This window comes from Sorangium sp. So ce176 (assembly GCF_051519835.1).
Taxonomy (GTDB): domain Bacteria; phylum Myxococcota_A; class Polyangia; order Polyangiales; family Polyangiaceae; genus Sorangium; species Sorangium cellulosum_G.
Window position 1 is genome coordinate 5459110 of record NZ_CP150371.1, and the last position, 57671, is coordinate 5516780.

Sequence of the window (57671 nt, forward strand, 5' to 3'; positions counted from 1 at the left end):
GGCTCCCACTTCATGGATCAAGGCCGCTATCCCGATCCAGCAGCCCTCATCGACGAGATGCACAAGGCCAACGTTCACACGATGATATCGATCTGGCCGTTGTACCAGCGCGTGGACACGGAGAGGAAGGCCGGAGAGATGGACAACTACAAAGCGCTCGACGAGATCGGAGCGCTGTTCGCCAGCGGCGGCACGCACCATTTCTATGACACGCTCAACCCCGCCGCCAGAGCCCTTGTGTACCAGCAGATCCACGATCGCCTCCTGGGGGCGCACGGCTGGGACGGCATCTGGGCCGACAACACCGAACCTCAAGGCTATCCGGACCGCGTCGACGTGCGGTCGGCTGACACCGCGCTCGGCAAGGGGGCGCTGTACGTGAACGCTTATCCCCTGGGGCACGCCCAGGGGTTGTACGAGCACTGGCGCACGACCGGCCCGAAGGAGAAGCGAGTCTACGTCCTCAGCCGCAGCGCCTTCGCCGGGCAACAGCGGTATGCCACGACGTGCTGGTCGGGGGACATCAACAGCGACTTTCCCACCTATACCAGGCAGATCCCCGCGGGGCTCAATTTCTCGCTCGCGGGGATGCCCTACTGGACCACGGATATCGGCGGGTACTGGGGCCACAACGTGGACTGGACCACCAGCGCGAACAATGAGCTCTTTACCCGCTGGTTTCAGTATGGCGCCTTCTCCCCGATCTTCCGGATCCACGGAGGCGGCTCGAGGGAGCTGTACAGCAACAGCTGGAGCGCCGCCACCAAGGCCAATCTCCTCAAGATCGACAACCTGCGCTACCGACTGATGCCGTACATCTACTCATTGGCGTGGAAGGTGACCAGCGAAGGCTACACCATGATGCGGCACCTGGTGTTCGACTACCCCGTCGACGAGAAGGTGTTCAACATCAAGGACCAGTTCCTGTTCGGCCCTGCCTTCCTTGTCAATCCGGTGACCGCCGCGGGCGCCACCAGCCGCTCCGTCTATCTCCCCGCGGGGACCTGGTACGATTTCTGGACAGGCTCGACGACAGACGGCGGGCGTACGACTTCTGTGCCCGCGCCGCTGAGCGAGATCCCGCTCTTCGTCAAGGCGGGCTCGATCGTCCCCATGGGTCCCGGGATTCAGTATGCGACGCAGAGCATCGACCCGGTGGAGATCCGGATCTACGCAGGTCAAGACGGGTCCTTCACCATGTACGAGGACGAGGGCGACAGCTATAGCTACGAGGACGGTCAATACTCGACCATTCCGCTCACGTGGGACGAGTCCGCCAAGAAGTTGACCATCGGCGCAAGGACGGGGAGCTATCGCGGAATGCCGGCCAGCAGAACGTTCAGGATCGTATGGGTAGGATCCAACCATGGCTCCGGCGTCGATGTCACCGCCGCTGCAGATCAAGTGGTCGCGTATGACGGCTCAGAGGTTGTCGTGACCGCAAACTGAGCAACGGCTGCTGGCGCCCTCGCCGACGCCCCCTGGCGCGGCGCCGCCCAGGCCCGCCCCCGGCTCGGCTGCTGGAAGACCGCGATCCACGGAGAGAGCGCGCGCTCCCCAGGAGCGAACGCCGGCCGCCGTGTGACGAACCACATCAACAGCCTGATTTCCTTCTCGGCGCATTGCCGCTCCTCGTCGATTGCCCCCTACCTCTTGACAGCTCGATCCTCGACCTCGTAACACGATGGATCGAGCATGGACTCCGGGACGCCTGGCGCTCAGTATCGCTTCCGTTGGATGATGCCTGGCTCGCGCATGGCGGACGACGCCTGTGCTGTAGGGAAGCCGGGCTGCGCGTGGGAGCTGCGTCCCGGCGCTCGGCGTCGCGCTCGCCCGCGGCGCCCTGTCACTCGGTGTCCGTCACATGCCACACCCTAAAGCGATGTCGCGGGAGGAGGGACTCTGACGGAGGGGTGCCACGCGCGATCGAGCGAACCATGGACGAGGAGGGCTCTCATGACGATGATTGGACTATATCGGACAGCGGTCTTCGGGCTCCTGCTGACGACGGCGGCGTGCGGGTCGAGCGATAGCATCGACGCGGGCACGGAGGTCGGACGCATCGATCGGCCGCCGACGCCGGAGAGCGAGTTCACTCCGGTGGAGCTCGAGGCGACGATCGATCGTCTCATCGCCGTGATCAACGAGAGCACGATCGAGCCGATGCAGATGGTGGTCCTGCTGAAGAACCTCGACACCTTCTTCGAGCCGATCGCCACGGGTGCGAGCCGGGCCATGGGGGAGCTCGACGTGACGGGGAACGTGCTCGGGCCCACCGACCAGTCGGGCGATTCCACGACATCGCAGGACCTCCAGAATCAGCAGCTCGCGCAGGCAGTAGCGGGTGGCGCCGAGGGGATCGGCGTCTCGCCGTACGGCGACGTCAACGCGGCCGCCGTCGACGATGCTGTCGCCGAGGGGGTCCACGTGGTGACGCTCGACACCGACGTGGCGACCTCGAAGCGCTCGCTCTACGTCGGATTGCTCAACACGTCTGCGGGAGCCACGGCGGGGAAAACCCTGCTCGCGATGCTGCCCCCGCCTCCTGGCACGGTGGTCATTCACGGCACCACCGCGGAAGACTGGGTCGACGGGTATGCTCGGACGCAGGGAGCCCTGCAGGAGATCGAGGCAGCCGGTTACACGCCCCTGGTGAGCCAGGCCGCCTTCTTCGCCGACGAGGCCTACGACGTCGACGCGATGAAGGGCCAGATCGAGGCCGCGGACCCGCCCGTCGTCGGTATGGTCGGCCTGTTCAACATCTCGTACCGGTGCGTGATGGGCGCAGACGCCGCGGGCATACCGGGCGTCCCCATCGTCGCGTTCGACTTCGATCCAAAGACCGTCGCCTACATGCGCGAGGGGCGCATCAAGGCCACACACACCCAGCGGCAGTACTACGAGGGTTACCTCGTGCCCTACATCCTCTATAGCATCAAGAACATCGGCCTCGACGCGACAAGGGACGTCCTCGCCCCGCTGATGGACGGCGATAGCCGGGTCGACATCGGCCTCGACGTGGTTCCGTCGGGCAAGCTCGACGCTTACAACACGTTCCTCGACGAGATCGGCGCAGTTCAGTAGCGGGATCGCCGCTCGAGGGAGACCTCGCGCGGCGCCGGCGGGCGCTCGACGCGCGAGGATCCCGGGTCCGGCCCGGCAGCGCCGGGGAGGCTGCGAGCCCCTCGCAAGACCGCTTGCAAGATCGAGGACGGGCGAGGGGCGAACATTGCCCGGAGGGGGCCGGCGGAGGGCGCCTCCGCTTGCCCCCGCGCGCCCGGGCGTGCGAAGCTGCGCCCGCATCCGCAAGGAGGTCTTCGTGGCAAGGTTGTTCGAGCCCTTTCGCTTGAAGGACGTGACGCTGCGCAACCGCGTTGTCGTCTCTCCCATGTGCCAGTATTCCTCCGTGAACGGGCATGCCACCGACTGGCACCTTGTTCACCTGGGCTCGATGGCGCGGGGCGGAGCCGGGCTCGTCATCGCCGAGGCGACGGCTGTCTCCCCGGAGGGGCGCATCAGCCCACGGGACGCCGGCCTCTGGGAGGACGGGCAGATCGAGCCGCTCCGGCGGATCGTCGCGTTCGTCAAGGAGCAGGGCGCGGTCCCGGGGATCCAGCTCGCGCACGCGGGGAGAAAGGCGAGCGCCAACCGGCCGTGGGAGGGCGATGATCACCTGACGCCGCAGGAGGGCGCGTGGGAGACGCTGGCTCCCTCGGCGAAGGCCTTCGGCGACAAGCTCCCTCAGGTGCCGAGGGAGATGACGAAGGCCGATATCGCGCGCGTGAAGGGCAATTTCGTCGCCGCCGCGCGGCGGGCCCTCGAGGCAGGCTACGAGTGGCTCGAGCTGCACTACGCGCACGGCTACCTGGCGCACAGCTTCTACTCGCCGCTCTCGAACGCGCGCACCGACGAGTACGGCGGATCGTTCGAGAACCGGATCCGCTTCCTCGTCGAGACGTTCGAGGCCGTGCGCGATGTATGGCCGGAGCGCCTGCCGCTGACCGTCCGCCTGTCGATCACGGACTGGGTGGACGGCGGCATCACTGTCGACGCGTCGATCGAGCTGACGAGGCGGCTCAAGGCCTCCGGCCTCGACCTCCTCGACGCGAGCCACGGGTTCGTCGTCCCCGATGTCTCGAAGATCCCGTGGAGCCCTGGCTTCCTGCTCCCGTACGCCGGGCGCGTCCGCAAGGAGGCGGGCGTGCCTGTCGCCGGCGGGTGGTTCATCAACGAGCCCGAGCAGGCCGAGGCGGCGCTGAAGGAGGGCCAGGCGGACCTCATCGTGCTGGGGCACGCCATGCTGGACGACCCGCACTGGGCCTACCACGCGGCGAAGAAGCTCGGCGTGGAGCAGCCGACAGGCGTGCTCCCGCCGCCGTACGGCCACTGGCTCAAGCGCTGAGGAGAGCGGCCCGCGTCATGACAACGCGCAGCAGGGGCGGGCGCCTCGCGCCGCCCGCGGACGAGGTGTTCGCCGTCAGGAAGAGAAGGCCGGTCCCGCACGAGTTCGTGCTCGAGGCGCTCGCGCCGCTCGGCCCCGAGACGCGGCCGCTGTTCGGCTGCCTGGCCGTCTACGTGGGCGAGAAGATCGTCCTCGCCCTGCGCGACAAGCCCGGACCCGACAACGGCGTCTGGCTGGCCACGACCGAGGAGCACCACGCTGCCCTGCGCCGGGACCTCCCGAGCATGCGGAGCATCGAGGTGCTCGGGAAGGCCGTGACGGGCTGGCAGGTGCTTCCGGCCGACGCGCCCGACTTCGAGGAGGCCGCGCTGAGGGCCTGCGCGCTCATCGAGGCGGGCGACCCGCGCATCGGGAAGGTGCCGGGCGAGAAGCGGAAGAAGCGTGACGCGCCGCGCGCCGGCGCGAGCTCGCCGCCGGAGAAGATCGCGGCGGGCTCGAACGCGGCGAAGAGGCCGCGGGCGCGGAGATGAGCGCCCCTCGCTGATCGAGGGCGCAGCGGGTGGGCGCTCGGAAAAGCGCGCCGGCCCTGCGCCCGGCCGCGGAGTTTCACCGCGGGCGGCCGGATGTGGCAGCATGCGCGCCGGAGGAACCCCACCGTGCGCCTCGGGATCGATTTCGGAACCACGCGGACCGTTGTCGCGTGCTGCGACCGCGGGAACTACCCCGTCATCAGCTTCCAGGACGCGGCGGGGGACACCGTGGACTTCTACCCCTCCGTGGCGGCCGAGCGGCAGGGGGAGCTCCGGTTCGGCTTCGACGCGCTCGCTGTCGCCTCGGACCCGGAGTGGACCGTGCTCCGGTCGTTCAAGCGCGTGCTCTCGGGCCCCCGCGCGTCGCCCGACTTCGAGGTCGAGATCGGCAGCACGAAGCTCCGCGTGCTCGACCTCCTGACGCTGTTCCTGCGGTCGCTCCGCGACGCCGTGCTGCAAAGGTCGAACCGGCCGAAGAAGACGGACGACGACGGGCGGCTCATCTGCGTGGTGGCGACCCCGGCGAACGCCCACGGGACGCAGCGCTTCGTGACGCTCGACGCCTTCCGCCGCGCCGGCTTCGAGGTCATCGCGCTCCTGAACGAGCCCTCGGCCGCCGGCTTCGAGTACACGCACCGCCACCGCAGCACGATCACCTCGAAGCGCGAGCACATCATCGTGTACGACCTCGGGGGCGGGACGTTCGACGCGTCGCTGGTCCACATGACCGGGCGCAGCCACGACGCCGTCGCGACGGCCGGGCTGAACCACCTCGGCGGCGACGACTTCGACGACGCGCTCGTCGCGAGGGCGCTCGAGGCGGCCAAGCTGGAGCGCGAGGACCTGCCGGCGCGCGCGCTCGCGGCGCTCGCCGACCAGTGCCGCGAGGCCAAGGAGCGCCTCAACCCGAACTCCCGGCGGATCGTGATCGACCTGGAGGCGTGCCTCGGCGAGCTGGCGCCCGCCCACGAGGTGACGATCTCGGCGTCCGACTTCTACGACCGGTGCGTGCCGCTCGTGGAGGCGACGATCACCGCGATGCAGCCGGTGATCGCGCGCCTCGACGCCGGCGCGGGCGAGGCGCTCGCCGACATCGCGGGGATCTACGTCGTCGGCGGCGCGAGCTCGCTGCCCGTCGTCGCGCGGACGCTGCGCGAGCGCTTCGGGCGGCGCGTGCATCGGTCCCCCTACCCCTCGGCGGCGATCGCGATGGGCCTCGCCATCGCCGTCGACGAGGACGCGGGCTTCGAGCTCTCCGACCGGCTGTCGCGCCACTTCGGGGTGTTCCGGGAGAGGAGCGGCGGCGACGAGGTGGTCTTCGATCCGATCTTCGACCGCGAGGCGCGCGTCCCCTCGAGCCAGGAGGCGCCGGTGGTCTCGCGCCGCGTGTACCGGGCGGCGCACAACGTGGGCCGCTACCGCTTCGTCGAGTGCGCCTCGCTCGACCGGCTCGGCGTGCCCCACGGCGACATCACGGCCTTCAGCGAGGTCGTGTTCCCCTTCGACAGGAAGCTCCGGGACCGCGCCGCCGAGCTCGCCGCCGTGACCGTGGAGCGCATGGGCGGCGAGGGGCCGCTGATCGAGGAGCAGTACGCGATCACGCCGCACGGGATCGTCGAGGTCACGATCACGGACGTCGAGGCGGGGTACCAGCGCGTCTATCAGGTAGGGGCGTGAGCGCGGCGCTGGCCGGCGCCGCTCGTCGCGTGGCCGGGGGCGCCGGGCCGTCAGTTCATCAGCCGTGAGCCACCCGGGGGCCGCCGCCCCGGCGGCGGCGCGGCGAGCGGACCCGCATGGTGGTGGACCATCTTCCATTGCCCGTCCTCGAGGACGAAGATGTTCGTCGCGCACAGGTGAGCAGGCGCGTCGCCGTTGGCCTCGAGGCACGTGACGAAGGCGAAGTCGCCGAACAGGCGCGCCACGGCGCCCTCGCAGCGCATGCGCGCGGACGGGGCGCTGCGCAGGATCTGGCTCCAGCTCTCGAGCACGCTGGCGCGCCCCGAGATCGCCTGCATGCCGGGATGAGCGCAGGCCACGGGCGCCTGCTCGGCCCACAGCCGGCACATCGCCTGGTGATCCCCGGCGCGGAACGCCTCGTAAAACGCCTCGTTCGCGGCCAGGACGAGCCGCTTCGCTTCGACGCTCATTCATCGACCATGCGCGCCGGCCAGCGCCGACGCAAGGGCCTGGACGCTCGGTTCACCGGCCGCGCTCTCCCCCCTCCTCGCGCTCGCCATCCGGATCACCGCGACCTGGGTCGGGCCGCCCGCGCGCCGCGGGCCGTTAGGGGACGATCCGGCGCAGCACCTCGACCACCATCGGGAGCGTCGCCAGCGCGCCGAGCGTCGTGACGACAGCGGTGGCCGCGGCGAACTGGCCGTCGCAGCCGTACCGCGCGGCGACGATCACGGACACCATCGACGTCGGCATGGCGGACTGCAGCACCGCCACCTCGGACACGGGCCGCTCGAGGCCGAGCGCGACCCCGGCGACGAGCGCGACAGCGGGGGCGAGGAGCAGCTTCACCGAGGCGACGGCGGCGAGCGGGCGCACGCGGCCGCGAAGCGAGCGCAGGTCGAGGCTCAGGCCGAGGGCGAGGAAGACGAGCGTCGGGGTCGCGCTCCCGAGCGCGTCGATGGCGCGTTCCACCCACGTCGGCAGGGGGATCGGCAGGGCGTGGAGCGCGAGGCCGGCGGCGATCGAGAGCACGTTGGGGTGCAGGAGCACCCTGAGCAGGCCGCGCGCGCCCGCGTCGCCGCGCGCGTCGCCGTCCGCGCCCATGCGCGCGGCGAGCGCGACGCCGAAGGTCCAGAGCATCAGCGTCGTGACGATGCTGTCGACGAGGATCGCCGTCCCCGCCGCGCCGCCCGCGGGCCCGTAGAGGGCGAGCACGACGGGGACGCCGAGGAACCCGGTGTTGGAGAAGCTGCCGACGAGGCCGGCGGCGCCCTGCGCGGCGCGCGGGAGCCCGAGCGCGCGCGCGACGGCGATGCCCGCGAGGGCGCACGTGAAGAGCGCGAGGGTCGAGGCGGCGACGGCGCCCCACGCGCCGTGGCCGATGCCGGAGCGGCGCAGCACGGAGACGATCAGCGCCGGCGTGGTGACGTCGATGACGAGCCGGTTCAGCGCGGCCGCGTCGGCCTGGCCTCCGCGGCCGAGCGCCCTCAGCAGCACGCCGACCCCGAGCACAGCGAAGAGGGCCAGGAGCTGAGAGATCAGGTCGCCCGACGGCACGGGCGGCTTGTAGCTCCGCGGGGAGCGGCGTCCAGCGGTCTCGTTGGGCAGGGGGCGCGCGTCACTGAGCGCGTCGTCCCGGGATCCCGCCGGGTGACAGCGGCGCGGGGCCGTCGTCGGCCGCGGCAGGACAGCTCTCCGCGGTTTCGCCGCTGCAGCACTCGGCCTGGTTGGCGCCGAACATGGGGCAGCGGCTGTTCACGCAGGCGGCGTGGCCGTGGAGGTAGGCGAGGGGGGAGGTGCAGAGGGGGCAGCGCATGGGGGGCCGAGGGGGGATCTTATTGGGTATCTCGCGTTGTTTGTCTCGCGTCGTCGTTCGCCGCCCCCCGTCCCCCCGTCTCCCGTCTCCCGTCTTACGGCCGATCGTCCTCGTCTGGCGTGCTCGTGCGCGTGCGCGTGCGCGTTCTCGCTCCATCCCGATCTCCCGTCATCGGGAGAGTGTCGCGGACGGCACGACCGAGCACGAGCACGAGCACGAGCACGAGCACGCGCACGAAGAGGCGCACGAAAGACGGGAGACGAAAGACGGGAGACGAAAGATGGGCGACGGGGGACGGATTGACGAGCTCCGGGCCGCGCTCGCGCAGGCCGCCCCCCCTCACCCCCTCACGGCAGGAGGTCCTTCACCGCCTGGATGACCGCCTGAGGATTCATGCCCAGCCGGTCCATCACCATGTCGCCGGGCGCGCTCGTCCCGTACCGATCGATCCCGAGCGCGATCCCCTTCGACCCCACCCACTGGTGCCAGCCGAGGGTGACGCCGGCCTCGATGGACACGCGGCGGGTACAGGCGGCGGGCAGCACGGCCTCGCGGTAGCCTCGGTCCTGGCGCAGGAACCGCTCGACGCAGGGCATCGAGACGACGCGGACTCCGCCGCCGAGCTGCTTCGCGGCCGCGACCGCGTGCTGCACCTCGCTGCCCGTCGCGATCAGGATGGTCTCGAGCGCCGCCGTCTCCTTGATCAGCACGTAGGCGCCGCGCCGGACGCCCTCGCGCTTGACGGCGGCGTCGCCCGGCAGGAACGGCACGGCCTGCCGCGTGAGCGCGAGGACGGTCGGCCCGTCGGTGCGCTCCAGCGCGGCGATCCACGCGCCGGCCGTCTCCTCGGCGTCGGCCGGCCGGATGACGTCGAGATCGATGATGGCGCGCAGCCCGGTCACGGTCTCGACGGGCTGGTGCGTCGGACCGTCCTCGCCCACGCCCACCGAGTCGTGCGTGAAGACGTAGATCACCGGCAGGTGCGACAGCGCGGCCAGGCGGATGCTCGGCCTCAGGTAGTCGGCGAACACGAGGAACGTCGCGCCGCTCGGGCGCAGGCCGCCGTGGTAGGCGATGCCGTTCATGATCGCGCCCATGCCGTGCTCGCGGATGCCGGCGCGGATGTTGCGGCCGCCCCAGTGCTCCGGATCGAAGTCGGTGCTCGACGCGATGTAGTTGAACGTCGAGCCGTACAGATCGGCGCTCGACCCGATGAGCGCGGGCACCGCCTCGGCGACGGCCTGCAGCACGGTCTCGCCGGCCTTGCGCGTCGCGACCTTGGTGCCTTCCGCGAAGGCGGGGACGCGCGCGTCGAGGTCCGCGGGCACCTTCCTCGAGGTGCCGTCCTCGAGCTGCCGGGCGAGCTCCGGGTTCTTCTCGCGCCACGCCTGGAAGGTCGACTCCCACGCCCCGCGCGCCTTGCCGAGCTCCTCCTTGCGCTTCGCGAAGAACTGCTTGACCTCCTCGCTCACGTAGAAGTGCTCCGGGGGCAGCCCCAGGGCCTTGCGCGCCTGGTCCACGAACTTCGCGCCGCCCTCGCCGTGCGCCTTCTGGGTGCCGGCGACCTCGGGGATCCCCTTGCCGATCAGGGTGTGGACGATGACGAACTTGGGCTTGCCGCTCTTCGACGCGCGCGCCTGGCTGAGCACCTTGTGCACGGCCTCGAGGTCGTTGCCCTGCTCGACGCGGAGCACCTCGAAGCCGTAGGCCTCGAAGCGCTTGCCGGTGTCCTCGCTCTGGGTCTTCGCGGCCATTGCGTCGAGGGTGACGTCGTTGGCGTCGTAGATGACGATCAGGTTGTCGAGCTTGAAGTGCCCGGCGAACGAGGCCGCCTCGGCGGCCACGCCCTCCTGGAGGCAGCCGTCGCCGGCGAGGCAGTAGACCTTGAGGTCGAAGATCGTGTGCTCCTTGGTGTTGTAGCGGGCGGCCAGCATCTTGGCGGCCACCGCGTGCCCCACCGCGTTGCCCACGCCCTGCCCGAGCGGGCCCGTCGTCGCCTCCACGCCCTCGGTGTAGTGGTACTCGGGGTGGCCGGGCGTCTTCGACTCCCATTGCCGGAAGCGGCGGATGTCGTCGATGGACACCGGGTACCCCGCGAGGTGCAGCCAGCCGTACAGGAACATGCTGCCGTGGCCGGCGGACAGGACGAAGCGGTCGCGGTTCAGCCAGTGCGGTTCGCTCGGATCGTGGCGGAGGAGGTCGCCATAGAGGACGGCCCCGATCTCGGCGGCCCCGAGCGGCAGGCCGAGGTGACCGGACGAGCAGGCGTGGACGGCGTCCATGGCGAGGCCGCGGGCCATCGTGCACGCGGCGGCGAGCTTGGCAAAATCAGGCATGGCGCGCACTCTAACCTACTTCGCCTCGAAACGCGCCCCTTCACTCACCCTGCCCCTGGCGACGGCGCCTGGCCTTCCCGGGCGCTCCGGCGCGCCCGGCGCTCCGGAGGCGGTCCGGCCGCCTCGCCAGGGCCGAGATCGGCGCTCCGGGGGCGGTTCGACCGCCTTTCCAGGTCGAGAGCGATGCTCAGGGAGCGGTTCGACCGCCCTTCCAGCACCGAGAGCGATGCTCAGGGGCATGGCGGTCGTCGCGCCTGCCGCGATGAGGCCTCTCCAGGCACGGTGAGCCTCGTGTGACGCCCCGAGGACACGCCACGGTGGGTTCACGGCGACGACACGATCGCGGCATACCGACACAGCGTTCCAGGACATCCGATCTGCGTCGCCAGAACGCTGGCGCCTGAAAGCTGCTTGGCGCGCCGAGGCGGAGTGGCGCCTCCTTGACCGAGCTGCCGGCCCCGGGTATTCGGGCCCTGTGCCCGCCGCGTCGCCTCCACGGGGGAGACGACGCTGCCCGCGCGCCACCTCCCCATCCGATCGCCGATCGCCGATCGGCCCGATCGTGGCGCAGAGTCCATCCATCGACACACGACTTGCGTCCTGGCGTGAGCGTGACGCAAGAGGGAGTGATCCATCATGAAGAGCACCCGTCCATTCATCGAATGGGCCGCGGCAATCTGCCTTGGAGCTGCCCTGGGGCTCCCCGGGACGAGCCATGCTGCGGCTGGCCCCATCGACGCTTCCGACATCGACGTCACAGAGCTCACGATCGCGGAGATCAGGTGGGCTTACATGACCAGGCGTTACACCGCAGAGGCGTTGACGCAGGCGTACCTCGACAGGATCGACCAGTACGAGGCGTCCTACAACGCCTTCACGTTCCTGAACCCCGATGCGCTCGAAGAGGCGCGCTCGATCGACAGGCGGCGAAGGAGGGGCGAGCGGCTCGGCCCGCTGGCGGGGATCCCCGTGGTCATCAAGGAGTCGATGGACTTCGTCGGATCGCCGTCGACGTCGGGCTGGGCGCCCCTCAGCTCCGCGGCGGGCGGCGTCGATCTGTTCCCGATCAAGAACGCCGTCGTCGTCGAGCGGCTGATCGAAGCGGGCGCCATCATCCTCGGGAAGACCAATATCCCGGCGTTCAGCGACGACGGCACCCGCGCGAACAGCAGCTGGGCAGGCCCCACCTACAACGCCGTGGACAGGGACCTGGCGCCGGGGGCGAGCAGCAGCGGGACGGCGACGGCGGTGGCCGCGAACTTCGCGGTGCTGGGCCTCGCTGAGGAGACGGGGGGCTCCATCCAGAACCCGGCGGGCGCGCAGAGCCTCGTCGGCGTCAAGCCGACGTTCGCCCTCGTCCCGACGACGGGCATCGTGCCGCTCGCGGGCAGCACGAGGGACGTGGCAGGGCCCATCGCGAGGACAGTCCTCGACGCCGCCCTCGTGATGGACGTCCTCGCCGGGTACAGCCCGGAAGATCCCAAGACGAGCGCTTCCAACGGGCACCTGCCCCGCCATGGATACACGAGCGAGCTGAGCCGGAACGCCCTCCGCGGCAAGCGGATCGGGCTGTATGGCCCGGGGTGGCGCCTCAGCGACCTGTCGCCGGAGACGCAGGCTCTCTACGAGAGGACCATCGAGGAGCTCGAGATCCAGGGCGCGACAGTCGTCGAGGATCCGTTCGCCGGGAGCGGCTTCGCCGAGCTGGCCTTGCCCGGCGAGCCCTACGATTTCCGAGGCACCGAGTCCGCTGCCCACGACTTCCAGAGCTACCTCGAGGGGCTGACGTTCAACGGAGACGTTGTCGGCACGATCGATGAGCTGACGCTCATCACAGGGATCTCGCCGTTCCAGCCGGACGGCGGTCCGCTGTCCTGGTACGCAGGCGCGCTCCCCGTGCTGGCGGACTCGCTGCTGCACCCCGAGGTTCTGCCCGATCTGTCCGCCTTCTGGGCGCTGCGGGGCCAGTACCTGAGCCTCTTCGACGCCGTGATGACGGCGCACGACCTGGATGGCCTCGCGTTTCCGCAGACGTACGAGGAGGTCCCCGAGCTGTTCAGCAGCGCGACCTACGCCGCGACAACCGAGTCGGCGATCAACATCGCCGGGTTGCCCGGGGTCGTCGTGCCCGCCGGTCAGTACAGCAGCGGCGCCCCCTTCGGCCTGATCTTCGTCGGCCCGCTGTGGAGCGAGGCCCGCCTGCTCGGCTTTGCTTACGATTACGAGCAAGCGACGCGCCACAGGATCGAGGCTGTGCTGACGCTGTAGCGGGCGCGCGGCGCGCGGCGCGGCGTGGCGGGCCAGGAAACGGCCCGAGCCCAGGGCCGAGCGCGGGGGGCGCTCGCGGTCCTTGGGCTCGGGCGCGCGACGTTCGTCAGGTGGAGGCTAGTTCGAGCGGGTCGTCGGGTACCTGTAGAAGCTCTGCGCCCACTCGATGGTCCAGATCGTCGGCTCCACGTACACGTTCTTGTCCGTGCCGAGGATCATCCCCTGCTTGATCTGCGCCATCGCCGACAGGAAGATCTTGCGGTCGTCCTCCATCCGCGGCCGCATCACGGTCGAGGGCGGGTACAGCTCCTTGACCTGCGCCACGACCGCCGGGTCGTCGATCCACCCGTCGACCCCGTGCTCGCCCTTCGGCAGGCGCGAGCCGCCGGCGTCCAGCCAGTCGCGCAGATCGTTGGTGCCGCGGTTCATGCCGTCCGCGTGGCAGCCGATGCACGAGCTGCCGACGTTCAGGCGGCGGTCCGGGCTGGCGAAGCCCACCAGGCTGTTGATCGCCGCGTCCGAGGCGTCCCGGGCGATGCGCGGATCACGCACGATGTTGACGAAGGCGTCGACGCGGCGCTGGTTGAAGCCGCCCCACAGGGCGTACCCCTGCAGGCCGTTCGGCAGGTTCCAGATGGCCTCCTCCGCCGACTGCTGGAGCCCGTCGGTCCCGGTGTAGTAGCGGCAGTTCAGGAAGCCGCTGCCGCCGTAGCTCGGCTGCCCATCGCACCCCTCCGGCTCCGTGCCCTGGGGCTGCGCCAGGGTCGCGATGAAGCTGTAGTTGTTCGCCGAGCCGCCGAGGCCCGTCCCGCTGATGAACTTCGGGACGGGGTGCGCCCAGAAGGGGAACCGGATCTGACCGGTCTCGTACGCCTGCTCGATCGTGTTCACGCCACCGTCGAGCTGACCGGTGAAGACGTCCCACGTCTTCCAGTAGAACCCGCCGGTCTTCGTCCGCGCCCGGTAGTACATGCGGGAATCGACCGTGATGGCCTGCTTCGTGAGCATGTACTCGTACGACTTCATCCCCTGATCCCGGATGACGCCGATCTCGGCCTCGAGGTCCTGCGCGTACCACGGGATCGCCATGATGGCGTTGTACACGTCCGGGCGGGTCAGCGTGTAAACGAGCTGGCTCGCCTCGATGTAGTCCGCCTTGAAGCCGTTGGTGTTCTTCGGCAGCACCGCGCTGTCCGTGGCGCCCTCCACGTTGCCGGCGAGGACGCGCCCCCAGACAAGCTTCGCGAAGCTCGGGTCCCGCTGGACCTCGGCTGTGTACCGGTACCGCTCCCTGAAGGTCACGTCGGAGCCGACCGGCTCACCGAGGTAGTTGACCGTCGTCCTCCCGAAGAAGACGTCGTCGTCCGACCCGCCGAAGTGGAGCTTCGTGACGCCCTTGTTGTAGCCCCAGTAATCGCGGGTATCGAAGCGGTAGACAATGCCCTTGCCGTTGATGTCCACCGGGTTCACGACCCGCGGGGCCCAGCGCGCGACCGAGTTCAGGGCCTTCGACAGCCCCACGCGGGCAACGTTCATCTCCTCCGCGCTGACGCCCTTGTTGTGGAGCTCGTGCAGCGAGGCGTACTTGATGAACTCCGCGTCGGCCGCGGCGACGGTGGCCTTGTCCGTCGCGATCCACGCCCTGACCTGGTCCTCGGTGACCTTCTCGGCCGCCGCGACGGGGCGCGGGGTCGCCGGCAGGGTCGGCGCGACGGCGTTGGCCCACGCCGTGACGGCGTTGAGCATCTGCGTGTTCGCGTCCCTGCAGCTCGACCCGAAGCAGTTGTGCCGGTCGATGCCCATGCGGACGACGAGCTTCGAGTCCGCGGGCTTCCTGAAGTTCACGCGCGTGAGCGCGTACTGGTGCGCCAGCGCCGGATCGGCGTCGGCGTGCATGGGCGACTGGGCCTTGCCCGCCGAGCCGTGGCAGCCCGAGCAGTTGGCGGTCAGGATCGGGTAGACAGTCGTCTTGAAGGCCTCGAGCGACGTGGCCATGTTGAAGTCGCTCGGGAGGCAGACGGCCTCGACGTTCAGGCCCCCCTTGCCGTCCGGGAGCTGGCTGTAGCCGAGCCCGCACCCTCCAGGCGGGGCGACCCCCACCTCGCCCTCGCCGGTGAAGCCCCCGGAGCCGCCGCCGCCGCCCGCGCCGCCCGCGCCGCCGGCGCCCCCCGCACCGCCCGTGCCGCTGCTGGAGCTGCTCGTCGTTGTCGTTGCCGTGGTGGTGGTGGTCGTGGTGGTCGTGGTGCTGCTGCTCGAGCCGCCGCTCACGGCCCTGAGCGAGAACTTCTGGTTGTCGCCGTTCGCCCAGCCCCACTGCTGGAGGCGGGCGCCGTCCGCCGTCGACCGGCCCGTGACGTCGAGCACCTTGCCGCTGCTCCGGACGTTGATCCGCTGGACGCCGGAGGCGACATCGACGAACTGGAACTGCTGGTTCGCGCCGGAGGTGCAGGCGGACGGGACGATGGCGGCGCCGTTCGCTGTCGACGAGCCGCTGACCCCGAGGCAGGTGTTGCCGTCCGCGCTCTTGATCCGGAAGTATCCGCCGCCGGCGTCCTCGGCGCGGAACTGCTGTTGCCTCGCGCCGCTGGTGCAGGTGGCGATCACCGCGTTCCCGCCCCGGATCTCCACGCACTTGTTGCTCTGCCGGCCGACGAGCGTGTAGGTCGCGCCCGGATCGATCATGACGGCGCTCTCGAGCACGCCGCCCTCTTCGCTCTCGTACTCGTCCGCGACGCCGACGCAGGAGACGGCGAGAAGGCCCGTCCCGGCGGCAAGCAAGACACGCCTGGATGCGAATCCCATGTGATTCTCCTCGTTAAGTGAGCTAATAAAAATCTAACTGTCTGCAGCTCTACGCTGGCCCTGCGTCGACCGGGAGCGCTCGCCGCGCGATGCTTGCCCCGGAGGGATGGCCCCGTGGCCATCGTCGTGCCGGTGAATCTCAATCACGAGATGCGCTGAGCGGGTAGGCTCGTTCGGTGCGCGATCAGGCACCGCGACGAAGGTAATTCTTGTTCCAGCTCGCCTTGCCGGTCAAGACAATCGTGTTGTCGGCCAAGACAATCGTGCATTTTGCGCGATGCCCTGACTATTACGAACTCACAACAACGGCAGTTATCGTGTGATGGCTGGTGGCGCAATATCCGACATGGACCCAAGCCCCTGCACGCGCCGTCCGCCCGTGGAGCTGAACTGGTTAAGCCTCACCTGAATTCGATACGCCGCAACGCCCGCTGGATCGTCCGTTGACCAGGCCGTCATGTACATGAATTCATTCAGAAATCCAGGCTATCAGGCAGGTGGCGGTGTCCCGGGCGGGCGTCGCTCGAGGCGCCGGGCGAGGAGCACATCTGGAGAAGAATTTAACGCCAAGGTGCCAGGGCGCAACGGGCGACGGAGACAGATCTCGGTCGCAGAAATAATTTTCGATTCTCGAGATCAAATCGCCCACTCGAGGGAATTACCCTGGTTCACTGCCACCCACGGCGGGCTCTTGTCGAGCGCGGACGACCTGAGCCGCGGTCCATCACCGCATCAGCGACCGGGACGGCGCCTGTCGTCGAGGGCGACGGCGCGGCTTTGCTCGGCTCGCTCGTGAGCGAGGCGATCACGGCAGTACGCTGCAACGGGTCAGTCGGGCCGAGCTCGCGCGCTAGCGCTGCGGCGCGCGGGGCCACAGCATGATGGCCGCGCCGACAAGGCAGATCGCCGCCCCGATCCAGTCCCGACGATCGGGGACCTTCCTGTCGATGCCCCAGCCCCACAGCATGGAGAGCGCGATGAACACGGCGCCGTACGCGGCGTAGACGCGGCCGAACGTGTGCTCTGCCGCCTGCATCGTGGGGATGACGCCGTAGGCCGCGAGCGCGACGAACCCGGCGACGCCGAGGAGCACATGGCGCTGGTCGCGCAGCCAGAGCCAGACGAGGTACCCGCCGCCGATCTCCAGGAGACCCGCGGCGAGGAACAGGAGCGCGGCCCACATGCGCCGAGCCTACCAGGAAGCGCGAGGCCCGCGGCGCTCGCGCGCTCGAGCGCCCGTGGTACGCTCCGCCGGCACGTGGTCCGACGTCGAAAGCGAGGCGCGGCAGCGCCGCCGCGCGGCCCGAGGTGGGACCGCGCCCCGGACGCCCGGACTGCGGACCACGCGCAGCCGGGGCGAGATGGCCCACGGCGCCGCGCGCGAGACATCAAGGCACAGCTCGCTCGTCACGGTCGGTGCGACCTGGGAGCACGAAGGACAAGGACGGAGAAACACATGAAGATTCACCTCATCTCGCTCGTGATCGGCGCCCTGGCCCTCGGCTGCGCGGCGTGCTCCAGGGAGGCGCCGAGCGCGGAGAAGGCCGCGCCCGATCCCCAGCCGGCCGCGGCCGCGCAGGCCCCGGCGAACGCGGCGCACGCGCCGAGCGACGTGAAGCCGGGCTCCCACGACGACTGGTGCGGCGAGCATCAGGTGCCGGAGTCGCAGTGCAGCCGCTGCAACCCGGAGCTGGTCCCGGCCTTCAAGGCCACCGGCGACTGGTGCGCGGAGCACGGGCTGCCCGAGTCGCAGTGCCTGAAGTGCAACCCCGACCTGAAGATCGTGAGACCGCCGAAGGAAAGCTGACATGGCCGGCCGCATGCACGTCCACGCCGTCCACGTTCGCGCCCTCGTGCTGGTGCTCCTCGCCGCCCTCCCGGGCTGCGGGCGCCGCGAGGCGGACAGGGCCGCCCAGGAGCACGAGAAGGCCGGCGCGAGGCCCGCGGCCGGGCCGAGCGCGGAGGGCGCCGTGTGCAAGGAGCACGGCGTGCTCGAGGCGCTCTGCACGAAGTGCAACCCGCGGCTCGCCCCGGTCTTCCAGGCCCGGGGCGACTGGTGCAAGGAGCACGAGCTTCCGGAGTCGATCTGCCCGATCTGCCACCCCGAGCGCGGCGGCAAGCCGGCCGCGGACGTGACCCGCGACGAGGCGCCGGCCGACGGGACCAAGGTCAAGCTCAGGACCAGGGACACGGCCCGGCTCGCCGGCATCCTCACGGCGAAGGCCGTCGAGCGGCAAGGCGGCGGCGGGATCCCCGCGACAGCCAGGATCGTCTACGACGCGCTCAAGGTCGCCGAGATCAACGCCCGCGCCCCGGGCGTCGTCCAGAAGCTCTTCGTGGACGTGGGCTCCGAGGTCAAGAAGGGCGCGCCGCTCGCGGTCATCGACAGCGCCGACGTGGGCGCCGATCGCTCGCGGCTCGCCGGCGCGCTCTCGCGGTCGAGGGCCGCCGAGGAGAACCTGCGGCGCGAGGAGCAGCTCGAGAAGGAAGGGCTCGCCTCGCGCAGGAGCGTCCTCGCCGCGCAGCAGGAGCTCGACGCAGCGCGCGCCGAGCGCGCCTCGCTCGCCGCCTCGCTGGCCGTCGTGGGCGCGAGCGCCGGCGGGGGCAGCGGCTACACGCTCGCGACCCCGCTCGCGGGCGTGGTGACCCAGCGGCGCGCGACGGTGGGCAGGCTCGTCGGCGTCGAGGAGACCCTGTTCGAGGTGGTCGACGTCTCGAGCATGTGGGCCGAGCTCGACGTCCCCGAGACCGAGCTCCCGGCCGTGTCGCCGAAGATGCCGGTCGTCATCGAGGTCGACGGCCTCGAGGGGCGGAGGCTCGAGGGGGAGATCACCTACGTGTCGCCGGCCATCGATCCTGCGACGCGCACCGCCAGGGCGCGCGTGCCGCTCGCGAACCCGGGCGGCGCGCTGCGGGCCAACATGTTCGGCCGGGCGCGCATCCTCGCCCCCGCGCGCGCCGCGGTCATGGTGCCGCGCGCCGCGGTCCAGCGCGCGAGGACGGCGACGCTCGTGTTCGTGCGGCTCGCCGACGACCAGTTCGAGGCGCGGCGCGTCGAGATCGGGGCCGCCGAGGGCGACCTCGTCGAGGTGGTCAAGGGCGTGCGCCCCGGCGATGAGGTCGCGACCGAGGGGAGCTTCCTGCTGAAGACAGAGACCCTCAAGGAGAGCATCGGCGCCGGCTGCTGCGGCGAGGACTGAGGCGCGGCCATGCTGAACGCCGTCATCACGTGGTCGCTGCGCCACCGGTTCGCCGTCATCCTCGCCGCGATCGGCCTCGCGCTCGCGGGGATCTGGTCGTTCCGCCGCCTGCCGATCGACGCGTTCCCCGACACGACGCCGGTGCAGGTGCAGATCAACGCCGTCGCGCCGGCCCTCTCGCCTGTCGAGATCGAGCGGCAGATCACGGCGCCCCTGGAGCAGGCGATCTCGGGCCTGCCAGGGCTCGAGGAGGTCCGCTCGCTGTCGCGCTTCGGCTTCGCCCAGGTGACGGTCCGGTTCGAGGACGATACCGACATCTACCTGGCGCGCCAGGTGGTCCTGGAGCGGGTGCAGGGCGTGGCGCTGCCGCCGGGCGTCGAGCGCCCGCGGCTCGGCCCGGTCGCCACGGGGCTCGGCGAGGTGCTCCACTACGTGGTCACGGGCAAGGGCAAGCCGCTGAGCGAGCTCCGCGCGATCCACGACTGGGTCATCGCGCCGCAGCTCCGGTCGGTGCGCGGCGTCGCCGAGGTCAACGCCTGGGGCGGCGACGAGCGGCAGATCCAGGTGCTCGTCGACCCGGCGGAGCTCACGGCGCGCGGGCTGGCGCTGGGCGACCTCGTCGAGGCGCTCCAGCGCAACAACGCCAACGTGGGCGGGGGCAACCTCGACCAGGCCGGGGAGACGCTGCTCATCCAGGGGATCGGCATCGCCACCCGCGCGCGCGACATCGAGGAGATCGTTGTCGCCGCCAGGGCCGGCGCGCCGATCCGGATCCGCGACGTGGCCCGCGTGGTCGAGGGGCGCGAGATCCGGCGGGGCGCGGTGACCGCGGACGGCCAGGGCGAGGTCGTGCTCGGGCTCGGCTTCCTGCTGATGGGCGAGAACAGCCACGACGTCACGACGCGGCTCAAGGCGCGCCTCGACGAGGTCGAGAAGAGCCTGCCGGCCGGGGTCGACGTCGCGATCGTCTACGACCGCACCGAGCTCATCGACAGGGTGCTCGCCACGGTGAAGCGGAACCTGCTCGAGGGCGCGCTCCTCGTCGTCGCGGTGCTCTTCGCCTTCCTCGGCAACCTGCGCGCGGGGCTCATCGTGGCGTCGGCGATCCCGCTGTCGATGCTCTTCGCCGGCAGCCTCATGCTGCGCGCGGGCGTGGCCGGGAGCCTGATGAGCCTCGGCGCGATCGACTTCGGCCTCATCGTCGACAGCTCGGTGATCATGGTCGAGAACTCGGTCCGGCGGCTCTCGGAGGACCGCGCCGGCCGGAGCGCCGCGGACGTGGTGCGCGACGCGTCGATCGAGGTCCGCAAGCCGACGATGCTCGGCGAGCTCATCATCATGATCGTCTACCTGCCGATCCTCGCCCTCGAGGGGGCGGAGGGGAAGCTGTTCCGGCCGATGGCGCTCACCGTGATCTTCGCGCTCCTCGGCTCGATGATCCTGTCGATCACGCTGATGCCGGCGCTCGCGAGCCTGCTCCTGCCGCGCCGCGCGAGCGCGCGCGAGGGCGCCGTCGTGCGGCTCCTCGGGAGGGCGTACATGCCCGTGCTCCGGGGCGCGCTCCGCTTCCGGTGGGCGGTGCTCGCCGGCGCCGCGCTGCTGCTCGCGAACGCGGCCTTCCTCGCGACCCGGCTCGGCGCGGAGTTCGTGCCGCGGCTGCGCGAGGGGACGATCGTCGCCAACACGGTGCGGCTCTCGGGCGTCTCGGTGGGCGAGTCGATCCGCTACGGCACGCAGATCGAGCGGGTCCTGATCGAGCGGTTCCCGGACGAGGTCGAGCGCGTATGGACCCGCACGGGCACGGCCGAGGTGGCGACCGACCCGATGGGGCTCGAGGTCTCCGACGTGTTCATCACGCTCCGGCCGCGGGAGCGCTGGAAGCGCGCGGCCACGCAGGACGAGCTCGTCCAGGCGATGGAGGCGGAGCTCGCGGGGCTGCCGGGGATGCGCGTCCTCTACACGCAGCCGATCGAGCTCAGGCTCAACGAGATGACGGCCGGGATCCGGTCCGACCTCGGGGTGAAGCTGTTCGGCGACGACCTCGACACGCTGAAGCAGAAGGCGCGCGAGATCGAGGCGGCGCTCAAGAAGATCCCGGGCGCCGCGGACGTTGTGACCGAGCAGATCACCGGGCAGCCGGTCCTCGAGATCGAGGTCGACCGCGACGCCATCGCCCGGCACGGCATCGCGGCCGCGGACGTGCTCGAGGTCGTCGAGGCGCTCGGCGGCCGCGAGGTGGGGGAGATCCAGGAGGGCGAGCGCCGGTACCCCGTGGCGCTGCGCATCGACGATCGCTACCGCGAGGACCCCGCCTCGATCGGCCGCATCCTCGTCGCGGCGGCCGGCGGCGAGCGCATCCCGCTCGCGCGGCTCACGAAGATCCGAACTGTCGAGGGCCCCGCCGCGATCCAGCGGGAGTGGGCGAAGCGCCGCATCGTGGTGCAGGCCAACGTGCGCGGCCGCGACGTGGGCAGCTACGTGGACGAGGCCAGGGCGAGGATCGAGCGCGACGTCGATCTGCCGCCCGGCTATTACGTCCGCTTCGGCGGGCAGTTCGAGCACCTCGAGCGGGCGGAGGCGCGCCTCCTCGTCGTGGTGCCGGTCGCGCTGGGGTTGATCCTGGTCCTGCTCTACCTCACGTACGGGCGGCTCGTCGATGCGGTCCGCGTGTTCACCGGCGTCCCGTTCGCCGCGATCGGCGGGGTCGTCGCGCTGTGGTTGCGCGGCCTTCCGTTCAGCATCTCGGCGGGCGTCGGGTTCGTGGCGCTGTCGGGCGTCGCGGTGCTCGGGGACATGGTGCTCGTCTCCACCGTGAGGCAGCTCGTCGCCGCGGGCGTCCCGGCGCGCCGGGCGATCGAGCTCGCGGCCGAGCGGCGCCTGCGCCCTGTCCTGATGACGGCGCTCGTCGCGTCCCTCGGCTTCGTGCCGATGGCGTGGAGCACCGGCGTCGGCGCCGAGGTGCAGCGCCCGCTCGCGACGGTCGTGATCGGCGGCGTGATCTCGTCGACGCTGCTCACGCTGCTGGTCCTGCCGGTGCTCTACAGCCTGGCGGGCGGCCGGCGCGGGGAGGAGCCCGAGGCGGAGGCCGGGGCGCCGGGCGACGCCGGGGCCGCGCCGCGCTCCGCTGCGGCCTTGCCCCCGGCGGCGGAGTAGGCCGTGCGCGTGCCTCCTCGCCTCCGCGCGTTCGGCGGCGCCGCGGGCGTCCTGATGCTCCTCCAGGCGCTGGCCGTGGGCCTCTACTGGGCCGTGGAGCACGGGCGCGCGGCGGAGCGGCCGGGGCGTCCGTTCGAGCACGAGCAGCTCTCCGGCGCCGAGCCCGCGCCCGACGAGGCGCTCGCGCGGCCGGACGGGAGCGCGCTGCGCCTGCGCTCGCTGCGCGGGCGGGCCGTGCTGCTCCACGTCTGGGCGACCTGGTGCGCGCCGTGCCGCGCCGAGCTCCCCGCCCTGCTCGATCTGGGCCGGGAGCTCCAGCGGGGCGGGCAGCTCCAGCTCGTGGCCGTGAGCGTCGACGAGAGCTGGGACGTCGTGCGCGCCTTCTTCGACGGCGACGTGCCGCCCGAGGTCGTGCTGGCCGGCTCGCCCGCGCTCGCGCGGCGGCTCGGGGTCTCGACGCTCCCCGACACGTTCCTCGTGCGCCCGGACGGCAGCCTGGCGCTCCGGTTCACGGGCGCGCGCGACTGGAGCGCGCCCGAGGCGAGGCTGCTGCTGGCCGGGCAGGCGTGGACGGGGCGTGGAGCGCTGGATGCGCACCCGCGCTGAACGGCGAGCCCGGACGGCGCCGGACTACTTCTGGTTCGATCCTGCCACGCTCGAGCTCTCGGGCTTCCACCTCGTCGACGGGCAGTATCAACCGCTCTCCCCCGATGCCTCGGGCCGCGTCTGGAGCGCGCAGCTCGGGCTCTTCCTGGGCGTGGAAAGAGGGCAGCTCCGCTTCTTCACCCCCGCGGGAGAGCTCGTGCCGGCTGGCCTGGAGCTCGCCCAGCGGGCCGAGTCCGCGGAGCAGCGGGCAGCGCGGCTGGCGGAGAAGCTCCGGGAGCTCGGCGTCGATCCCGACACGTTGAAGTAGCGGCCGGTTCCCGCGCCCTGGTACGACATCCCTTCGGAGCGCGGCCCGCTTCCGGGGCGCGCCAGCCCTTGCCCGGGAGGACCGATGGCCGACATGCTCGTCAGTTTGCTCAAGCTGCCGCCGCTCGACCCCGTGATCGAGGCCATGCGGCGGAGCTCCGTCGTGGTGCGGCGGGCGGCGCCGTACGAGATCACGCCCGTCCGGCGGTTCGTCGAGCGGCACTTCACGACGGCGTGGGCCGACGAGATCAGCGTCGGATACACGAACAAGCCCGTCAGCGTGTACCTCGCGATCCGCGGAGGCGAGGTGATCGGCTTCTCCGCCTACGAGTGCACCCGCCGCGGCTTCTTCGGCCCCACCGGCGTGGCCGACAACGAGCGGGGCAAGGGCGTCGGCCACGCCCTGCTGCTCGCCTCCCTGCACGGGCTCGCGCAGATGGGATACGCATACGGCATCATCGGCGGCGTCGGCCCCGCCGGCTTCTACGCGCACGCGGTCGGCGCGACGCTCATCCCGGACTCCACGCCGGGAGTCTACGCCGACCCGCTGAGCGACACGGTCCCGCACGACAGCGCAAGGCCGCCCCGCTGACCCGCGCGGCAGCATCGCCGCCGTGAGAGATCTCCTGAGCCCCGTCTCTCATCACCTGACGGATCGTCACCGGCCATCGCTGCCGAGGATTGCGGAGCTCCCCGGACGCGCCGTTCGCCGCGCCGCGCATCGACTTCGGCGCCGCTCACCGGTGCTTCGTCCGCTCGGTCTCCGGCGCGTGGCGGACGAAGCAGAGGGTCCGCACGCACATCGAGGCGTCGCGCGCCGGATACGCGCTCGCCGCGCGCGAGGCGAAGCGCCAGGGCGCTCCCTCGAGCGTGCGCGCCGGCGTGCAGGCGAGCGCGCGGGCGGGCGCGGGCGCATCGTAGAGCCCGCCGGTCCCCTCGCCGACGCGGCGCCCGCCGCCACCGGATACCGCCTTGACGGACGCCGCGCTGTCGGGGAAGGTCCCCTCCCGAGCGTCCCTGGAGGTCATGATGAAGCTCTATTTCAGTCCTGGTGCTTGTTCGCTCTCTCCCCACATCGTGCTGCGCGAGGCGGGCCTGGAGTTCGACATCGAGCAGGTCCACCTCGGCACGAAGCAGACGAAGTCGGGCGCCGATTTCAACAAGATCAACCCGAAGGGCTATGTCCCCGCGCTAGAGATCGAGAGCGGTGAGGTGCTCACCGAGGGGCCGGTGATCGTCCAGTACATCGCCGACCAGAAGCCCGAGTCGGGGCTCGCGCCGCCGGCCGGCACCCTCGGCCGCTACCGTCTCCAGGAGTGGCTGAGCTTCATCAGCACCGAGCTGCACAAGCAGTTCGCCCCCCTGTTCAAGCCGAGGACCTCGGACGAGCAGAAGAGCGCGGCCAGGGAAGCGATCAGCCGCCGCCTCGATTACGTGGCCCCGCGCCTCGAGGGCGCCGCGTACCTGATGGGCGACCAGTTCACGGTGGCGGACGCGTACCTCTTCACCGTGCTCACCTGGACGAAGTTCGCGGGCGTCGAGCTCGATCGCTGGCCCGCCCTCGTCCGGTACAGGGAGCGCGTCGGCGCCCGCCCGGCGGTCCAGGCCGCCCTGGCGGCCGAGCAGGGGTAGTGCGCCGCGGGACGACCCGCGTCCTCAGCCGACAGCGACAACGAGCTTGCCCACGTGCTCGCCCCGCCGCCCCTCAGGCGGTCATCCGCGCCCGGCGCAGCCCGAGCACCTGCGCCTCGGCGAAGAGCGCGACAACGAGCGCCTGCGCCGCGACGAACGCATAGCCGAGCGCCTTCGGCTCGACCCAGCCGAGCGCCAGGAGGAGCACGCTGTCGATCACCCAGAGCGCGTTCGCGACGACGACCGCGAGGACGGCGGCCCGCCGAGGAGGGCGCGGCGAAGGAAGAGTGGAGAGGACAGGAACGACATGGTGGGCTCCTTTCGTTGCATTCCGGGGCTCATCGCCCCTGGGTGGATTGGGCCTGATCGGGAGGGCCGACGCGGCGTTCGCGCCGGCTGTCCGCAGCGCCCCTGACGCATGCCCCATCCTGGGTGGCGGGCATCGGGTCGATTACCTCCCAGGTAATGGGTTGCTTCGTGGCGGCGGGGTATGCGCCGCTCTATCCCGAGCGCAGCCTCGACGATCCCGCGCTCACGGCGGCGCGCAAGGCGATCGATCTCGTGCTCGCCGGCCACGAGCCGTATCCGGCGCTCGCCATCGACGTCACCCTGTCCGAGCTCGCTGTCGAGTCGTTCTTCCCCGCGGATCAGGCGACAGCGGAGGCCCTGCGCGCGGCGACGCAACGCTGAGGGCTGGGCCGCGGAGGCGTGACGTCGGCGAGAGGCATCCTGGCCATGCCGGGGCGCGCATCACCGCCGTAGGCGGACGTCGTGCGCCGGAGAAGGCCGAGGCGACCTCACCGGTGCATGGCGATGTCGTGACGAGGAAAGGGCTTGATGCGCCGGGTGACCCTTCCGGCCGACGGGGCGGTCTTGGTCCGCCCGGGGGAGCGCGTGGGGCGCGCTGTCGGCTTCTTCGGGGCCGGCCGCGCCTTCTCGGTCGACGGCGCCGGATCGGGCCGTGTCGCGGGGATCTCGGCCGGCTCCGGGGGCCCCGGCGCGAGCAGCGGCCGCGGCGCGTCCACGACGCTGGCGAGGAGCGTCGCCTCGGCGGTGCCCGGCAAGCCGGCGCTGCGGGTGGCGACGGCGACGGCGGCGAGCGCGGCGCTGTCGGCGGCGAGCGCGGCGCCTTCGGTGCTTGTCGCGACGTGCCGGGCCGCCATGTACACGCCGGCGCCGGCGAGCATGGCGCCGAGGGCGGCGACCGTGGCGATCCGCGCCGCAGGCCGCTTCTTCTTGCGGCTCGAGGTCGTCATCATCACCGTCGTCGTGCGCTCGGGGGCGTCGCCCTCGCACGGATCGGTGTCCGCGAGCGGCATCGGCAGCCGCGCCGGCGCGGGGTGGCGCAGGGTGACCGCTGTGTCCTGCGCGCTCGCGACAGGCGCCTGCACCGGGGCCTCCGCGCCCGTGTCCTGGGTCGCCGTGCCCTGCGGCCCGGCGCTCCTCCGGCGCGACGAGAGCGCCCGCTCCAGCGCCTCGGCCATCTCCCTGGCGGACCCGAAGCGCGCGTTCGGGTCGAGCTGCAACGCCCGCCGCATCCAGTCGTCGAGCGCCGGCGGCGCCTCGGGCCGGAGCGCGCTCGGCGGCGTGAACTGGCCGGCGTGCACGGTGAGCGTGAGCCCGACGATCGTCTCCGCGAAGAACGGGACTCGCCCGGTGATCGCGTGGTAGGCGACGACGCCGAGCGCCCAGAGGTCCGCGCGGAGATCGAGATCCTTCGAGCAGGTGAGCTGCTCCGGGCTCATGTAGAGCGGCGTCCCGACGACGCTCCCCGTCGAGGTGACGCGCATGTCCCGGGCTCGCCGGGCGATACCGAAGTCGAGCACCTTGACGAAGGTCTCGCCGTCCACCTCGGTCAGGAACAGGTTGTCCGGCTTGATGTCCCGGTGGACGATGCCGAGCCGGTGCGCCTGCCCGAGCGCCTTCGCCGTCTGCGCCACGATGCGGGCCACCTCGCCGAGCGGCAGCCTCCCAAGGCGCCGGATGCGGGCCCTGAGGTCCTCGCCGCGGAGCAGCTCCATCGCGATGTACGGCATGCCCTCGGCGGTCAGCCCATGGTCGAGTACCTGCGTGACGTGCGGGCTCGTGATCTGGGCCGCGGCGACCGCCTCCCGCCGGAACCGCTCCACGTACCCAGCGTCGTCCGCGAGCTCGGGCGACATGAACTTGACGGCCACCTGCGATCTGAGCGGCAGGCGATCGGCGACCCAGATGCTCCCCATCCCGCCCCGCCGCAGGATGCGAACGAGCCGCAGCGCAGGGGTCACCATCTGTCCCGTGTGCAGGGGCATACCTCTGCTACTCCTTCTTGAAGAGGCCCGAGCCGGTGTGTCTGTCAGCTCCAGCCGAAACTCGCGTCATAGATCAGTACGCCTCATCCATTGACTCCGCAAGAGGAACACGCGCTCTTCCGCCCCTCATCCATCACCTCGACGCCGCTGACCGCACCGCGCGGGACCGCGTCGATTTCAAGCCATCACAACCGGGTCTCCTGGCGACATGGACGGACGTCGCACAGGCGCTCGTGTCGGCAGATGAGCGCACAGGAGCGCACCGATCGCTCCATCGAGTCCGCGCCCGCCGCGCGCGGGCCATCGCGGTGCGCGTCGACGAACAGCAATGCAGTGCTGCTGCTCGACCGGCTCGATGCGGGAGTCCCCGATGCCGGCCGGCGCACGCGGCGTTATACTGCGCGCCCTCATGACGCCGGACGCCCCCCTCGAGATCGCCGTGCTCGGCGATGTTCACGGCCACCTCACGCTCGCCTATCGGCTGCTCGGGCGCTGGCAGCGGGAGACCGGCCGCGCGCTCGATCTGATCCTCCAGGTCGGCGATCTCGGCGCGTTCCCTCCCCCGTTCCGGCTCGACCGCGCCACGAAGCGGTTCGCGGAGAGCGACCCCGACGAGCTGGGGTTCGCCGTCTATCACGAGGGCGGCCCGGAGCCCGACGCGTTCTTCGGGCCCGACGCGCCGGCGGATCGACGGATAGCCGCTGATACGGTGTTCATCAGGGGCAATCACGAAGACTTCGAGTTCCTCGACGAGGCGGGCGCCGGGTCCGACGCGCCGGTGCCTGTCGACGCGCGCGAGAAGATCCTCTATCTCCCGAACGGCGGCCGGTTCACCTTCGGCCGCGGCCCGCACCGGATCACGATCGGCGGGCTGGGCGGCATCTCCGACGGCGGGCGGCCCGGCCGGGATCCCGTCTCGGAGCACTACACAGCGGCCGAGGTCCGCAAGCTTCGCTCCCGCGGGGAGCGCATCGACGTGCTCCTCTCGCACGAGCCGCCGCACGGCGCCGCCGCCGCCATCCACCCCCGCTATGACGACGGCGGCTCACGCGACGTGCTCGATCTGCTCCGCGATCTCCGGCCGAGGTATCATTTCGCCGGGCATTACCACGAGCCGGGACAGCCGCTCGCCGCGACCGGCGACACGCAGAGCTACCAGCTCAACGCCGTCAGCTTTCTGAAGCCGCACCGGCTCAACCCAGGGTGCATCGGGATCCTCCGATGGGCCGGGCCCGAGGAGAGCTCCTTTGCGCTCCTCGACGCCCCGTGGCTGGGCGAGTACACGAGGTCGAACTACAGGTACCTGTGAGCGCGGCGCCGGCGGCGCCGCGCGCGAGCTCGGCCCTTCTGTCTCGGCGTTCGTGAAGGCCGCGCCGCCGGCGGCGGCGCGCCTCGACCTCAGCCCTTCGAGCTCTTCGGCCCGAGCGGGCCCCCGTCGCCCGGCATGCGCGCGTAGACGCCGGGGTGCGAGGCCGCGAGCCACTGGTTCACGTGGCTCATCACGTGCGGGCGCTCGGTCCGGAGCTGCAGGTAGCGCTGGCCGCGCGGGACGAGCACCTGGTCGGTCACGTTGCCGCCGAACTGCTCCGCGAGCACGCGCACGACCGGCTCCACGTCGAAGAACTTGCAGCTGAAGAGATCGAAGAACGCCTCTTCGCTGTCGGGGAAGATGTGCAGCGTGATGTGCGACTCCGCGATCATCACCATGGCGCTGATCACCGGGGTCCCATCGCGCGTCGCCGTCTTCACCACGAAGGGGCGCATGATCGGGGTCATCCCGATCTTCGCGGGCAGGCTGTCGAAGATGTCGAAGAGCGTGTCGAGCGAGGTCGGCCCGCGGTACGGGCTGAACTGCAGGAAGAGGTGAGGGCCGAAGTCGGCGTCCGGGCTCACCACCTCGTGCCCCCTGCGCTCCTGCAGGTCGCCCCCCTCGCCGCGATCGACCGTCTGCGTGAACACGCTGCGGCACGGCAGCGTCGTCTGGAGCATCATCTGGACGCGCTGCGAATCGAACGCCCCCGGGTACACGAGATCGGCGAAGAAGCACTCGCGGAAGCTGAAGGTGTGGATGGTGAGATGGCCGCCGAGCAGCAGCACGAAGGCGCTGATGCCGCAGTCCTCGGCCACCACGCCGTTGTAGTAGGGGAGGATGAACGGAGGCATCACCGGCTTCAGCCGGAGCACGCCGGGCACCTCCTCCAGAAGCTCTTGAGCCAGCTTCACGTCATCAAAACGGCTCCGGAAGCCGTGAAAGCCGTCCATCGTGAAATGGGTGAGGTTCTTGCGCGCCTTGTGCATGTTGCCCCTTCGTCGACGAGTTGAGCGATGCTACTCCACGAAGCGCGGGCGCGATCGGATTAATTTGGCGAGCTGCCTTTCCTCCAGCGCGCGCATGTGCGCCGCCCGATGATCAGGTGGGGAAGCCGGAGACAAGCATGCTTGTCGTGCGCCCGGCGCGCGATCCGCCGCAGCTTCCGGCGCGCCGGGTGGGATGAGCTCGCCGGGGCGGCGCGCGGCTGCCACGGCCGCGCTCGACTGCCCACACGCGCGACGACGGGCCGCCGCTCCGGAGCGCTGGAGTGGGTCCGCATGTGGGCCACGTCGCCTGGCGAGGCCGCGGCTGTCCCTCTCGTGGCCGCCGTCAGCCGGCCCCTCACGACGGGCGCCTCGGACACCACGAGCGCCGCGAGGCGCCCGCCGGCGAGGCCCGCGGGAGGCCGAGTGACGATCGCCTTCAAAAAATGTGTTTCATTTGTCCTCGACAATCGCCCTCGGGCAGCGGGGCTTCGCCGCGCATGTCGGGTAGCCGGCGCGCCCCCGGATCACGCGATGCGACAAAAGGGCTGGTTCCTGGCGCGAGATACAGTCTCTCGTCCGGGGTGCCGGCTCACTGAAACCGTTCACCAGGACGGCCTGGACGCTCTCGGGGTCGCAGGAACGCCGGCCGACGAGATCCACCCGCCGTGGATCGGGCGTCGGGGTGCGATAAAAAGTGAAGCAGCGGTGTCATCCGTCGTCGCCCGGACGCCCGGAAGCGTAGAATCGCCGGAGCTATGAGCCGATCACCCTCCGACAAGGACGCGCACAAGAAGGCACCGATGAGCCCCGTGCCGTCGCGAGGGAGCTCGCCGGATCCGAGCCCGCCGCGCAGCAACAGCAGCTGCCTGCCGCCGGCGCCGCACCCGCCGCGCAGCAACAGCAGCTGCCTGCCGCCGGCGCCGCCCTCGAACCGCGGCGGCAGCACGCTCCCGCCCCCGCAGCACGCGCCGGCCCCCGCGCGGGGCAGCCACTTCCCGACCGACGCGCGCCTCCGGCGCGACCGGCCGAGCGGGCCGCTCGCGCCGCTCGTCGGATCTCCGCCGCAGGACGCGCGCGGCTGGCGCGATCGGCCGGGCGCCGCGGCCGTGGCCGCCGCCGCGGCGCGCAGCGGCCTCGCGGCCCAGGATCCGTTCGCCACCTGGGACGCGGAGGCGACGCCCGCCACGCTGCCAACGACCCAGCCGCCCGAGCCGCCGAGCTCGCGCGTGCCGGAGGTGTCGCGCTTCGAGGACACGAGCCGCGGCCACGCGCCGGCCTCGTCGCCGGGCAGGCGCGTGGCCGCCGTCGCCTCGGCCGCCGCGCACCAGCCCGCGCCGGCCGCGCGGCGCGAGCCGCAGCGGCTCCACGAGCCGCACGGCGGCGGGCACGACCCGTACACGCCCATCAACCAGATCCTCGGCTACACGCGCCTGCTCGTCGCGTCGCTGCAGGGCAAGGTCGCGCCGCAGCACATCGAGGACATCCGCAACATCGAGCTCGCCTCGCGCAAGCTGCTCGGCATCGTCCAGGCGATGGAGAACGGGGGCGGCGAGGACGACGCGCCCTCGAGCGTGAAGGTCAGCGTCCCCTCCTCCCCGCACGAGGAGCCGGCGCTCCACGCGGAGCTCGAGGGCGGCGGGCGCGGCGCCATCCTCGTCGTCGACGACAGCCGCGGCAACCGCGACGTGCTCTGCCGGGTGCTGCAGAACAACGGCTTCCGCGCGATCGCGGCCGAGGACGGCCCGCGCGCGCTCGGCCTGGCCGCGCGCGAGCGCTTCGACGCCGTGCTGCTCGACGTGAACATGCCCGGCATCAGCGGCCTCGGCGTGCTCTCCGCGCTGCGGCAGAGCCGGTCGCAGGCGGAGCTGCCCGTGATCATGGTGACCACGCGGGGCGCGAGCGAGGACGTGGTGGAGTCGCTCCGGCTCGGCGCCAACGATCACGTCACGAAGCCGATCGACTTCGACATCCTGCTCGGGCGCCTCGACACGCAGCTCACGCTGAAGCGCTCGCGCGAGCAGCTCTCGCAGCTCGCCGCGGAGCTGTCGATCAAGAGCGAGTTCATCCGCAAGACGTTCGGCCGCTACCTGAGCGACGAGGTCGTGAGCCGCCTGCTCTCCTCGCCCGAGGCCCAGCTCCTCGGCGGCGAGGAGCGCGAGGTGACGATCATGATGACGGACCTCCGGAGCTTCACCACGATGACCGAGAACATGCCGCCCGAGGTCGTCATGCGGCTCCTGAACGGCTATCTCGGCGAGATGGCGCGCATCATCATCGCGCGCGGCGGCACGATCATCGAGTTCATCGGGGACGCGATCCTCGCGCTCTTCGGCGCGCCGTTCTCGACCGGCGACGACGCGCGCCGCGCGGTCGCCTGCGCGATCGAGATGCAGCTCGCGATGGACGCGGTGAACGACAGGAACTGCGCGGAGGGCCTGCCGACGCTGCAGATGGGCATCGCGCTCAACACCGGCCCGGTCGTCGTGGGCAACATCGGCTCCGAGGCGCGCACGAAATACGGCGTCGTCGGCGCCCAGGTCAACCTGACGTCGCGCATCGAGTCGTGCACGGTGGGCCGCCAGATCCTCATCGCGGACGGCACGCGCCGCGCCGCCGGCACGGGCCTCCTGCTCGGCCAGAGCCACGCGCTGTCCGTCAAGGGGTTCTCGACGCGCGTGCTGGTCCACGAGGTGCTCGGCCTCGACAACCCCGAGCGGCTCTACCTGCCCGAGCGGCGCGTCGAGATCCTGCCGCTCTCGTCGCCGCTGCCGGTCGTGTGCGCGCGCCTCGCCGGCAAGCGCGTGGAGGGCGAGCCGCAGTCCGCCTACATCCTCGGGCTCTCGCCCTTCGGCGCCGTGCTGCGCTTACACCCCCGCCCCGCGCCCTTCACCAACCTCCAGCTCCACCCGTCCGTCGCGCTCGCGGAGCAGCTCGGCGGCGAGCTGCACGCGAAGGTGATCGAGCTCGACCCGCGCGCCGACGACGTGGTGCGCATCCACTTCACGTCCTCGCCGCCCGGGCTCGCGGCCCTCGTGCAGGAGCTCCACCGCGCCGAGGCGTAGCGGCGCCGCGGGCGCCTGTCCTGGCTGCGCCCCGCTAGGACGGGGGCCCTCGCAGGGAGCCAGCCCTCGTGCTCGGCGGCCCTGCCCGGTCGCCGGCGCGGCGACATCGCAGCTCGACCGGGCGGCAAGACAGGATTAAGCACCTCACATGCCCGTGCCCCCGAGTCCGCGCATCGCGAGCACGCTGACCAGGAGGCGCTCCGCTCCGGTGCGGTACGGCGCGGCCGTGCTGATCGCGGTCTTCGCCCTCACGCTGAAGTTCGTGGCCCGCTCGCTGCTGGGAGACCAGGCGCCGTTCCTTATTTACTTTCCAGCGGTCGTGGCGAGCGCCTGGTTCGGGGGCCTCGGCGCCGGGCTCATCACGACGGCGATCTGCGGCTTCATGGTGTGGTTTTTCTTCTTCATTCCTTATCAATCGTTCGCGCCCCCCCCGATTCACAGCGCCGTACAGCTCAGCACGTTCATCGTAACGGCGGTGATGAGCTCGCTGATGGCCGAGAACCTGCACAGGACGAGGCGGCTCGCCGCGCGAAGCGCGGAGCGGCTGCGGATCGCTCAGGATCACTCGCTCGACGGGTTCGTCACGCTCTGGGCCGTCCGGGACGCGCAGGGCGGCATCGTGGACTTCCGGTGGGAGTACGTGAACCCCGCCGCGGCGAGCATGCTGGAGTGCGCCCCGGAGCGCCTGGTGGGCCGGGGTCTTCTCCAGATGCTGCCGGGCGAGCAGACAAGACACGACCTCTTCGCGCGGTGCGCGCGCGTTGTCGAGACGGGCGATCCCGTGGACGTCGAGCTGCCCTGGGGCGAGGGGGAGCGCCGCCGCTGGTTCCGGATCATGGTCGTGCAGCTCCATGACGGGATCGCCGTCCACTTCAGCGACATCACGGCGCGCAAGCGGGCGGAAGAGGAGCGCGCGGCGCTCTTCGCGAGCGAGCGCCGCGCGCGCGCCGAGGCGGAGGAGGCCAATCGGCTGAAGGACGAGTTCCTGGCGACGGTCTCCCACGAGCTGCGGACGCCGCTCAACGCGATCCTCGGCTGGTCGCACCTGCTCCTGGCGAAGGACGCCGCGCCCGAGCAGAAGGCGCGCGGGCTGCAGGCCATCGAGCGGAGCGCCCGGTCTCAGGCGCGGCTCATCGAGGATATCCTCGACGTGTCCAGGATCATCGCCGGCACTGTGCGGCTCGACAGGCACCTCCTCGACCCCGGCGCGGTCATCGGGGCTGCTGTCGAGTCCCTGCGCCCTGCAGCCGACGCGAAGGGGGTGGCGCTCGATCTCGCCGTCGAGGCGCGGGACGCCCGGATCCTGGGCGACACAACGCGTCTCCAGCAGGTGTGCTGGAACCTCGTCTCCAACGCCATCAAGTTCACGCCCGCGGGCGGGGCGGTGCGCGTCTCGGTCGCGCAGCGAGGCGCGGATCTCCGCATCGAGGTCAGCGACACGGGGCAAGGCATCCGCCCCGATTTCCTGCCGTTCGTCTTCGAGCGGTTCAGCCAGGCCGACAGCTCCACGACGCGCCGCCACGGCGGTCTCGGCCTCGGGCTCGCCATCGTCCGCCACCTGGTCGAGCTGCACGGCGGGACGATCTCGGCCCGCAGCGAGGGGGAGGGGCGAGGCGCGACGTTCGCTGTCGTGCTGCCCGTCGCCGGCCCCGCGCAGGCGGTGAGCGACGGCCTCGCCCGGTCGCGCGACAGCGCGGCCCCCGAGGGCGCGCCGCCGGGGGCACCCGGGCGGCGCGTCGACGGGCTCCGCGTCCTCGTCGTCGACGACGAGGACGACGCCGGCGAGATCGCCGGCGCCATGCTCCGGGAGCTGGGCGTCGAGCCGCGGGTGGTGCGATCGGTAGAGGAGGCGCTCCGGGCGCTCGTCGAGTTCCGGCCCGACATCCTCATCTCGGATCTCGGGATGCCCCACGAGGACGGCTTCTCCCTGATGCGCAAGGTGCGCGCGCTCGCGCCGGACGCGGGCGGCGCCATCCCGGCCATCGCGATCACGGCCTACGCGCGGCGCGAGGATCGCCAGCGGGCGCTCGCGTCCGGCTTCCAGGTGTACCTCACGAAGCCCGTCGTCGCCGCCGAGCTCTCCGAGGTCGTGAGCAGCCTGGCCGCGGAGTTGCCGACGAGCCCCGCCCGCGCGCGCGCTGCTGCGCCGTGAGGCGCCGAGCCGCCGTGTTGCCCTGCACGAGGGCCTCTGGAGACAAGCGGCCCCATCCGCGTTGCCGGATTTTTTCGGCGCGAGCGCTGTTCACCAGCATACACGGCGTGGAGGAAGTATATTGGCGCCATGTTGCATGCCTTCCTCACCTCGAGCACCGAGGAGATCATCCGCCGCGCCCGGTCGAAGGTCGCCGCGCGAACGACCCCGGTGCCGACCGAGGCCGAGCTGAAGAACGGCGTGCCCCTCCTCCTGGGTCAGCTCATCGACCGGCTGCGCCTCGCCACGCTCGACAGCGGAGCGATCGAGGCGAGCGCAGCCGTACACGGCGGCGAGCTGCTCGCGATGGGCTTCACCGTGAGCCAGGTCATCCACGGCTACGGAGACGTCTGCCAGGTCGTCACGGAGCTGGCCAGCGAGAGGGATGTGCCGATCACCGCAGACGAGTTCAACACGTTCAACCGCTGCCTCGATGACGCCATCGCCGGCGCGGTCACCGAGTACGAGCGCCAGCGCGACGCGTCGATCGCCTACGAGGGCGCGGAGCGCCTGGGCGTCCTCGCGCACGAGCTGCGCAACCGGCTCTCCGTCGCGATGCTCTCGTTCACCATGCTCCAGGCGGGGACGGTCGGCACCAGCGGGAGCACCGGCGCCATGCTCGGCCGCAGCCTGCGGGCGCTTCGCGACCTCATCAACAACTCGCTCGCCGGCGTGCGCCTCGAATCCGGACTCGGGCAGCGCCAGCGCGTCTCGGTGTCCGAGATCGTCGGGGAGGCTGTGGTCGAGGCTGCCCTGGGAGCAGGCGTCGGCGGCATCTCGCTGACCGCCCCCCCTGTCGCAGAGGGCGTCTACGTGCACGCTGATCCGCAGCTCCTCCTGGCCGCGCTCGGCAATCTGCTCCAGAACGCGTTCAAGTTCAGCCGCCCTCACGGCCACATATCGCTTCGGACGACCGCGACCGCCGAGCGCGTCCTGATCGAGGTCGAGGACGAGTGCGGCGGCCTGCCGCCGGGCAAGTGCGAGGATCTGTTTCGCCCCTTCGAGCAGCGGAGCGCCAATCGAACCGGCCTGGGGCTCGGGCTCTCCATCTGCCGCAAGGGCGTCGAGGCCATGGGCGGAAAGATCGGCGTGCGTGATCTGCCGGGCAAGGGGTGCGTCTTCTCCATCGAGCTGCCGAGGCTGCCGGCGGCGTGAGGCGCTGGCCGCGCGCGGCGCACCCGACTCACGCCATCGCGCGCACCACCTCGCGAACACCTCCCTCGCGCGAGAGCCGCGCGATGTGCGAGAACACCTTGCGCAGCGTTCTTCCCCACGTGTCGGTCTTGTAATTGACGCCATACCGCTCACAGATGGCCCGTACCTCGGGGGCGATCTCGCGCAAGCGCGACGGGGGCAGCGTCGGGAAGAGATGATGCTCGATCTGCCGGTCCAGGCCGCCGCATAGAATCGACACCGGCAGGCTCACTTCGAAGTCGTTCGTGGCTTCGACCTGCATGGCGTACCACTCGCCGCGCCCGTGCGCGCGTGTTCCTGCCGGCCAGCTCTTCACGTCGCCCCCAACGTGGCCGCAGAAGATCGTGGCTGCCGAGTAGACGTCGCGCATCGTCTCGGCGAGCCAGTTGCCGAGCAGCACCTTTCCGAAGAACGGTCCTGCGAGCGCGGGGTAGAAGAAATAGTTCTTGGCATAATATGGCACGTACTTGCGAAGCGCGTGCTTCCATGCGCCACGCACGCTCTCCTTCGATCGGTCGGGCAGAAAGTCGAGCTTCTCGGGCCGGCCATTGTCGAAGAAGACATCGTTCAATCCGGCGACATGTGAGCCGATGACGAAGAGAAAGTTCGGGAATATCCACGCCAATGTGAAGGGGACAGCCCAGCGGTTCCACCGAGAATACGGCGTCTGTTCGGTGAGGCGCACCGGGCCGAAGTGGATGTCCGGATCCTTCGCGGCGACGTTGGTATTTCCGTGATGGCGCACGTTGTGACCGCGTCGCCACGATTCTTCGTCGACGGGCGTGTCCCACCGGAACGTCTTGGACGTGAACTTCTCGGCGCCGGGCAGTCTATCCCACGCGCCGTGGAGCGCGCTGTGACCGATCTCCGTCGCCTGGAGCTGCTTGTTGACCCAGAGCGCGCCGACGCCGAGGAAGAACGAGACCGGCTCCAGGCTGACATGGATGAGCACGCGCCCGGCGAGCTCCATCCTGCGCGCGAAGTGATCAAGCCGTCGAACGTAGGCGACGTCGTCACTGCCCATCCGCGCGAAGGTGCGCTGCTTGAGCGCGTCGAGCTCCTCGCCGAAGAGGCGATAGCGTTCGGCGTCGGGGAGCGACTCAGGGTCGAGCCGTGGGCACACGGATTTGCCTGATCTGAGTGAATCGGTGCGCATGATCTCCTCCTCGATGACGCGTGGCCTGTGACAGGCAACGGCTGCGCCGCACGCGATGGCCGCGCCCGCCTCCTCTCCTGTCGTTGATCCCTTGTTGATGCACAGCGTATACTCTATCTATTTGATCGCTCAAGGTTCGATCCGCGCCTCTCGGCGCCGCTTCTGAGCCCACCCCGTTACCCATCGTGCACCGACCTCGGCCCACCCGCGCTGCTGCAGCGCGGACGATCGATCCCCCTCGTATTCAGCAAGATGCGGTCCAACCCCCGCCGGAAGCGGCGGCGCCCGCTCGCGAGGGGTGAATTCAGCCGGATCGCGATCATGCTCCGAGAGCAACGCGGATCCGGCCAGGCGCGCGCTTCACGGCCACCGAGACACATTGTCCCGCTGCGCAGGGCAGAACGGGGCTCGCCGGTGCCTGGCTCCGCAGCGTCCACGAAGAATCGCGGCGAACACGCGTCTCGCTGGATGTTAACAGAATGTACCAGCGCAACGATTGCCACGCCATCAACGCCACGTCGCGATGGCACCGACGGAAACACGTTCAGCGGGCGCGCCCTGGGGTGGAGCGCCTCGATCGATCGCTATCCAGACGTCGCGTATGTTCCGGGCGCGCCCCGCCCCTCGCGCGGGAGGAGCGCCGCGACGCGCACGCGGACCTCCTCACGGATCTCGCGGGCGCGCATGGACCGACGTGGCTGCGCACGGTCGCGGTCGCGCGCGACCGCGCCGACGAAAAGCGCGCCCTGTTGCCCAGGACGAGGGCCTCGCCTACGCTCCGCCGTCGCTGCGCACCACGATTCCTTCACGCGGCCACACGCACCGAGGTAGCTGACGCACATGCCTTCTCATACAGTCGCGGGCCCTGCGGGCGCGCTCCACATCGTCGATCATCCGGCCGCGGGCGATGGAACCGCGGGCGAGGCGCTGCCGCTCGTGCTCGTGCACGGGATGGTCGGCCACGTCGGCTTCTGGGAGGCGCCGCTGGCGCACCTCGCGGGCAGGCGCCGCGCCCTCGCCATCGATCTGAGGGGCCACGGCGCGTCCGAGGCCCCGCCCGACGCGGACTACTCGCCCGACGCGTGCGCGGCCGACGTGCTCGCGGTGCTCGACGCCCTGGGCCTTCCGCGCGTGGCGCTCGTCGGCCACAGCTTCGGCACGCTCGTGGCCATCGCCGCCGCGGCCGGCCATCCGGATCGCGTCGCGCGGCTCGTGCTCGTGGACCCGCCCGGCGACTTCACGCAGCTCCCGGCGGAGATCCGCGAGCAGCAGCTCTCGCCCCTGAAGGCCGCGTTCGAGACGGACGACTGGCGCAGCGCCACCCGCGCGGGGTTCGACGGGGCGCTCGTGGGCAGCGCGCCGGCGACGCGCGACGTGGTGCTGGGCCGCCTCGCCGTCACGCCGCGCGACCGGCTGCTCGGCATGTACCGCAGCATGATCGACTTCCCCGCCGTGGACACGCTGGACCGCTACCTCGCCGCCCCGGGCTCCCGCGCCCACGCCATCATCGCCCCCTCGAACGCGCGGCCGTTCAGCCTGCACGTGCTGAGGCCCGCGCTGGAGGCCGCCGTGCTGCGAGGGACCGGCCACTGGCTGATGATGGACGCACCGGACCGGTTCACCGAGCAGCTCGAGGCCTGGCTCACCGCCGCGTGACGCAGCCCGGCCGGTCGATCGCCTGAGCTCCTTTGCGACGGGGCGCGCCCGGCCCACACTGCGGCCATGCGCGACGACGACACCGCTCGCCTCACCGCGAGGACCGTAAGTCACTACGACGATCACGCCCTGTCGTTCTGGGAGGGCACCCGGGATCACGACGTCTCACAGAACCGCGCCGCCCTGCTCGCGGCGCTGGAGGGACCGGGCCCGTTCACGATCCTCGATCTCGGCTGCGGCCCTGGGCGCGACCTCGCCGCGTTCCGCGCCGAGGGGCACGTCCCCGTCGGGCTCGACGGGTCCGCGCGGTTCGTCGAGATGGCGCGGCGGCACGCGGGCTGCGAGGTGCTCCACCAGGACTTCCTGCGCCTCGATCTCGGGGCCGAGCGCTTCGACGGGATCTTCGCCAACGCGTCGCTGTTCCACGTGCCGAGCGCCGAGCTGCCGCGCGTGCTCCGCGAGCTCCACGCCGCGCTCCGCCCGCGCGGCGTCCTCTTCAGCTCCAACCCGCGCGGCGACGACCGGGAGGGGTGGTCCGGCGACCGGTACGCCTGTACCTGGTCGCTCGAGCGCTGGCGCGACCACGTGACGACCGCAGGGTTCGAGGAGATCGAGCACTACTACCGGCCCGCAGGCCTGCCGCGCGCGCAGCAGCCGTGGCTGGCGACTGTGTGGCGCAAGCGCTGATCGCCCGGCCGGTGGCCCAGGGCGCAGCAGGCGACACGGCCCTTCGCGAACCGCTCGACTTCCGGACAAGGCACCTGCGCCCTGCAGACCGGGCTCGTGGTCCTCTCCGCCGCCGGGCTTTTGACGGGGCTCATGGTTTCCGTTCTGTTGCGACTCGGAGGTCTGATTCCCCTCGACGGTGGGGTCCCAGCGCCAGGCGTCCGGCCCCATGGTGGAGACATGAGGCAGAAGCCCAGACGCCTGCATGGCAATGCCCGCGCGCGCGCGGGAAGCAAGAATCGGCCGAATATTCTGATCATCATGGGAGACGACATCGGCTGGTTCAACCTGAGCGCGTACAACCGAGGGATGATGGGCTACGAGACGCCCCACATCGACCGTATCGCGCGAGAAGGGGTCCTCTTCACCGACTATTACGGACAGCAAAGCTGCACGGCCGGGCGCGCCGCGCTCATGACGGGCCAGACGCCGCTCCGGACCGGCCTCACCAAGATCGGGATCCCGGGCGCGAAGCGAGGCATCAGCGACAAAGATCCCACCATCGCCGAGATCCTCCAGCAGCTCGGCTACACCACCGGGCAGTTCGGCAAGAACCATTTCGGTGATCGGGACGAGCACCTGCCCACGATGCACGGGTTCGACGAGTTCTTCGGCAACCTCTACCACCTCAACGCCGAGGAGGAGCCCGAGAACCCGGATTACCCCCAGGACCCGAAGTTCCGCGCGAAATTCGGGCCGCGGGGCGTGCTCCACGCCTGGGCTGATGGTCAGGGCGGGCAGCGGATCGAGGACACGGGCCCGCTCACCAGGAAACGCATGGAGACAATCGACGAGGAGATCCTCGCCGCTGCCGTGGACTTCATCGAGCGGGCGCAGAGGTCCGAGGGTCCCTTCTTCGTCTGGTTCAACAGCACGCGCATGCACATATGGACCCACCTCAAGGCGGAGTCGCAGGGCAAGACCGGGCTCGGCATCTACGCCGACGGCATGGTCGAGCACGACGGGCACGTCGGCAGCCTGCTGCGCAAGCTCGACGATCTCGGCCTCTCCGAGGACACCCTCGTCATCTACACGACCGACAACGGCGCCGAGGCGTTCACCTGGCCCGACGGCGGTACCACGCCGTTCCGGGGCGAGAAGAACACCCAGTACGAGGGGGCCTATCGCGTGCCTTGCCTCGTCCGCTGGCCCGGCGTGATCTCCCCCGGTCAGGTCAACACCTCGCTCATCGCGTCCGAGGACTGGTTCCCCACGCTGGCGGCGGCGGCGGGGCTCTGCGACGTGAAGCAGCGGCTGCTCGAGGGGTGCCGCGCCGGCGACAGGACGTTCAAGGTCCACCTCGACGGCCACGATCAGCTGGCGCTGCTCTCCGGCCAAGGCCCGAGCGCGCGGCGCGCGTTCTTCTACGTGAACGACGAGGGGCAGCTCGTCGCCCTCCGCTACGATCGCTGGAAGATCGTCTTTGCCGAGCAGCGCGCCAGCGGGTTGGGTGTCTGGCAGGAGCCGTTCGTCCCGCTCCGGCTGCCCAAGCTCGTCGACCTCCGGGCCGATCCCTTCGAGAGGGCCGAGTTGGGCAGCATCTTGTACGACAAGTGGCGCATCGATCACGCCTTCGTGATCGCGCCGGCCATCGAGCTCGCGCAGCAATTCATCGCTTCGTTCCAGGAGTTCCCTCCCCGGCACAAGCCGGAGACATGGAACCTGGACACCATCCTCCAGCGCATGGAACGGATGTCGGATTGAGCGGCCGCTCAGCCTCGTCGTCGTTCGTCTGCCCGGCTGGCAGGCGACCGCGACCATCGCGCTCTCTTCCCGGCCCGTCTCTTCCCGGCGCTGACGGGCAGGGTGCTCGATGCGGGCGACGTCCGCGGTCAGTGCGCCCTGATCGCCTGCGGGCGTCCGGCGGGCAGGCGAACGGCGGACGAGCGGGCGGCAGGTCCGCGCGCCACCACCGGGGCCAGGGCGACGATCACGAGGACGAGCGCCACGACGACGGCGAGCCCGCCCCGCAGGGTGAAGCGGTCGGCGAGCAGGCCGATGAGCGGCGGCCCCACGAGGAAGCCGCCATAGGACAGGGTGGCGAGCGTCGACAGGGCCTTTCCGGGCGCCACGTCGGGCGCGCTCGCCCCGGCGCGGAAGACGAGCGGCACGACGACGGAAAGGCCGGCGCCCACGCACCCGAAGCCCAGCAGCAGGGCGATCGGGACGTTGACGACGAGCGCCGCGCCGAGCCCGCCCGCGACGAGGAGCGCCGCCGCGCGCACGAGCCGCCCGGCGCCGAAGCGCTGCGTGAGCCCGTCCCCGGAGAACCGCCCGACGAGCATCGCCAGCGAGAAGACGGCGTAGCCGGTCGCGGCCACGGCCGCGGTTGTGTGGAGCTCGTCGCGGAGGTAGACGGCCGACCAGTTGGCCATGGCGCCCTCGCCAACGGACGAGCAGAACGCGATGAGGCCGAGCAGGAGGAGCCGGGTCGAGGGGCTCCCCCCGGAGGCGCCCGCGCCCGCGGCGACAGCGGGCTCGGGGCGCGCGTCGGCCGTGAGCGCCCCGCCGGCGTCGAGGACGGTCACGGCGAGGAACGCGGCGACCGCGAGGAGGTGCACCGCGGGCGACACCGCCCGGTCGGCCGCGAGCGCTCCGAGCGCCGCGCCGATCAGCCCGCCGAGGCTGAACATGCCGTGAAACGAGGCGAGGATCGGGCGGCCGTGGCGCCGCTCGACCTCGACGGCCTGCGCGTTCATGGCGACGTCCATGAGGCCGTTGCTGGCGCCGAGCAGCAGGAGGGCCGCGACGAGCGCGGCGAACGACGGCGCGAGCGCGGGCAGGGGCAGCGCCGCGCACAGGAGCATGGCCGAGACGCGGGTGACGCGCCGGCTCCCGACGCAGGCGATGAGCGGCCCGGCGGCGCGGAAGGCGAGGATCGCGCCGACCGCCACGCCGAGCAGGGCCATGCCGAGCTCGCCGTCGCGCAGCCCGAGCCGCTCGCGCACAGCGGGGACCCGCGCGGCCCAGGAAGCGAAGGCGATGCCGTTCGCCACGAACATGATCGAGACGGCGCGCCGGGCGCGCGCCGTGGAGAGAGCAGAGGGCTCCTCCGAACTTTCGTGCATTATCGTGAACATCAGGGAAGAATCATGCAGCCGGTCGCGGCCGGCGCAAGCAGCTTCGTGCACAAACAGGAACAATCGTGCAAAACCAAGCAGACAGCTCGGGCCTGATGGTGGCCGAAAGGCGCCGGGAAATTCTCGCGGTGCTGGAACGTGATGGGAAGGTTGTCGCGGCGGAGCTGAGCCGCGCGTTCGGCGTCTCGGAGGACACGATCCGGCGCGACCTGCGCGAGATGGCGAGCGAGGGGCTGCTGCAGCGCGTGCACGGCGGCGGCCTGCCGCTCGCCCGCGTGAACCCGAGCTTCCCCGCGCGGGAGCGGCAGCGGCCGCGCGTGAAGGAGGGGCTCGCGCGGGCCGCGGCCACGTTGATCAAGCCGGGGCAGGTCGTGTTCATCGACAGCGGCACGACCAACGTGGCCGTCGCGCGCCACCTCCCGCGCGATCTCGAGGCCACGATCGTGACCAACAGCCCTCCTGTGGCCGTCGCCCTCTCCGAGCACCCGCGCGTCGAGGTGGTCCTGCTCGGCGGGCGCATGCGCAAGGCCCCGCTGGCCGCCGCCGACGCCGTGACGATCGCGGGCGTGCGCCAGATCCGGGCGGACCTCTGCTACCTCGGCGTGTGCACCCTCGATCCGACGTTCGGGATCACGACAGTGGACCTGGACGAGTCGTACGTGAAGCGGGCCATGGTCGAGGCATCGGCCGAGGTTGTCGCGCTGGCCACCGCGGACAAGCTCGGCACCGCGTCAGCGTACGTCGTCGCCCCGCTGAGCGAGCTGACGTGGCTCTTCACGGAGCGCGGCGTGTCGAAGGAGGTGCTCGCGCCGTACAGGGAGGCGGGCGTCACCGTCACGCAGGACGTCGAGGCGGAGCCTGCCTGAAGCGTCGATCGGCCGGACACGGGGTGACGAGGAGCCGGGCAACGGCAGGCGCAGGCCAGGCACCTCGCCGCGGCACTACAGCAGGCCGGAGAGCAGATCCAGGACGCCGCAGCTCAGGCCCCCCGCCGAGAGCGCCACGAGGGGCTCCAGGCGCGACGCGATGGACTCCGGGTACACCGCCCTGCCCGCGCCGCAGGTCGGCGCGCCCGCGCGGTCCCGGTCGCAGACAGCGTCGCAGTGGCCGAGGACGGTGATCCCGCACGAGCGCGACTGCCCGCAGATGCGCTCGATCGTCCTCGCGCTCAGCGCCACGCCGCACGCGTCGACAAGCGCGTTGTCGGCGCAGGCGAACGCGGTCGGCCGGACCTGGTCGAAGAGATCACCGAACATGATCGCGTCCCGGACCGTGTACTCCGCCGCCTCGCTGTCGGGGGCGTCGGCGAGGGCCGGGTGGCCGCCGGTCATGCGGACCGCGACGTGCGCGCCCGTCGCGTTCAGCGACTGGAGCAGGCAAGCCGTCATCCAGCGCCGCGCGGCGGCGTCCGAGAGCGGCGCGGAGGACCACCGCGGCGCGAGCCCGATCGATCCGACGAAGGACGGACCCGAGGAAGTCTCCAGCGACGCCCCCTCGGGCAGCGCGCAGGCGACAACGCGCTCGAGGAGGTGCCTGCCCTCCCTCTTCGAGAGGAGCACGGCCGCCCCGGGGCCGCGCATCGCGTCCGCCAGCGGCGCCCGCGCCAGCGCGCGGAGCGCCTGCTGCGTCGAGGGCTCCCAGAAGTAGGCGGGATCGAGGCCGTTCATCACGATGATCCCCTGCTCCGCGGCCAGGATCGTCTCGCCCTCATCCGCCGGCGCTGCCCCGCACCCGACGGCAAGGCAGCAGAACCCGATCACCCCGGCAGCGTTGACCCGTACGCGAAGCATGCATCGTCCTCCAGCTCAGGCGCACGTGCGTGCGACTCGCACCGCGCACAAGCAAATCCCGAGCCGGTGCCGCGCCCGATCGGTCGCCGGGGTCGCGAGCTCAGCCGCCGCGCCCTGCAGCGCGCAGCGCATCGAGGCCGCGCGCCAGCGCGTCGAAGCGGGCCCGCCAGGCCGGATGCTCGGCCAGGAGCCCGCCGGCCCGATCCAGGTTCGCGGCGGCGACCTCGACGAGACCGTGGCGTAATGCCGCACGAGCGCGCCAGGAGAGGACCTCGAGGAGCTCGTCGGTGAACAGGAACGGGCCCGCCTCGAGCTCCGCCTCGTCGAGCCCGCCGAGCAGCAGCGCGCGCGGCGCGCGCGGCACGCCGTCCAAGGCGTCGTCCGAGAGGAGGCAGCGCAGCAGCAGGAAGCACCCGTGCGCCGCCCTCGCGGACGGCTCCGGCGGGCACGCGCCGGCGATCCACGCGAGCAGGCGCCGCGCCTCGTCGAGCTCCCCCCGCGCCGCGAGGATGCGCGCGAGGAGCAGCGAGCAGTCCGGCACGGGGCGATCCACGAACCGCCGCTCCAGCGTGTGCGCGCGGCGCGCGAGCGAGAGGGCCTCGTCCTGCTGGTCGCTCCAGTAGAGCAGCTCGGCGACGTTGTACGTGGCGACGCGCTCCAGCCACGGGTTGCCGATCTCCCGCGCGAGCGCGATCGCGCGCCGGAGATCCGCCGTCGCGCGCGGCAGATCCTTCTTCAGCGTCCAGAGCACGACGCGGTTCATGATCGCGACGCAGAGGTGCGGCAGGTCCTCGGCGCGCTCGCAGAGCGCGATCGCCTCCTCGGCCCGCCGCTCCGCCTCGGCGAAGCGCCCCGCGTGCGCGAGCTCGGTCGACAGCAGCACCAGCGCGATGATCCGGCTCTCCTCGTCCCCGGCCGACTCGGCCAGCGACGCCCCCTCCGAGAGGAGCGCGATCGCCTCCGCGACCTCGGCCCGCCGCAGGCGCGTGCGCCCCTCGGCCACGCAGAGGCGCGCCGAGAGCCGCGGCGAGCCCGCCCGCTCCACGAGCGGCCGCGCCAGCGCGACGCGCGCCGACGACGCCTCGTAGGCGCCCGTCCAGTCGAGCGCCGTCGCCTCCTCGAGCAGGACGTCCGCGCGCAGCTCGGCGTCCGCGTCGGAGCCCGCGAGCTCGAGCGCCGCGGAGAGATCGGCCATGGCCTCCTCGATGAGGTGCAGCCGGTAGCGGATCCTCCCGCGCCCGGCCAGCGCGCGCGCCCGCCCGCGGCGATCGCCGTCGCCGGCCAGCTTGAGCGCGGCGGTGTAGCAGCGCTCCGCCTCGACGTGCCGGTGCCGCGCGAACGCGAGATCCCCGAGCCGGAGGTGCGCCTCCGCCGCCTCCTCCCCCGCCCCGCACGCGGCCGCGTGCCGGGCCAGCGGCTCGAGCTCCTCCGGCCCCGGCCGCGCCGGAGGGCGCCCGCGCTCGACCCGCGCCCGCCAGAAGGCGAGCGCGTGCCGGTGGATCTGCGCGCGGTGCTCGGGATCCAGCGTCTCGTACACCGCGTCGCGGAAGAGGCCGCTCTGGAACCACCACCGCTCGGCGTCCCCGCGCGCGCCCCGCGCCCCGCCGTCGCCGCCTCCGCCGCGCGCGATGATGCCCCGCTCGACGAGCACGCCGAGCCCGTACCCCGCGTCGACGGGCGTCCCGGCGCCGCCGACCCGGTCGACGGCGTCCTGCACCCACTCCAGCTCGGCGCGCGTGAACGACTCGCCGAGCACGGCGCAGAGCCGCGCGAGCGCGGCGATCTCCTGCGGCAGCGCCCCGAGCTGGCGCATCGCCAGCCACTGCCACGCCGGGGAGACCGGCAGGCCCTCGAGCGCCGACGCCTCGACGCAGTGGTCGCCGCCCCCGGGGCGGCGGCGCACGAGCCCGGCCTGCTTGAGCGACCGGATGATCGCGGCGAGGCAACCCGGGTTGCCGCCGGCCCAGCGCGCGAGCCCCCGGAGCACGTCGGCCGGGGGGTACGCCGCGGGGAGGAGGAGCCGCGCCGCGAGCTCCGACGCGGCGGCCTCGTCGAGCGGGGCGAGCGTCACCCTGTCGGCGCGCTGCGTCCGGGCGCCCCAGGTGGGGCGGAGCCGCTCGAAGCGCGGGTGCGCGACGACAGCCGCCCAGAGCGCCACCCCGGCGCCGTCGAGCGTCGCGACCTCGAGCGCGTCGAGCACGGTGACGTCCGCCCACTGCGCGTCGTCGACGATCACGGCGACAGGGGCGCGGCGCGCGCGGCGGCGCAGCCCCTCGGCGATCGCCCGCGCCACGTGGTGGGGCGTCGCGGCGGGCGCGGCGCGCGCGGCCCCGGGAAGCGCCCACCCGAGCGCCGCGGCGACGGACGCGAAGGTCGAGGCGCCGATCTCGGGGCCGAGCCGCGCCTCGCAGAACGCGCGGGGGTCGGCCGGCGCCGCGGCGGGCGCGGAGAGCGCGAAGCGCAGGATCTCCGCGGTGTCCTTGCTCGCCTCGCCCGGCAGGGGCTGCGCCGCGCGCACAACGAGCGCCGCGGCGTCGGGGCGCAGGCGCTGCGCCACGGCGGCCGCCTCGGCCGCGACGCGGGTCTTGCCGAGCCCGGCGTCGCCGAGCACCGTGACGAGCGCCGGGCACGCGCCGCTGAACGCCGCGGCAGCGCTCGCCTCGAGCGCCGCGATCGCGTCGGTGCGCCCGACCATCGGCGGCGCGTCGCCCTCCGGCGCCCGCGCCGCCTGGGGCGACGTCGGGGTCGAGGTCGGCTCGGCCTCGGCGAGGGCGCGCTCGAGCTCCTTCGTGAGCGTGACGCCGGTCCATGGGGCGGCGGGGAGCCAGGTCTCCGGGCGATCCACCGCCGCGCCGTAGACGGCGGGCGCGCCCCTGTCGCGCGGGCGGATGATCACGCCCGCGAGGTGGAGCGCGGCGCGGGCGCCGTGCCGCTCGACGAGCTCGCGCGCGGCGGCGAGCGCGAGCCGGACGGGGTGCTCGGCGTCGCGGGCCGAGAAGACGGCGACGTAGCGGCGCCCGCGCTGCCGGACGCAGACGCCGCTGCGGCTCGTGAGCGCGCCGATCACGGGCGGCGTGGCGGCGCCTGTCTCGGCGACAAGCACGACGGCCGGCTGGAGCCCCTCGGCGAGGAGCCTGCCGCCGCTGGACGGCGGCCCCGGCGCGATCGGCGACGACCGCGGGGTCGGCTCCGCGTCGTCGGCGGCGCCGAGCGGGCACGCCTCCTCGAGCGCGCGCCGGAGCGAGGCAGCGCTCGCGGGCCGGCGGTCGGGCTCCTTGGCCAGGCACGAGAGCACGAGCGCCTCGAGGGCCTCGGGGATCGGCGCGAGCTCGCCTGGCCGCGGCGGCCGGAGCGCGAGGTGCCCGTGCTCGACAGCGCCCGTGTCCCCCACGAACGGCGGCCGCAGGGTGAGCAGCTCGAACAGGATCGCGCCGAAGGCGTACAGGTCCGTGCGCCCGTCGACGGCGGCGCCGGCGCGGAGCTGCTCGGGCGCCATGTACTCGGGCGTGCCGACGATCGTGCCCCCGCGCGTGATCTCGCCCTCGTCGTCCTGGCGCGACGCGCCGGCGGGCCGCGCCAGGCCGAGGTCGAGCAGCACAGCGCGCGCGGCGCCCGCCGCCGGGGCCTGCGCGGCGGCCGCGCCCGGCGCGGCCGCCGCGCGGGGCGGCGCGAGCATCACGTTCTCCGGCTTGAGATCGCGGTGGACGACGCCGCGCGCGTGCGCGGCCGCGAGCGCGTCGAGCAGCGCGGCGGCGCGCGCCGCCGCCCAGGCCGGCTCCGGGGGCCCGGGCAGCGCCGCGAGCGCCTCGGCGAGCGTCTCGCCGGGGACGTGATCCATGGCGATCCAGGGGCGGCCGTCGTCGAGCCGCCCCTCGCCGTGGACCCGCGGGACGTGCGGCGGGCCGACGCGCCGGAGCGCGCCCGCCTCGCGCCGGAACCGCGCCTGGATCGTCCCGCGCGCCGAGCGCCCGACCTTGAGGGCGACGCGGGCGCCGTCCGCCTCGCGCCGCGCGGCCCACACAGCCGAGAAGCCGCCCTGCCCGAGCAGGCCGTCGACCAGGAAGCCCGGGACCCGCGGCCGCCCCGGCGACTCGGGCGTGCGCTCGGCCGCCGGCGGCGGCGAGCCGCCGTCGCGGGGGCAAACGCCCGTCGGGGGGAGCCGGCGGTGGCACACTGGGCAGCGGGACACGTCGTGGCTCCCTGGGGCAGGGCGGAGAGGGATCTGCGCTCCGCCCCCCTATGGTACCGTCGGTCGGTCCGTCGATGGCGAGCGAAGACCCCGACACCCTCCCCGGCGCGGGGTCTCGCGTCGATCCGACGGTGCGCACGGCGCTGGCGACGCTGGCCGTGCCGTCCGCCCCGGCGGTGATCGTCGGCGAGCTCGCGGTGGCCGCGCTGCCGCCCGGGGCCCGGGCGGGCGCTTACGTGCTGGAGGAGCCGCTCGGCGCGGGCGGCTTCAGCGTGATCTACCGCGCGACGCACGCGGTCCACGGCGCGCTCGCCGCGGTGAAGGTGCTGCACCCCGAGCTCAGCGTGCTGCCGGACGTCGTCGTCCGCTTCCAGCGCGAGGTGGAGACGGTGCGGCGGCTGCGGCACCCCGGCATCGTCGAGGTCTTCGAGCAGGGGCAGCTCGAGGACGGGCGCCCCTACTACGCCATGGAGCTGCTCGCCGGGATCAGCCTGGATCAGCACCTCCGCGCCCGCGGCCGCCTGTCGCCCGAGGAGACGCTCGCGGTGCTGGAGCCGCTCTGCGACGCCCTCGAGGCCGCGCACGCCCAGGCCGTCGTGCACCGCGACCTCAAGGCCTCGAACGTCTTCCTCGAGGAGGGCGGGCGCCGCCGGGTGGTGCTCCTCGACTTCGGGGTGGCCAAGCTGCTCGACGCGCCCGGGCCGTCGCTGACCTCGTCGCGGGAGGTCGTCGGGAGCCCCTCGTGCGTCTCGCCCGAGCAGCTCCTCGGCCACGCCGTCGACGTCCGGGCGGACGTCTACGCGCTCGGCGCCCTCGCCTACCGCATGCTCGTCGGCGAGCCGCTCTTCGCCGGGGATCTGGGCGCGCTCCTGCGCCAGCTCCACCTGTACGCGAGCCCGCCGCGCCCGAGCGCGAAGGCGCGGCTCTCGCCGGCGTTCGACGAGGTGCTCCTCCGGGCTGTCGCCAAGGACCCGGCGGCGCGCCCCCCGACGGCCGCCGCCTTCCTCGCGGACTTCCGCGGCGCCCTCGAGGTTGCGCGCGGCGCTGTCGTCGAGGCGGCGCCCGGCGCGCGCGCCCGCCCCGGCGTGGCCGTCCACGCCGAGGTGGGCGCCGCCCCGGAGGCGCTCGATCCGCCGGACGATCGCCTGCTCGCGGACCTGGAGGCGATCCTGCCGTTCGTGGCCGCCGAGCTGTCCGAGGCCGGGCTGTCCCCCGCGGCCGAGACAGGCAACAGCCTGCTCTTCACGGCGGAGCGCCCCGGCGAGGCGGCCGCCGACAGGGAGGCGCGCCGCCGCGCCGTGGACGCGGCGCTCGGGATCTTCCGGCGGCTCGCGGGGCGGCCCGGGCGCGACCCCAGGGTGTACGTGCGCCTCAGCGTCCACGCGGGGGAGCTGCTCGTCGGCCCCTCGGGCGAGCTCCTGGGCGGGGCGCTCGCGGAGGTCGGCGGCTGGGCGCCCGAGGGGACCGAGGAGGGCGTCTTCGCCTCGCCCGAGGCGCTCGCCGGCCTGGAGATCGCCGCCGGGACCCCGGCGGCCGGGGGGGCGATGCGCTTGCTGGCGGGCGCGTAGCTCCCTCGGGGCTCCGCCTCGCTCCGCACCCCGGCGTCCGCCCCGCGGCCGCGAGCCGCTGCGAGCGCGGGTGCAAAAATCCACCGCCGGTGCTGCCTGGGGCAGGCATCAGCACCTGCCTGCGCGGGCCAGCGCGCGGGGGCGAGGCGTCCGGGACGCCGCGCGCGCGAGGTCCACCATGGTAACGTCATGCAGGTGAGCAGCACCCCGATACCCACATCAGGCGCGGATGCCACCACCGTGCTGAAGGTCCGGCCGAGCGAGGTGGCGTTCGGCAGGTTCAGCGTGCAGGTGGTGCACGGCCCGGATCAGGGCGCCGTCCAGGCGGCCGACGCGCCGGAGATCTCGATCGGCACCGCGGCGGGCAACCACCTCGTGCTGACCGACCCGTCGGTGTCGCGGCACCACTGCGTCATCACGGCGACCCCGAAGGGCTACCTGCTGCGCGATCTCGACAGCACGAACGGCATCACGCTCGCGGGGTTCCGCGTGGGGACGGCGTACCTGACCCCGGGCGCCACGTTCGGCGTGGGCCAGACGCTGCTGCGCTTCGATCACCTGCCCGAGGAGGTGCGCGAGCCGCTCGGGGACGCGGTGCTCTCCGGCCGGGTGCTCGGGCAGAGCACGGCGATGCGCCGGCTCTTCGCGATGATCCCGCGGATCGCCGCGTCGGACGCGACGGTGCTCGTCGAGGGCGAGACCGGCTCCGGCAAGGGGCTGCTCGCCGAGGTGCTGCACCAGCAGAGCCCGCGCGCGGCGGGCCCGTTCGTCGTCATCGACTGCGGCGCGATCCCGCCCACGCTCATCGAGGCCGAGCTGTTCGGGCACGTGCGGGGCGCCTTCACGGGGGCGCAGCAGGCCCGCGCCGGCGCGTTCGAGGCGGCGCGCGGCGGCACGGTGCTGCTCGACGAGATCGGCGAGCTGCGGCTCGACCTCCAGCCGAAGCTGCTGCGCGCCCTGGAAGAGCGGTCGATCCGGCGCATCGGCAGCCTGGATCCCGTGCCGCTCGACCTGCGGATCATCGCGGCGACGAACCGCGATCTCCGGCAGGAGGTGAACCGCGGCACGTTCCGCTCGGACCTGTTCTACCGCCTCAACGTGGTCCGGCTGCGGGTGCCGCCGCTGCGCGAGCGGCGGGAGGACATCCCGCTGCTCGTCGCGCACTACTACAGGCAGTTCGCGGACAGGGCGGATCCGCCGGCCGAGCTCGTGGAGCGGCTCGTCCATCACGACTGGCCGGGCAACGTCCGCGAGCTGCGCAGCGCGGTGGAGCGCGCGGTGCTGACGGGCGATCCCGCGATCGGCGAGCACGGCGGCGCCGCGCCACGAGAGGGCGGCGAGGAGGAGCCGGCGCTCCGCCCGGACGACCTCGATCTCTCGTTCCGCCAGGCCAAGGAGCGCACGGTGGCGCGCTGGGAGCGGGCGTACGTGAAGGCGTTGATCCGCGCGAACGGGGGGAACCTGTCGCACGCGGCGCGGGCGGGGCGGATGGACAGGAACCACCTGCGCGAGCTCCTGCGGCGGCACGGGGTCACGGCGAGCGAGTCGTAGCGCGGGGAGAGGGCGCGACGCGGGCTGCGCGGCCCGAGGAGCGCCTGTTCGTCGCGCGGCGCAGCGCGCCGCCGGATCGTGCGGGCTCGGGAGGAGAGGTCCTAGACCTCGTGGAGCCTCGATCCGCGGGGGCCGGAAGCGCGGTGGAATGCTGGGCGCTCCGTGGATCGCGAGCGCCTCGGATGGCGCCCTCCCCGGCCGTCGTGCCGGCGGGGGCCAGGCCTGCGGAAGAGGGCGGCGTCGGCGCGGGCGAGGACGTCGGCGAGGTAGTCGCTCCGGGCGGCGGCCGCGTGGAGGGCGTCGTGGATGCCGTGCCGGTGGATCTCCCAGCCGCGGCCGGGGACGAAGCGGAGCGTCGTCGTGGAGGCGTGCGGGCGCGCGCGCTCGCGCAGGGAATCGCCGTCGAGCACCCACACCTCGGGGCCGAAGCCCGCAAGGACCTGTCGCAGATCGGTAGCGGACGGCACGCCGGGGCGGTTGGCGCTGCTCACGAACAGCGGCGCGTGGCGCTCGAGCAGCCAGGCGATGGGATCCCACGTGACGCCGAAGAGGAGCGTCATGCCGTACTGCGTGGCGGGCGCGAGCCAGCCCGGCGCGCCGGCGTCGCGGTCCTGCGGCACGAGGGCGGTCACCCGCTCGACCGAGAGCAGCCAGCCGAGGCGACGGCGCTCCGCCTCGTCGAGCGCGAGGTGCGGCGCGATCCGATCGAAGCGCGGCTCCCACGCGGCGACGAGCTGGCCGTCCGGCTGGCCCTTCGCCCGGTTCACGGCGGCCGCCGTCTTCGCAGCGACCACGTAGGCCAGGGGCGAGGGCATCGGCAGCACCACCGCCTCTCCCCGATCGAGCGCCTCATCGATGGCGCGCCGGCCGGCTTCATCACATCGCGCGACAGGCACCCTGGCCTCCTGTGCGCTCACGCGCTTGCGCAGCCGCAAACGGCTCTTCTGCGGCCGGGAGCGTCCCGGGCCGGGCGCCGTCGCGGGGCGACCCGGCCCGCGATACGGCGGGAGCGGCGACGGCGATTTCACGGATCACCCCCGCGACGACGGTCACGGGCGGTTCTTTTCTTTTTAGAAACATGGGGTTCACGCTGGGACAGCGGCGAGGCGCCCGGGAATGCCGGAGCTCGCGACGGCGCCTCGCCCGCCCGCGCAACAAGCAGGCATCGGGCCATCGAGCCAGCGGCGCGACGGCCGCCCGGAATCAGGGGGCCCTCGCCGCGTCGATCCGCCTGGCTTTCGAGGAGAGTCGGCAGCCCGACGCCCGGCGGCCCAGGTCCGCCCGACGCGCGAAGGATGGCTGGCGCAGGCAGGACGTGGTGCCTGCAGCAAGCAGCGCTGCTGGCCGCAGCAGGCAGCGAGCGCCCGCGCGGACAACCGATCTTACGTGAAAAATTCCGCTCCTTCTGCCGCCTGCCGGAGCGCTGCGTGATCATTGGAGAGGAACCGGACTGGCCCTCTCCTGGAGGCTCACCCGAGCGCGGCGGCTTCATCGGAGCTCGCTCGAGGCGAGCCGCCCGTGGTCGGCTGACGGACGAGGACGAGGGCATCGGACAGGATCCAGAGCCCCAGGCCGATGAGGACGAACGGCAGCGCCGCGCGGCCATGGCGCCGGATGCGGCTGCCCAGGACCGGGTGGTGGACGAGGTGGTGGCCGAGCGCGCACAGGACGCCGGTCATGACCGCGAACACAGCCGCGTGGAGCGGGATGAGCCCGGGAGCGCTGGAGAACAGCGGGATGTACACGCCGAGGTTGTCCCCGCCGTTGGCGACGGTGACGCTCGCCACCGCGAGCGCCCGGAAGCGCGACGCGGCGCCGCGCGGCCTGGCCTCGGAGCCCTCCTCGTCCTCGGCTTGCTCGGCCTCCCCCCGCCAGAGCGCCCACAGGCCCCTCAGGCCGAGCGCCAGGGGCGCCAGGCCGAGCAGGCCGATCCACCCCTCCGGCACGCGGACCGCGAGCAGCGCGCACGCGACGCTCGCCGCCACGAGCGCCGCCATGCCGAGGAACTGACCGGCGACGATCTGGCGCGGGGTGAAGGCGGGGTCCGCGAAGAACGCCGAGAGCAGGAGGATGTCATCGACGTTCGTGGAGATGAACACGACAGCGCTCACCCCGAGGGCCGGGAGGATCTGCTCCATGGTGCGGCCGCGGACGTAGCACCGCGGGCGGTAGCGCGCTCAGCCGGCGAGGCGCCGGCGCCGCGCGGCCGCTCTCCCTCATGACGGCGCCGCTGCCCCGCGGGACCTCCTGGGGTAGACCGTGGTGGCCGGAGCGACAGCGCGTCCGCACAGGGCCACAGGCGACGAGCCGCGCGCTCGCACGAGGAGAAGCATGGCAACGATCCCCCCGCCCACAGAGCCGACCAGCGTGAAGGGCGCGGCAGCGCCGGCAGCACCCGCGGCGCAGGGCGCCCGGACCGACCTCCCGGTGCAGGGCATGACCTGCGCGGCGTGCGTGCGCCGCGTCGAGCGGGCGCTGCGCGCGGCGCCCGGCGTCCAGGAGGCGGCGGTCAACCTCGTGACCCAGCGGGCGACCGTCACCTACGACGCGCAGGCGACAACGCCGGCCGCGCTCGCCCGCGCCATCGTCGACGCAGGATACGAGGTGCCCGGCACCCCCGACGCGCCGGAGGCCGCCGCCGCCGCCGATCGGCCACGACCTGCGCCGCGACAGGCCGCCGAGGAGCGCGCCGCCGCCATGGACGCGGCCGAACAGGAGGAGCAACGGGCGCTCCGGCGCGACGTCGCGATCGCCGTCCTGCTCACCGCGCCGCTGCTCGTCGTGGCCATGTCCCACGGCGCGATCCCGGCGCTCGACGGCCCCGCCGGGCGCTGGATCTCGCTGGCGCTCGCGACGGTCGTCGTCCTCGGGCCGGGGCGACGGTTCTTCCGGCTCGCGTGGGGCGCGCTCCGGCACCGCGCCGCCGACATGAACACCCTCGTGAGCCTCGGGACGGGCGCCGCCTGGCTCTACTCGACCGCCGCGGTCGCGGCGCCAGGGCTCTTCCCGCACGCCGCGCACGGCCACACGCCGCCCGTCTACTTCGAGGCCGCGGCGGCGATCGTCACCTTCGTGCTGATCGGCAAGCTCCTCGAGACGCGCGCGCGGAGGCGGCTCGCCGACGCCGTGCGCGGGCTCGTGGCGCTCCAGCCGAGGACCGCGCGGCGCGTCCGCGGCGACGCCGTGGACGAGGTGCCCGCGGCCGCGCTCGCGCCCGGCGACCTCGTGCTGGCGCGGCCCGGCGAGCGCATCGCGACCGACGGCGAGGTCGTCCGCGGCGCGTCCGCTGTCGACGAGTCGATGCTCACCGGCGAGAGCATGCCCGTCGACAAGACAGCCGGCGCGGCCGTTCTCGGCGGGACGCTCAACCAGAGCGGCGCCCTCACCTTCCGCGTCACGAAGACGGGCGCCGACACGGCGCTCGCGCGCATCGTCGAGGCCGTCGAGCAGGCGCAGGGGTCGCGCGCGCCGATCGCGCGGCTCGCCGACGTGGTGAGCGGGATCTTCGTCCCCGTCGTCCTCGGCGTCGCGTCGCTCACCCTCGTCGGCTGGCTCGCCGTCGACCCGACCGCCGGCGGCCTCGCCACCGCGATCGAGCGGTTCGTCGCGGTGCTCGTGATCGCGTGCCCGTGCGCGCTCGGGCTGGCCACGCCGGCCGCCGTGGCCGTCGGGACAGGGCGCGGCGCGGAGCTCGGCGTCCTCGTCAAGGGCGGCGCGGCGCTCGAGGCCGCGAGCCGCGTCGACACGGTGCTGCTCGACAAGACGGGGACGCTCACCTCGGGGCGGCCCGAGCTCACCGATGTCGTCGCCGTGGAGGGCCGCGGCGAGGCGGAGCTCCTCGGCCTCGTGGCGGCCGCGGAGCACGAGAGCGAGCACCCGGTGGCGCGGGCGATCGTCGAGGGCGCGCGCGGCCGCGGGATCGCGGTCGCGCCGGCGTCGGCGTTCCGCGCGGAGATCGGCCACGGGATCGAGGCGCGCGTCGCGGGCCGCCTCGTGCGCGCCGGCAACGCGGCGTGGCTGCAGCGCGCGGGCGTCGCGACCGACGCGCTGGAGGCGGCGGCCGAGCGCCTGGCCGCGCAGGGCCGCACGCCGTCGTTCGTGGCGGTCGACGGGCAGCTCGCGGGGCTCGTGGCGGTCGCCGACCGGCCGACCGAGGAGGCGCGGCGCGCCGTGGCGGCCCTGAGGCAGCTCGGCGTCGAGGTGGCCATGGTGACCGGCGATCGGGCGGGCGCGGCGCGCGCCGTCGCCGAGGAGCTCGGCATCCGCGACGTGTTCGCGGAGGTGAGGCCCGAGGACAAGGCGCGGATCGTGCGCGAGCAGCGGGCCGCCGGCCGCCGGGTGGCGATGGTCGGCGACGGCATCAACGACGCGCCCGCGCTCGCCAGCGCCGACGTGGGCGTCGCCCTCGGAAGCGGCACGGACATCGCTGTCGCCGCCGCCGACGTGGCGCTGCTCCGCGGCGGGATCGCCCGCCTGCCCACGGCGCTCGCGCTCGCGCGCGCCACGCTGCGCACGATCCGGCAGAACCTGTTCTGGGCCTTCGTCTACAACGTGATCGGCATCCCGATCGCGGCGGGCCTCCTGTACCCGCTGACCGGGTGGCTCCTCTCGCCGGTGCTCGCGAGCGCGGCGATGTCGCTGTCGAGCGTGTCGGTGCTCGGCAACTCGCTCCGGCTCCGCGCGTTCGGCCGACGAATGAATGACAGAGACCGCGGGCGCACTAAAGCGTCCTGAAATACGGAGGATCCATGCAAGCTTACCGCCGACACGTTGGCACCGCGATTGCCTTTGTCCTGTCCCTCTCGGCCGAGGCAGCTCACGCAGCCGTCACGATCGAGGACATCGAGGTGGACACGTTCATCGAAAGCGAGACGATCCCGGTGCGGGTCGCCGCGTCGTCGCCAGAGGACATCTATTATGTGGAGGCGGAGTTCGAAGGGATCATCATCGAGCTCACGCCGGCGGAAGACGGCTACTTCGAGGGGTCGCTCGATCTCGGCGAGCTCGGGGGCGCGCTTCCCTATGGTCCTCACGTCCTGACGGTCGACGCGTACAACACGTTCGGCGATGTGGGGAGCGCGCAGCGCACGCTGCACCGGCACGCGCCGCCGATCCTGGGATGGAACGTGCTGCCGAACGGAACCCTCACGGCGGGCCAGCGCTTCGACGCGAAGTGCATCCCGACGCCACCCTACGAGTGCGAGACCCTCCGGGCAGAGTTCCGCAGCGCCGACGGCGACGTCACGTTCTCGACCGATGAGAGGTGGTCCCTGGCGGGGCGGCTCTACCTCCTGGAGTCCCGGTGGGGCGGCAGCGATGAGATCCCGTCGGGCAGGACGTACACGCTCACCATCAAGGCGAGCGACGGGCTGAGCACCGTCACGAGGACGATCGGTCCGATCCACGTCGACCGGAGCCCGCGGCTCACCGTCGTCCAGCGCGCCCCCGGCGCCATCCTCGACGTCGATGCCACGCGGTTCCTCTTCCTCGATCACTACGGGCGCCTCGGCATTTCCGACCGCGCCACGCAGGCCGTCACGTGGATCGCGACGATGACGCAAGGAGAAGGGACTGCCCCGCTGAGCGCTGTCTACGGGGCGCTCACGCCGTCCGGGGCCGTGTACCAGACGACGAACGGCTACATCCACTCCTGGGTCAACGGCAGCCGGAACACCGTCGCGCGCGCGGCGCGCCTCGACGCGGTGAACGGGGACACGGCGGTGTGGACGACGAACAGCGACGACTGGGCCCTCGCGCACACGCTGTCCACGGGGACGAACAGGACCCTCTGGGCGAGCGCGGGCAGCCGGTCGCCGTTCCAGGCCGACATCACGGCGTCCGGCGGGATCTATTTCGGGACCTACGAGAGCGGCTCGATCGTCGGGCCCGGGGGATCGCGCCTCGGGGATCACGAGGGCAACCTGCAGCGGCCGATCACCGACGGGACGAACGTCGTCGGTCGCTGGTGGGATGGGCGCGCGAGCTCGAGTTACCTGTACACGGCGGAGGGAGACGAGGTGTTCCTTGGCGACTCGATCACCAGCAGCTCGGCCGGGCTGCTGGCGCACGCGGGCCACGTGGGTTTCCTGAAGACCGACGGCGTCGTGAACCAGGTGTGGCTGAGGACCCCCGACGGCGAGCAGCATCAGATCAGCGACTTCGCGACGACGAGCGCGTTCGATCAGGTCAAG

General features: G+C 72.4%; 40 protein-coding genes and 2 pseudogenes (2 of these 42 only partly in view). 26 read left to right on the forward strand and 16 right to left on the reverse strand.

The window, feature by feature from the left end; translation table 11 throughout:
* The 5 genes from WMF42_RS20430 to WMF42_RS20450 all read left to right on the forward strand — a co-directional run.
* A protein-coding gene (locus WMF42_RS20430) for a glycoside hydrolase family 31 protein (RefSeq protein ID WP_437694310.1) crosses the window boundary here: on the forward strand, positions 1 to 1449 show its 3' portion. 822 nt of this gene lie to the left of the window's left edge; 1449 of the gene's 2271 nt are visible here — the last part of the coding sequence; its start codon lies off the left edge, out of view; its stop codon occupies positions 1447 to 1449.
* 507 nt (positions 1450 to 1956) lie between these two features.
* Positions 1957 to 3084, forward strand: a complete 1128-nt coding sequence (locus tag WMF42_RS20435; RefSeq protein WP_437693687.1) for a substrate-binding domain-containing protein — start codon at positions 1957 to 1959, stop codon at positions 3082 to 3084.
* A 235-nt stretch (positions 3085 to 3319) separates the two neighbouring features.
* On the forward strand, positions 3320 to 4402 hold the full coding sequence (locus WMF42_RS20440; protein ID WP_437693689.1) for an NADH:flavin oxidoreductase/NADH oxidase: 1083 nt from the start codon (positions 3320 to 3322) through the stop codon (positions 4400 to 4402).
* 17 nt (positions 4403 to 4419) lie between these two features.
* Complete coding sequence (locus tag WMF42_RS20445; protein WP_437693691.1) at positions 4420 to 4932, forward strand: hypothetical protein; 513 nt, start codon at positions 4420 to 4422, stop codon at positions 4930 to 4932.
* Positions 4933 to 5058: 126 nt separating this feature from the next.
* On the forward strand, positions 5059 to 6609 hold the full coding sequence (locus WMF42_RS20450; RefSeq protein ID WP_437693693.1) for an Hsp70 family protein: 1551 nt from the start codon (positions 5059 to 5061) through the stop codon (positions 6607 to 6609).
* 50 nt (positions 6610 to 6659) lie between these two features.
* Here WMF42_RS20450 and WMF42_RS20455 read toward each other — a convergent pair whose 3' ends face one another.
* From WMF42_RS20455 to tkt, 4 genes are all read right to left on the reverse strand, one after another.
* Positions 6660 to 7079, reverse strand: a complete 420-nt coding sequence (locus WMF42_RS20455) for a nuclear transport factor 2 family protein (protein ID WP_061606341.1) — start codon at positions 7077 to 7079, stop codon at positions 6660 to 6662.
* A 136-nt stretch (positions 7080 to 7215) separates the two neighbouring features.
* A complete protein-coding gene (locus WMF42_RS20460) occupies positions 7216 to 8166 on the reverse strand; it encodes an AEC family transporter (protein WP_061606340.1) in 951 nt (316 codons plus the stop codon).
* A gap of 61 nt (positions 8167 to 8227) precedes the next feature.
* On the reverse strand, positions 8228 to 8425 hold the full coding sequence (locus WMF42_RS20465) for a hypothetical protein (protein WP_437693695.1): 198 nt from the start codon (positions 8423 to 8425) through the stop codon (positions 8228 to 8230).
* Positions 8426 to 8772: 347 nt separating this feature from the next.
* Entirely contained in the window at positions 8773 to 10761 is a 1989-nt protein-coding gene (gene tkt, locus WMF42_RS20470) for a transketolase (RefSeq protein ID WP_437693697.1), read from the reverse strand.
* A 792-nt stretch (positions 10762 to 11553) separates the two neighbouring features.
* Between tkt and WMF42_RS20475 the strand changes: the two genes are divergently transcribed.
* Complete coding sequence (locus tag WMF42_RS20475) at positions 11554 to 13029, forward strand: amidase (protein WP_437693699.1); 1476 nt, start codon at positions 11554 to 11556, stop codon at positions 13027 to 13029.
* A 117-nt stretch (positions 13030 to 13146) separates the two neighbouring features.
* On the opposite strand, the gene WMF42_RS20480 is transcribed toward WMF42_RS20475, so the two are convergent.
* Together WMF42_RS20480 and WMF42_RS20485 are read right to left on the reverse strand one after the other, a co-directional pair.
* Entirely contained in the window at positions 13147 to 15831 is a 2685-nt protein-coding gene (locus WMF42_RS20480) for an RICIN domain-containing protein (protein WP_437693701.1), read from the reverse strand.
* A gap of 850 nt (positions 15832 to 16681) precedes the next feature.
* Positions 16682 to 17014 carry a YnfA family protein gene (locus WMF42_RS20485; protein ID WP_437693703.1) on the reverse strand — a complete coding sequence of 111 codons (333 nt, stop codon included), beginning with the start codon at positions 17012 to 17014 and terminating at the stop codon, positions 16682 to 16684.
* 273 nt (positions 17015 to 17287) lie between these two features.
* On the opposite strand from WMF42_RS20485, the gene WMF42_RS20490 reads away from it, so the two are divergent.
* The 6 genes and pseudogenes from WMF42_RS20490 (at position 17288) to WMF42_RS20515 (ending at position 23688) form a co-directional block, all read left to right on the forward strand.
* A complete protein-coding gene (locus tag WMF42_RS20490; protein ID WP_437693705.1) occupies positions 17288 to 17638 on the forward strand; it encodes a hypothetical protein in 351 nt (116 codons plus the stop codon).
* A gap of 1 nt (position 17639) precedes the next feature.
* Complete coding sequence (locus tag WMF42_RS20495) at positions 17640 to 19031, forward strand: efflux RND transporter periplasmic adaptor subunit (protein WP_437693707.1); 1392 nt, start codon at positions 17640 to 17642, stop codon at positions 19029 to 19031.
* 9 nt (positions 19032 to 19040) lie between these two features.
* Positions 19041 to 22184, forward strand: coding sequence for an efflux RND transporter permease subunit (locus WMF42_RS20500; protein ID WP_434048400.1), 3144 nt, complete (start codon positions 19041 to 19043; stop codon positions 22182 to 22184).
* Positions 22185 to 22193: 9 nt separating this feature from the next.
* Positions 22194 to 22790, forward strand: coding sequence for a TlpA family protein disulfide reductase (locus WMF42_RS20505; protein ID WP_437693709.1), 597 nt, complete (start codon positions 22194 to 22196; stop codon positions 22788 to 22790).
* 19 nt (positions 22791 to 22809) lie between these two features.
* Positions 22810 to 23097, forward strand: a pseudogene (locus tag WMF42_RS20510) (Uma2 family endonuclease); the annotation flags it as partial.
* 93 nt (positions 23098 to 23190) lie between these two features.
* Positions 23191 to 23688, forward strand: coding sequence for a GNAT family N-acetyltransferase (locus WMF42_RS20515; protein WP_437693711.1), 498 nt, complete (start codon positions 23191 to 23193; stop codon positions 23686 to 23688).
* 145 nt (positions 23689 to 23833) lie between these two features.
* Here WMF42_RS20515 and WMF42_RS20520 read toward each other — a convergent pair whose 3' ends face one another.
* Positions 23834 to 24124 carry a hypothetical protein gene (locus WMF42_RS20520; protein ID WP_437693713.1) on the reverse strand — a complete coding sequence of 97 codons (291 nt, stop codon included), beginning with the start codon at positions 24122 to 24124 and terminating at the stop codon, positions 23834 to 23836.
* Between the two features lies 1 nt (position 24125).
* Here WMF42_RS20520 and gstA point away from each other — a divergent pair, with 1 nt between their 5' ends.
* Positions 24126 to 24728, forward strand: a complete 603-nt coding sequence (gene gstA, locus WMF42_RS20525) for a glutathione transferase GstA (protein WP_437694312.1) — start codon at positions 24126 to 24128, stop codon at positions 24726 to 24728.
* Between the two features lie 73 nt (positions 24729 to 24801).
* Here gstA and WMF42_RS20530 read toward each other — a convergent pair whose 3' ends face one another.
* Positions 24802 to 24948: a hypothetical protein gene (locus WMF42_RS20530; protein ID WP_437693715.1), complete on the reverse strand. Its 147-nt coding sequence runs from the start codon at positions 24946 to 24948 to the stop codon at positions 24802 to 24804.
* A 257-nt stretch (positions 24949 to 25205) separates the two neighbouring features.
* Here WMF42_RS20530 and WMF42_RS20535 point away from each other — a divergent pair.
* A pseudogene (locus tag WMF42_RS20535) lies at positions 25206 to 25331 on the forward strand (transcriptional regulator); the annotation flags it as partial.
* Between the two features lie 194 nt (positions 25332 to 25525).
* On the opposite strand, the gene WMF42_RS20540 reads toward WMF42_RS20535, so the two are convergent.
* Positions 25526 to 27019, reverse strand: coding sequence for a protein kinase domain-containing protein (locus WMF42_RS20540; RefSeq protein ID WP_437693717.1), 1494 nt, complete (start codon positions 27017 to 27019; stop codon positions 25526 to 25528).
* Positions 27020 to 27428: 409 nt separating this feature from the next.
* Between WMF42_RS20540 and WMF42_RS20545 the strand changes: the two genes are divergently transcribed.
* A complete protein-coding gene (locus tag WMF42_RS20545) occupies positions 27429 to 28328 on the forward strand; it encodes a metallophosphoesterase family protein (RefSeq protein WP_199693516.1) in 900 nt (299 codons plus the stop codon).
* Between the two features lie 89 nt (positions 28329 to 28417).
* Here WMF42_RS20545 and WMF42_RS20550 read toward each other — a convergent pair whose 3' ends face one another.
* Positions 28418 to 29317, reverse strand: a complete 900-nt coding sequence (locus tag WMF42_RS20550; protein ID WP_061606326.1) for an S-adenosylmethionine decarboxylase — start codon at positions 29315 to 29317, stop codon at positions 28418 to 28420.
* Positions 29318 to 30072: 755 nt separating this feature from the next.
* Here WMF42_RS20550 and WMF42_RS20555 point away from each other — a divergent pair.
* From WMF42_RS20555 to WMF42_RS20565, 3 genes are all read left to right on the forward strand, one after another.
* Positions 30073 to 32379, forward strand: a complete 2307-nt coding sequence (locus tag WMF42_RS20555) for an adenylate/guanylate cyclase domain-containing protein (protein ID WP_437693720.1) — start codon at positions 30073 to 30075, stop codon at positions 32377 to 32379.
* Between the two features lie 226 nt (positions 32380 to 32605).
* Positions 32606 to 34531 (forward strand): ATP-binding response regulator, encoded by a 1926-nt coding sequence (locus tag WMF42_RS20560; protein WP_437693722.1) that lies wholly within the window; start codon positions 32606 to 32608, stop codon positions 34529 to 34531.
* A gap of 129 nt (positions 34532 to 34660) precedes the next feature.
* On the forward strand, positions 34661 to 35725 hold the full coding sequence (locus WMF42_RS20565) for a sensor histidine kinase (protein ID WP_061607838.1): 1065 nt from the start codon (positions 34661 to 34663) through the stop codon (positions 35723 to 35725).
* A gap of 28 nt (positions 35726 to 35753) precedes the next feature.
* Here WMF42_RS20565 and WMF42_RS20570 read toward each other — a convergent pair whose 3' ends face one another.
* Positions 35754 to 36920: a fatty acid desaturase family protein gene (locus WMF42_RS20570; RefSeq protein ID WP_081426417.1), complete on the reverse strand. Its 1167-nt coding sequence runs from the start codon at positions 36918 to 36920 to the stop codon at positions 35754 to 35756.
* Between the two features lie 840 nt (positions 36921 to 37760).
* Here WMF42_RS20570 and WMF42_RS20575 point away from each other — a divergent pair.
* From WMF42_RS20575 to WMF42_RS20585, 3 genes are all read left to right on the forward strand, one after another.
* Entirely contained in the window at positions 37761 to 38576 is an 816-nt protein-coding gene (locus tag WMF42_RS20575; protein ID WP_437693724.1) for an alpha/beta fold hydrolase, read from the forward strand.
* 66 nt (positions 38577 to 38642) lie between these two features.
* Positions 38643 to 39263, forward strand: coding sequence for a class I SAM-dependent DNA methyltransferase (locus WMF42_RS20580; protein WP_437693726.1), 621 nt, complete (start codon positions 38643 to 38645; stop codon positions 39261 to 39263).
* Between the two features lie 219 nt (positions 39264 to 39482).
* Entirely contained in the window at positions 39483 to 41006 is a 1524-nt protein-coding gene (locus WMF42_RS20585) for an arylsulfatase (protein ID WP_437693728.1), read from the forward strand.
* Between the two features lie 128 nt (positions 41007 to 41134).
* Here the strand turns inward: WMF42_RS20585 and WMF42_RS20590 are convergent, their stop codons facing one another.
* A complete protein-coding gene (locus WMF42_RS20590; RefSeq protein WP_437693730.1) occupies positions 41135 to 42370 on the reverse strand; it encodes an MFS transporter in 1236 nt (411 codons plus the stop codon).
* A 107-nt stretch (positions 42371 to 42477) separates the two neighbouring features.
* On the opposite strand from WMF42_RS20590, the gene WMF42_RS20595 reads away from it, so the two are divergent.
* Positions 42478 to 43248, forward strand: coding sequence for a DeoR/GlpR family DNA-binding transcription regulator (locus WMF42_RS20595; protein WP_437694314.1), 771 nt, complete (start codon positions 42478 to 42480; stop codon positions 43246 to 43248).
* 75 nt (positions 43249 to 43323) lie between these two features.
* Here WMF42_RS20595 and WMF42_RS20600 read toward each other — a convergent pair whose 3' ends face one another.
* On the reverse strand, positions 43324 to 44172 hold the full coding sequence (locus tag WMF42_RS20600) for a hypothetical protein (protein WP_437693732.1): 849 nt from the start codon (positions 44170 to 44172) through the stop codon (positions 43324 to 43326).
* A 100-nt stretch (positions 44173 to 44272) separates the two neighbouring features.
* Positions 44273 to 48361 carry a protein kinase domain-containing protein gene (locus WMF42_RS20605; protein ID WP_437693734.1) on the reverse strand — a complete coding sequence of 1363 codons (4089 nt, stop codon included), beginning with the start codon at positions 48359 to 48361 and terminating at the stop codon, positions 44273 to 44275.
* A 74-nt stretch (positions 48362 to 48435) separates the two neighbouring features.
* On the opposite strand from WMF42_RS20605, the gene WMF42_RS20610 reads away from it, so the two are divergent.
* Positions 48436 to 49929 carry a serine/threonine-protein kinase gene (locus WMF42_RS20610; protein WP_434048417.1) on the forward strand — a complete coding sequence of 498 codons (1494 nt, stop codon included), beginning with the start codon at positions 48436 to 48438 and terminating at the stop codon, positions 49927 to 49929.
* A 240-nt stretch (positions 49930 to 50169) separates the two neighbouring features.
* Positions 50170 to 51480: a sigma 54-dependent Fis family transcriptional regulator gene (locus WMF42_RS20615; RefSeq protein ID WP_081426135.1), complete on the forward strand. Its 1311-nt coding sequence runs from the start codon at positions 50170 to 50172 to the stop codon at positions 51478 to 51480.
* Positions 51481 to 51581: 101 nt separating this feature from the next.
* Here the strand turns inward: WMF42_RS20615 and WMF42_RS20620 are convergent, their stop codons facing one another.
* Together WMF42_RS20620 and WMF42_RS20625 are read right to left on the reverse strand one after the other, a co-directional pair.
* Positions 51582 to 52376 carry a hypothetical protein gene (locus WMF42_RS20620; protein ID WP_199693464.1) on the reverse strand — a complete coding sequence of 265 codons (795 nt, stop codon included), beginning with the start codon at positions 52374 to 52376 and terminating at the stop codon, positions 51582 to 51584.
* 573 nt (positions 52377 to 52949) lie between these two features.
* A complete protein-coding gene (locus WMF42_RS20625) occupies positions 52950 to 53618 on the reverse strand; it encodes a cadmium resistance transporter (RefSeq protein WP_434048419.1) in 669 nt (222 codons plus the stop codon).
* 193 nt (positions 53619 to 53811) lie between these two features.
* Here WMF42_RS20625 and WMF42_RS20630 point away from each other — a divergent pair, with 193 nt between their 5' ends.
* Positions 53812 to 56214, forward strand: a complete 2403-nt coding sequence (locus WMF42_RS20630) for a heavy metal translocating P-type ATPase (protein ID WP_437693737.1) — start codon at positions 53812 to 53814, stop codon at positions 56212 to 56214.
* Positions 56215 to 56228: 14 nt separating this feature from the next.
* On the forward strand, positions 56229 to 57671 hold the 5' portion of the coding sequence (locus WMF42_RS20635) for a hypothetical protein (RefSeq protein WP_437693739.1). The gene runs 510 nt beyond the window's last position; 1443 of the gene's 1953 nt are visible here — the first part of the coding sequence; its start codon is at positions 56229 to 56231; its stop codon lies beyond the right edge, outside the window.

Excerpts from the sequence above, each read along its gene's own strand:
- WMF42_RS20435 (WP_437693687.1), top strand. The coding sequence starts at position 1,957 with ATGACGATGATTGGACTATATCGGACAGCGGTCTTCGGGCTCCTGCTG.
- WMF42_RS20445 (WP_437693691.1), top strand. The coding sequence starts at position 4,420 with ATGACAACGCGCAGCAGGGGCGGGCGCCTCGCGCCGCCCGCGGACGAG.
- WMF42_RS20455 (WP_061606341.1), bottom strand. The coding sequence starts at position 7,079 with ATGAGCGTCGAAGCGAAGCGGCTCGTCCTGGCCGCGAACGAGGCGTTT.
- WMF42_RS20465 (WP_437693695.1), bottom strand. The coding sequence starts at position 8,425 with ATGCGCTGCCCCCTCTGCACCTCCCCCCTCGCCTACCTCCACGGCCAC.
- tkt (WP_437693697.1), bottom strand. The coding sequence starts at position 10,761 with ATGCCTGATTTTGCCAAGCTCGCCGCCGCGTGCACGATGGCCCGCGGC.
- WMF42_RS20475 (WP_437693699.1), top strand. The coding sequence starts at position 11,554 with ATGACCAGGCGTTACACCGCAGAGGCGTTGACGCAGGCGTACCTCGAC.
- WMF42_RS20480 (WP_437693701.1), bottom strand. The coding sequence starts at position 15,831 with ATGGGATTCGCATCCAGGCGTGTCTTGCTTGCCGCCGGGACGGGCCTT.
- WMF42_RS20485 (WP_437693703.1), bottom strand. The coding sequence starts at position 17,014 with ATGTGGGCCGCGCTCCTGTTCCTCGCCGCGGGTCTCCTGGAGATCGGC.
- WMF42_RS20490 (WP_437693705.1), top strand. The coding sequence starts at position 17,288 with ATGAAGATTCACCTCATCTCGCTCGTGATCGGCGCCCTGGCCCTCGGC.
- WMF42_RS20495 (WP_437693707.1), top strand. The coding sequence starts at position 17,640 with ATGGCCGGCCGCATGCACGTCCACGCCGTCCACGTTCGCGCCCTCGTG.
- WMF42_RS20500 (WP_434048400.1), top strand. The coding sequence starts at position 19,041 with ATGCTGAACGCCGTCATCACGTGGTCGCTGCGCCACCGGTTCGCCGTC.
- WMF42_RS20515 (WP_437693711.1), top strand. The coding sequence starts at position 23,191 with ATGCTCGTCAGTTTGCTCAAGCTGCCGCCGCTCGACCCCGTGATCGAG.
- WMF42_RS20520 (WP_437693713.1), bottom strand. The coding sequence starts at position 24,124 with ATGACCTCCAGGGACGCTCGGGAGGGGACCTTCCCCGACAGCGCGGCG.
- gstA (WP_437694312.1), top strand. The coding sequence starts at position 24,126 with ATGAAGCTCTATTTCAGTCCTGGTGCTTGTTCGCTCTCTCCCCACATC.
- WMF42_RS20540 (WP_437693717.1), bottom strand. The coding sequence starts at position 27,019 with ATGCCCCTGCACACGGGACAGATGGTGACCCCTGCGCTGCGGCTCGTT.
- WMF42_RS20545 (WP_199693516.1), top strand. The coding sequence starts at position 27,429 with ATGACGCCGGACGCCCCCCTCGAGATCGCCGTGCTCGGCGATGTTCAC.
- WMF42_RS20550 (WP_061606326.1), bottom strand. The coding sequence starts at position 29,317 with ATGCACAAGGCGCGCAAGAACCTCACCCATTTCACGATGGACGGCTTT.
- WMF42_RS20555 (WP_437693720.1), top strand. The coding sequence starts at position 30,073 with ATGAGCCGATCACCCTCCGACAAGGACGCGCACAAGAAGGCACCGATG.
- WMF42_RS20565 (WP_061607838.1), top strand. The coding sequence starts at position 34,661 with ATGTTGCATGCCTTCCTCACCTCGAGCACCGAGGAGATCATCCGCCGC.
- WMF42_RS20570 (WP_081426417.1), bottom strand. The coding sequence starts at position 36,920 with ATGCGCACCGATTCACTCAGATCAGGCAAATCCGTGTGCCCACGGCTC.
- WMF42_RS20575 (WP_437693724.1), top strand. The coding sequence starts at position 37,761 with ATGCCTTCTCATACAGTCGCGGGCCCTGCGGGCGCGCTCCACATCGTC.
- WMF42_RS20580 (WP_437693726.1), top strand. The coding sequence starts at position 38,643 with ATGCGCGACGACGACACCGCTCGCCTCACCGCGAGGACCGTAAGTCAC.
- WMF42_RS20585 (WP_437693728.1), top strand. The coding sequence starts at position 39,483 with ATGAGGCAGAAGCCCAGACGCCTGCATGGCAATGCCCGCGCGCGCGCG.
- WMF42_RS20590 (WP_437693730.1), bottom strand. The coding sequence starts at position 42,370 with ATGCACGAAAGTTCGGAGGAGCCCTCTGCTCTCTCCACGGCGCGCGCC.
- WMF42_RS20595 (WP_437694314.1), top strand. The coding sequence starts at position 42,478 with ATGGTGGCCGAAAGGCGCCGGGAAATTCTCGCGGTGCTGGAACGTGAT.
- WMF42_RS20600 (WP_437693732.1), bottom strand. The coding sequence starts at position 44,172 with ATGCTTCGCGTACGGGTCAACGCTGCCGGGGTGATCGGGTTCTGCTGC.
- WMF42_RS20610 (WP_434048417.1), top strand. The coding sequence starts at position 48,436 with ATGGCGAGCGAAGACCCCGACACCCTCCCCGGCGCGGGGTCTCGCGTC.
- WMF42_RS20625 (WP_434048419.1), bottom strand. The coding sequence starts at position 53,618 with ATGGAGCAGATCCTCCCGGCCCTCGGGGTGAGCGCTGTCGTGTTCATC.
- WMF42_RS20630 (WP_437693737.1), top strand. The coding sequence starts at position 53,812 with ATGGCAACGATCCCCCCGCCCACAGAGCCGACCAGCGTGAAGGGCGCG.